The organism is Amycolatopsis marina, assembly GCF_900111885.1.
GTDB lineage: Bacteria > Actinomycetota > Actinomycetes > Mycobacteriales > Pseudonocardiaceae > Amycolatopsis > Amycolatopsis marina.
Genome location: NZ_FOKG01000001.1, coordinates 732,517 through 790,187 on the forward strand (window position 1 = coordinate 732,517; position 57,671 = coordinate 790,187).

The 57,671-nt window shown below is 66.7% G+C and carries 51 protein-coding genes and 1 pseudogene (2 of these 52 only partly in view); 27 read left to right on the top strand and 25 right to left on the bottom strand.

The features are described 5' to 3' along the window. Window positions 1-317 carry the 3' portion of a hypothetical protein gene (locus BM199_RS03645; protein WP_091669226.1) on the top strand. It extends 514 nt beyond the left edge of the window, so only the last 317 of its 831 coding nucleotides appear in the window; its start codon lies beyond the left edge, outside the window; the stop codon is at window positions 315-317. Between the two features lie 230 nt (window positions 318-547). On the opposite strand, the gene BM199_RS03650 is transcribed toward BM199_RS03645, so the two are convergent. Beyond that, complete coding sequence (locus BM199_RS03650) at window positions 548-1,099, bottom strand: ferritin (protein WP_177242447.1); 552 nt, start codon at window positions 1,097-1,099, stop codon at window positions 548-550. Between the two features lie 199 nt (window positions 1,100-1,298). Beyond that, a complete protein-coding gene (locus tag BM199_RS03655; RefSeq protein WP_245788145.1) occupies window positions 1,299-2,504 on the bottom strand; it encodes an arginine deiminase in 1,206 nt (401 codons plus the stop codon). A 156-nt stretch (window positions 2,505-2,660) separates the two neighbouring features. Between BM199_RS03655 and BM199_RS03660 the strand changes: the two genes are divergently transcribed. After that, window positions 2,661-3,158 carry a DM13 domain-containing protein gene (locus tag BM199_RS03660; RefSeq protein ID WP_091669233.1) on the top strand — a complete coding sequence of 166 codons (498 nt, stop codon included), beginning with the start codon at window positions 2,661-2,663 and terminating at the stop codon, window positions 3,156-3,158. A 13-nt stretch (window positions 3,159-3,171) separates the two neighbouring features. On the opposite strand, the gene BM199_RS03665 is transcribed toward BM199_RS03660, so the two are convergent. Beyond that, on the bottom strand, window positions 3,172-3,984 hold the full coding sequence (locus BM199_RS03665; RefSeq protein WP_245788146.1) for a CPBP family intramembrane glutamic endopeptidase: 813 nt from the start codon (window positions 3,982-3,984) through the stop codon (window positions 3,172-3,174). 186 nt (window positions 3,985-4,170) lie between these two features. Between BM199_RS03665 and BM199_RS03670 the strand changes: the two genes are divergently transcribed. Then, complete coding sequence (locus BM199_RS03670) at window positions 4,171-5,865, top strand: BCCT family transporter (protein ID WP_091669238.1); 1,695 nt, start codon at window positions 4,171-4,173, stop codon at window positions 5,863-5,865. A 106-nt stretch (window positions 5,866-5,971) separates the two neighbouring features. Further along, window positions 5,972-6,439, top strand: a complete 468-nt coding sequence (locus tag BM199_RS03675; protein WP_091669241.1) for a PPOX class F420-dependent oxidoreductase — start codon at window positions 5,972-5,974, stop codon at window positions 6,437-6,439. Between the two features lie 9 nt (window positions 6,440-6,448). On the opposite strand, the gene BM199_RS03680 is transcribed toward BM199_RS03675, so the two are convergent. From BM199_RS03680 to BM199_RS03690, 3 genes are all read right to left on the bottom strand, one after another. Beyond that, a complete protein-coding gene (locus tag BM199_RS03680; RefSeq protein ID WP_245788112.1) occupies window positions 6,449-7,234 on the bottom strand; it encodes a DUF2470 domain-containing protein in 786 nt (261 codons plus the stop codon). A 130-nt stretch (window positions 7,235-7,364) separates the two neighbouring features. After that, window positions 7,365-7,757, bottom strand: coding sequence for a hypothetical protein (locus BM199_RS03685; RefSeq protein WP_091669243.1), 393 nt, complete (start codon window positions 7,755-7,757; stop codon window positions 7,365-7,367). A gap of 53 nt (window positions 7,758-7,810) precedes the next feature. Further along, window positions 7,811-9,007 (bottom strand): homogentisate 1,2-dioxygenase, encoded by a 1,197-nt coding sequence (locus tag BM199_RS03690; RefSeq protein ID WP_091669246.1) that lies wholly within the window; start codon window positions 9,005-9,007, stop codon window positions 7,811-7,813. A 96-nt stretch (window positions 9,008-9,103) separates the two neighbouring features. Between BM199_RS03690 and BM199_RS03695 the strand changes: the two genes are divergently transcribed. Together BM199_RS03695 and BM199_RS03700 are read left to right on the top strand one after the other, a co-directional pair. Continuing rightward, window positions 9,104-9,958 (top strand): hypothetical protein, encoded by an 855-nt coding sequence (locus BM199_RS03695; protein ID WP_281245658.1) that lies wholly within the window; start codon window positions 9,104-9,106, stop codon window positions 9,956-9,958. Continuing rightward, window positions 9,955-10,602, top strand: coding sequence for an IclR family transcriptional regulator (locus tag BM199_RS03700; protein ID WP_091669251.1), 648 nt, complete (start codon window positions 9,955-9,957; stop codon window positions 10,600-10,602). Before BM199_RS03695 ends, BM199_RS03700 begins: the two co-directional genes overlap by 4 nt. 12 nt (window positions 10,603-10,614) lie before the next feature. Here BM199_RS03700 and BM199_RS03705 read toward each other — a convergent pair whose 3' ends face one another. Beyond that, window positions 10,615-11,214 carry a TMEM165/GDT1 family protein gene (locus BM199_RS03705; protein WP_091669254.1) on the bottom strand — a complete coding sequence of 200 codons (600 nt, stop codon included), beginning with the start codon at window positions 11,212-11,214 and terminating at the stop codon, window positions 10,615-10,617. A gap of 191 nt (window positions 11,215-11,405) precedes the next feature. Here BM199_RS03705 and BM199_RS03710 point away from each other — a divergent pair, with 191 nt between their 5' ends. From BM199_RS03710 to BM199_RS03735, 6 genes are all read left to right on the top strand, one after another. Further along, on the top strand, window positions 11,406-12,377 hold the full coding sequence (locus tag BM199_RS03710) for a S41 family peptidase (protein ID WP_281245656.1): 972 nt from the start codon (window positions 11,406-11,408) through the stop codon (window positions 12,375-12,377). Between the two features lie 160 nt (window positions 12,378-12,537). After that, window positions 12,538-14,241: a sugar ABC transporter substrate-binding protein gene (locus tag BM199_RS03715; RefSeq protein ID WP_177242448.1), complete on the top strand. Its 1,704-nt coding sequence runs from the start codon at window positions 12,538-12,540 to the stop codon at window positions 14,239-14,241. A 98-nt stretch (window positions 14,242-14,339) separates the two neighbouring features. Next, on the top strand, window positions 14,340-15,836 hold the full coding sequence (locus tag BM199_RS03720; RefSeq protein WP_091669259.1) for a cytochrome ubiquinol oxidase subunit I: 1,497 nt from the start codon (window positions 14,340-14,342) through the stop codon (window positions 15,834-15,836). A gap of 212 nt (window positions 15,837-16,048) precedes the next feature. Next, on the top strand, window positions 16,049-17,059 hold the full coding sequence (cydB, locus tag BM199_RS03725; RefSeq protein WP_091669262.1) for a cytochrome d ubiquinol oxidase subunit II: 1,011 nt from the start codon (window positions 16,049-16,051) through the stop codon (window positions 17,057-17,059). Further along, on the top strand, window positions 17,056-20,418 hold the full coding sequence (gene cydD, locus BM199_RS03730; protein WP_091669265.1) for a thiol reductant ABC exporter subunit CydD: 3,363 nt from the start codon (window positions 17,056-17,058) through the stop codon (window positions 20,416-20,418). The genes cydB and cydD overlap by 4 nt, the downstream gene beginning before the upstream one ends. A 59-nt stretch (window positions 20,419-20,477) precedes the next feature. Then, window positions 20,478-21,662: a GAF domain-containing sensor histidine kinase gene (locus BM199_RS03735; protein ID WP_091669268.1), complete on the top strand. Its 1,185-nt coding sequence runs from the start codon at window positions 20,478-20,480 to the stop codon at window positions 21,660-21,662. A gap of 32 nt (window positions 21,663-21,694) precedes the next feature. On the opposite strand, the gene BM199_RS03740 is transcribed toward BM199_RS03735, so the two are convergent. Further along, on the bottom strand, window positions 21,695-22,336 hold the full coding sequence (locus tag BM199_RS03740) for a hypothetical protein (RefSeq protein WP_091669270.1): 642 nt from the start codon (window positions 22,334-22,336) through the stop codon (window positions 21,695-21,697). 63 nt (window positions 22,337-22,399) lie between these two features. Then, on the bottom strand, window positions 22,400-23,041 hold the full coding sequence (locus BM199_RS03745) for a response regulator (RefSeq protein WP_091669273.1): 642 nt from the start codon (window positions 23,039-23,041) through the stop codon (window positions 22,400-22,402). 135 nt (window positions 23,042-23,176) lie between these two features. On the opposite strand from BM199_RS03745, the pseudogene BM199_RS34410 reads away from it, so the two are divergent. From BM199_RS34410 to BM199_RS03755, 3 genes and pseudogenes are all read left to right on the top strand, one after another. Continuing rightward, a pseudogene (locus BM199_RS34410) lies at window positions 23,177-23,401 on the top strand (hypothetical protein); the annotation flags it as partial. 108 nt (window positions 23,402-23,509) lie between these two features. Next, entirely contained in the window at window positions 23,510-23,740 is a 231-nt protein-coding gene (locus BM199_RS34415) for an excalibur calcium-binding domain-containing protein (RefSeq protein ID WP_245788147.1), read from the top strand. A gap of 3 nt (window positions 23,741-23,743) precedes the next feature. After that, complete coding sequence (locus tag BM199_RS03755) at window positions 23,744-24,415, top strand: class F sortase (protein WP_245788113.1); 672 nt, start codon at window positions 23,744-23,746, stop codon at window positions 24,413-24,415. A 54-nt stretch (window positions 24,416-24,469) separates the two neighbouring features. On the opposite strand, the gene BM199_RS03760 is transcribed toward BM199_RS03755, so the two are convergent. Beyond that, entirely contained in the window at window positions 24,470-25,351 is an 882-nt protein-coding gene (locus BM199_RS03760; protein WP_245788114.1) for an SGNH/GDSL hydrolase family protein, read from the bottom strand. A gap of 223 nt (window positions 25,352-25,574) precedes the next feature. On the opposite strand from BM199_RS03760, the gene BM199_RS03765 reads away from it, so the two are divergent. Next, window positions 25,575-26,825: a PucR family transcriptional regulator gene (locus BM199_RS03765; protein ID WP_177242449.1), complete on the top strand. Its 1,251-nt coding sequence runs from the start codon at window positions 25,575-25,577 to the stop codon at window positions 26,823-26,825. Between the two features lie 4 nt (window positions 26,826-26,829). Here BM199_RS03765 and BM199_RS03770 read toward each other — a convergent pair whose 3' ends face one another. The 3 genes from BM199_RS03770 to BM199_RS03780 are packed head-to-tail and all read right to left on the bottom strand — an operon-like array spanning window position 26,830 to window position 30,736. Beyond that, window positions 26,830-27,408: a GTP-binding protein gene (locus BM199_RS03770; protein WP_091669281.1), complete on the bottom strand. Its 579-nt coding sequence runs from the start codon at window positions 27,406-27,408 to the stop codon at window positions 26,830-26,832. Then, window positions 27,405-27,860, bottom strand: a complete 456-nt coding sequence (locus BM199_RS03775; protein WP_091669283.1) for a roadblock/LC7 domain-containing protein — start codon at window positions 27,858-27,860, stop codon at window positions 27,405-27,407. The genes BM199_RS03770 and BM199_RS03775 overlap by 4 nt, the downstream gene beginning before the upstream one ends. Continuing rightward, complete coding sequence (locus BM199_RS03780; protein ID WP_245788115.1) at window positions 27,857-30,736, bottom strand: sensor histidine kinase; 2,880 nt, start codon at window positions 30,734-30,736, stop codon at window positions 27,857-27,859. Before BM199_RS03780 ends, BM199_RS03775 begins: the two co-directional genes overlap by 4 nt. A 386-nt stretch (window positions 30,737-31,122) precedes the next feature. Between BM199_RS03780 and BM199_RS03785 the strand changes: the two genes are divergently transcribed. Genes BM199_RS03785 through BM199_RS03800 form a run of 4 tightly spaced genes read left to right on the top strand, consistent with a single transcriptional unit; the run spans window position 31,123 to window position 34,527 of the window. Then, a complete protein-coding gene (locus BM199_RS03785; protein WP_091669288.1) occupies window positions 31,123-32,133 on the top strand; it encodes an ABC transporter substrate-binding protein in 1,011 nt (336 codons plus the stop codon). A 3-nt stretch (window positions 32,134-32,136) separates the two neighbouring features. Further along, window positions 32,137-32,904: an ABC transporter permease gene (locus tag BM199_RS03790; RefSeq protein ID WP_091669291.1), complete on the top strand. Its 768-nt coding sequence runs from the start codon at window positions 32,137-32,139 to the stop codon at window positions 32,902-32,904. Then, a complete protein-coding gene (locus tag BM199_RS03795; protein WP_091669294.1) occupies window positions 32,901-33,737 on the top strand; it encodes an ABC transporter permease in 837 nt (278 codons plus the stop codon). The genes BM199_RS03790 and BM199_RS03795 overlap by 4 nt, the downstream gene beginning before the upstream one ends. Before the next feature lies 1 nt (window position 33,738). Beyond that, complete coding sequence (locus BM199_RS03800; RefSeq protein ID WP_091669297.1) at window positions 33,739-34,527, top strand: ABC transporter ATP-binding protein; 789 nt, start codon at window positions 33,739-33,741, stop codon at window positions 34,525-34,527. Between the two features lie 8 nt (window positions 34,528-34,535). Here BM199_RS03800 and BM199_RS03805 read toward each other — a convergent pair whose 3' ends face one another. The 10 genes from BM199_RS03805 to BM199_RS03845 form a co-directional block, all read right to left on the bottom strand. Further along, window positions 34,536-35,756, bottom strand: coding sequence for an acyl-CoA dehydrogenase family protein (locus BM199_RS03805; RefSeq protein WP_091669299.1), 1,221 nt, complete (start codon window positions 35,754-35,756; stop codon window positions 34,536-34,538). Between the two features lie 21 nt (window positions 35,757-35,777). Further along, the gene (mdlC, locus tag BM199_RS03810; protein ID WP_091669302.1) at window positions 35,778-37,358 is read right to left on the bottom strand and encodes a benzoylformate decarboxylase; all 1,581 of its coding nucleotides are present in this window, start codon (window positions 37,356-37,358) and stop codon (window positions 35,778-35,780) included. Window positions 37,359-37,487: 129 nt separating this feature from the next. After that, window positions 37,488-38,516, bottom strand: coding sequence for an alkaline phosphatase family protein (locus BM199_RS03815; RefSeq protein WP_245788116.1), 1,029 nt, complete (start codon window positions 38,514-38,516; stop codon window positions 37,488-37,490). Continuing rightward, complete coding sequence (locus tag BM199_RS34420; RefSeq protein ID WP_245788117.1) at window positions 38,489-38,749, bottom strand: hypothetical protein; 261 nt, start codon at window positions 38,747-38,749, stop codon at window positions 38,489-38,491. Before BM199_RS34420 ends, BM199_RS03815 begins: the two co-directional genes overlap by 28 nt. Then, complete coding sequence (locus BM199_RS03820; RefSeq protein ID WP_091669304.1) at window positions 38,746-40,392, bottom strand: alkaline phosphatase D family protein; 1,647 nt, start codon at window positions 40,390-40,392, stop codon at window positions 38,746-38,748. The genes BM199_RS34420 and BM199_RS03820 overlap by 4 nt, the downstream gene beginning before the upstream one ends. Window positions 40,393-40,471: 79 nt before the next feature. After that, on the bottom strand, window positions 40,472-40,915 hold the full coding sequence (locus tag BM199_RS03825; protein ID WP_143101752.1) for an Rv1352/Rv1906c domain-containing protein: 444 nt from the start codon (window positions 40,913-40,915) through the stop codon (window positions 40,472-40,474). Window positions 40,916-40,939: 24 nt separating this feature from the next. Continuing rightward, window positions 40,940-42,169, bottom strand: coding sequence for a DNA sulfur modification protein DndB (locus tag BM199_RS03830; protein WP_091669309.1), 1,230 nt, complete (start codon window positions 42,167-42,169; stop codon window positions 40,940-40,942). Window positions 42,170-42,177: 8 nt separating this feature from the next. Then, entirely contained in the window at window positions 42,178-42,774 is a 597-nt protein-coding gene (shbA, locus tag BM199_RS03835) for an RNA polymerase sigma factor ShbA (RefSeq protein WP_091669312.1), read from the bottom strand. Window positions 42,775-42,847: 73 nt separating this feature from the next. Next, entirely contained in the window at window positions 42,848-43,222 is a 375-nt protein-coding gene (locus tag BM199_RS03840) for a hypothetical protein (RefSeq protein WP_091669315.1), read from the bottom strand. After that, window positions 43,219-45,672: an AAA family ATPase gene (locus tag BM199_RS03845; RefSeq protein WP_177242450.1), complete on the bottom strand. Its 2,454-nt coding sequence runs from the start codon at window positions 45,670-45,672 to the stop codon at window positions 43,219-43,221. Before BM199_RS03845 ends, BM199_RS03840 begins: the two co-directional genes overlap by 4 nt. 162 nt (window positions 45,673-45,834) lie before the next feature. On the opposite strand from BM199_RS03845, the gene BM199_RS03850 reads away from it, so the two are divergent. The 4 genes from BM199_RS03850 to BM199_RS03865 are packed head-to-tail and all read left to right on the top strand — an operon-like array spanning window position 45,835 to window position 53,771. Then, window positions 45,835-47,895 (top strand): DNA methyltransferase family protein, encoded by a 2,061-nt coding sequence (locus tag BM199_RS03850; RefSeq protein ID WP_143101753.1) that lies wholly within the window; start codon window positions 45,835-45,837, stop codon window positions 47,893-47,895. An 11-nt stretch (window positions 47,896-47,906) separates the two neighbouring features. Continuing rightward, window positions 47,907-49,505 carry a class I SAM-dependent DNA methyltransferase gene (locus BM199_RS03855; RefSeq protein ID WP_091669323.1) on the top strand — a complete coding sequence of 533 codons (1,599 nt, stop codon included), beginning with the start codon at window positions 47,907-47,909 and terminating at the stop codon, window positions 49,503-49,505. Beyond that, window positions 49,498-50,592 (top strand): restriction endonuclease subunit S, encoded by a 1,095-nt coding sequence (locus tag BM199_RS03860; protein ID WP_091669326.1) that lies wholly within the window; start codon window positions 49,498-49,500, stop codon window positions 50,590-50,592. Before BM199_RS03855 ends, BM199_RS03860 begins: the two co-directional genes overlap by 8 nt. Next, on the top strand, window positions 50,589-53,771 hold the full coding sequence (locus BM199_RS03865) for a type I restriction endonuclease subunit R (protein ID WP_091669329.1): 3,183 nt from the start codon (window positions 50,589-50,591) through the stop codon (window positions 53,769-53,771). The genes BM199_RS03860 and BM199_RS03865 overlap by 4 nt, the downstream gene beginning before the upstream one ends. Here BM199_RS03865 and BM199_RS03870 read toward each other — a convergent pair. Together BM199_RS03870 and BM199_RS03875 are read right to left on the bottom strand one after the other, a co-directional pair. Beyond that, window positions 53,768-53,995, bottom strand: a complete 228-nt coding sequence (locus BM199_RS03870) for a DUF397 domain-containing protein (protein ID WP_091669332.1) — start codon at window positions 53,993-53,995, stop codon at window positions 53,768-53,770. The genes BM199_RS03865 and BM199_RS03870 overlap by 4 nt on opposite strands. Next, complete coding sequence (locus BM199_RS03875) at window positions 53,959-54,843, bottom strand: helix-turn-helix domain-containing protein (RefSeq protein WP_177242451.1); 885 nt, start codon at window positions 54,841-54,843, stop codon at window positions 53,959-53,961. The genes BM199_RS03870 and BM199_RS03875 overlap by 37 nt, the downstream gene beginning before the upstream one ends. A 388-nt stretch (window positions 54,844-55,231) precedes the next feature. On the opposite strand from BM199_RS03875, the gene BM199_RS03880 reads away from it, so the two are divergent. The 3 genes from BM199_RS03880 to BM199_RS03890 form a co-directional block, all read left to right on the top strand. Continuing rightward, complete coding sequence (locus BM199_RS03880) at window positions 55,232-55,555, top strand: hypothetical protein (RefSeq protein WP_091669337.1); 324 nt, start codon at window positions 55,232-55,234, stop codon at window positions 55,553-55,555. Window positions 55,556-55,651: 96 nt separating this feature from the next. Beyond that, window positions 55,652-56,035 carry a hypothetical protein gene (locus BM199_RS03885; protein WP_091669340.1) on the top strand — a complete coding sequence of 128 codons (384 nt, stop codon included), beginning with the start codon at window positions 55,652-55,654 and terminating at the stop codon, window positions 56,033-56,035. Window positions 56,036-56,272: 237 nt separating this feature from the next. Then, a protein-coding gene (locus tag BM199_RS03890; RefSeq protein WP_245788118.1) for a GmrSD restriction endonuclease domain-containing protein crosses the window boundary here: on the top strand, window positions 56,273-57,671 show its 5' portion. Its footprint extends 1,172 nt past the window's final position; the window shows 1,399 of its 2,571 coding nt (coding positions 1-1,399); its start codon is at window positions 56,273-56,275; the stop codon falls past the right edge of the window.

A 57,671-nucleotide genomic window follows, 5' to 3' on the forward strand; every position in this document is an offset into this window, starting at 1 on the left:
TGGCCGTCGACGCGAGCACTGCACCGCCAGCGGAGGGCTGCGGGAGCTACCAGCTGACCGAGGGGGACTCGGCAGTGCGGGAGGTCGTCGTCTCGGCGGAACAGGGAATCGTGACCTTCAGCGCCTCGGCCGCACAGACACCGGAGGGGATCGGCGCCGGTTCCCGCCTCGAGCAGCTGCGGCAGGCATACCCGAAGGCCGCCCGCGGCTCGGTCACCTACTCCGCGCCGACGGGCTCCGGGGGCAGTTACGTCTTCTATGTGGCCGGCGAGCAGGTCGACTCGATGCAGCTGATCGCCGAAGCCGTACCCTGCTGAACGGTTCACACAGGGAAGGCCACCTTGCGCGTGCACACAAGGTGGCCTTGACCTGGCAACGGGAGAGCGTCAGTGTCTGTTGGCAAACGCGCGTCAAGATGGACTCGGCGGGGCTCGGACTCAAGTACGGCGCTCACCACTACCGGTCAAACGCCCCGCCTCGTCACTCGTGGGCTTCGCCGCGCGCGTTCTCGGGGGTATCGCCACGAAACTCCGTTCACCGACGAGCGTCAGATGACGCCACCCGCGACCGGAGGCATCATGGCGTCTTCGCCGCCGTCGCCGACGGACTCGCGGTACAGGAAGGCCTCGACGTCGAACAGGTTGCCGTTCGAGCGGCGGACGATCTTCGCCAGCGTTTCCATCTGCGCGACTTCCTCGACCTGCTCCTTGAGGAACCACTGCATGAACTGCTCGCCCTGGTAATCGTCCTCGGAGCGGGCAGCCTTGGCGAGGGTTTTGATATCCGCCGCGACCTCCTTCTCCTGGTCGAGGGCGAGCTGAACGAGTTCGGCGACGTCGGAGAAGTCGTTGCGGACCTCTCCTGTGCCCGGGATCTCCACGTGGTGGTCGGTGTCCATCATGTACTGGACGATCGCCATCGCGTGGTTCCGCTCTTCTTTTGCCTGCTTGTAGAAGTGCTTCGCGAGCTGGGGGAGGTCCTCGTTGTCGAACCAGACCGCCAGTGCGATGTACTGCTGCGAGGCGTTGAACTCGTTGTGAACCTGCCCCTGCAGTAGCTCGTAGAACTTGGAACGCGGTTGCTTCTTCGTGAGGGCCATGCCTCGAATATAAGCGAATTAGCCGTTCGAATTCCAGTCGAATCTAGTGATGTGAGCCCTGTTAGTGTATCCTTTGTGAGCCAAGGTAAAACTAATTGTGTTTAGCCTACCCTAAGAGCTGAATCAATTTCTCCAACTCAATCGAGCGGTGAATTAGGCTAGGCTTTCTTCCGTTGGTCGCCCGTATTTTTCCGGAGAATCAGGACAGACCGGCCATCGAGTCGCGGGACACCGGACAGGACATGCAGCGCGGGCCGCCGCGCCCGGAGCCGAGCTCCGACCCCGCGATCGGCAGCACCTCTATCCCGGCGTCGATGAGCCGCGCGTTCGTCTCCACGTTGCGCTCGTACCCCACCACCACTCCGGGCGCCAGCGCGAGCGTGTTGTTGCCGTCGTCCCACTGCTCGCGTTCCGCGGTCACCGGGTCGAGACCGGTGTCGATGACCCGCAGGCGGTCGATGCCCATCGCCTCGGCCGCCGCGGTGAGAAACGGCGCGGGGCCGTCCACCCTGACCGACTCCTTGCCGATGTGCTCGTCGGGCCGCAGTGTGTAGGCCACCAGCGACTCGCGGGCCAGCGGGTACATCACCACCGCGTCCTTGTCGACCATCGTGCAGACGGTGTCCAGGTGCATGGTGGCCCTGCTCTGCGCGATCGGCACGACCAGCACGGTGTGCGCGATGTCGTCGGCGAACACCGAGCGGGCCAGCGACTCCGCGCCAGCCGCGCTCGTGCGCTCGCCTACGCCGACGGCGAGCACGCCGGGCGCCAGCAGCAGCACGTCGCCGCCCTCGATGGGGGCCGAGTGCGCGCCGTACGCGCGTCCGCTGCCCTGGAACCTCGGGTGATAGGCGTAGATGAGGTCCAGCAACGCCGTCTCCCGCTCCCGTGCGGGCATCGCCAGTGACGAGATCGCCACCCGGTCGCCGATCCAGACCGAGGAATCCCGGGTGAACAGCAGGTTCGGCAGCGGAGCCACCGCGAAGTCGTGCGGGTGGTGCATCTTGCGGACCAGCGATGGTGTTTCCGCAGCCGGGAGTTCCTCGAAGGTCGCTCCGGACATCAGCACCTCGGCCAGCGTCGTCGAATCCACCCCGGAGAGGTGGGAACGCAGCGAGTCGGCCAGGTCCGTGCCCAGCCGCTTGCTGTCCACAGCCGCGTGCACACCTGCCGCGTGTGCCCGCGGATCGTCGAGCGCGCCGCGCAGCACGTCGGACAGCAGCAGCACCTCGACCCCCCGGCTGCCGAGTACCTCGGCGAAGGCGTCGTGCTCCTCCTGCGCCCGGTCCACCCAGGGGATGGAGTCGAACAGCAGTTGGTCGTTGTTGCGCGGGGTAAGGCGCTTGAGCTCGTTGCCGGGACGGTGCAGCAGCACCGTGCGCAGCGGGCCGACCTCGGTGTCCACGCGGGGATTCGGTTCCTGGGAGCTGTAGGACGTCTTGGAAGTCACGGCGCCAGCGTAATGAGTCGGTAAGCCGGGCGCGGGTGACGAAACGAGACCGCGTGGCGTTGTATCGGTCGACAACATCGCAGCTCATCTGACGAAGGAATGGAACGTCTCATGCGTCATTTGTTGCGCCGGACGCCGGTGCGTGTCCTGCTGGCGACCTCCGTGCTGGCCGCCGTGGTCGCGCTGGCGGTTTTCGAGCCGTGGCGCGCGTTCACCCGCAGTACGGCCGACGAGCCCGTGCCCGTCGCCGCCGCTGCCCCGCAGCAGCCGCGTGAGCTGGCCGCCGGATCGTTCGTCAGTCAGGAGCACACGACCTCCGGCAAGGCCAGGGTGCTCGAACTCGCCGACGGTTCGCAGGTCCTGCGACTCGAGGGCTTCTCGACCTCCGACGGCCCGGATCTGCACGTGTGGCTGACCGATCGGCGCGCGGGTGCCGAGTGGGACTCCTACGACGACGGCAGGGCTGTCCGGCTCGGCGAGCTGACCGCGACAGATGGCAACCAGAACTACGTCATTCCTGGAGGCACCGGACTCGGCGGACTGCGCAGCGTGGTGATCTGGTGCGACCGGTTCAACGTGGCCTTCGGCTCGGCAGGACTGGAGCTGTGAGCCCCAGTTCGGGTCATGGCAGCCAGGACACCCGGCCGCGTAGCAGGGCGTAGCCGACGAACGCGAAGATGTCGAGCATTGTGTGTGCCACGACGAGTGGCCAGATCCGGTTGGTCCGCTGCCAGATCCGACCGAACACCAGACCCATCACCACGTTCCCGATGAATCCACCGAAGCCCTGGTACAGGTGATAGGAACCGCGGAGTACCGCGGAGAGCAGCAACGCGGAGTTCTCCCGCACGCCGAGCTGCCGGAGCCTGGTCAGCAGGTAGCCGACCACCAGCATCTCCTCGGCGAAGGAGTTGCCGAACGCTGCCATGGTTAGGGTCACCGGTCGCCACCAGGTCTCGTCTAGTGTGGACGGTTGTACGGCGAGGTTGAATCCCAGTTTCCAGCCGACAAAGTACAACGCGAGTCCAGGGAGTCCAATGAGGGCTGTCAGGCCGAGCCCCCACAGCAAGTCCCGGCGCGGGTGCCTGCGGTCGAGGCCGATCTCCGCGAGACGCATCCCGCCGCGCCACAACAGATAAACCCCGAGAGCGCCCCAGCCGACGAGCTGCGTGATGCTTAGAAGCTGCTTTAGCAGATCGATCAGGTCTGCGGTGGCCTGCGGCACATTGATGGCGACCCGCTGCTCGCTCAACGGCTCCGGACGTAACAGAGAGTCCACAAGGGAAAGCAGACTGCGCATGCCGGACAGTCCCAGAGTGACCGTGAAGACGAGGACGACCTCGATGAGCACGGCGCGACGCGCCGCCGGGTCGATCAGTGCGACCGGCTCGGCCGGACGCGGCGGGTTCAGCCAGCTTCGGGTTGCGTTGGACACCGTCGCACGGTATCCCAGCCCGTAGAACACCAGGTCAGCCGCGTATGACGAGCGATAGCCGTCGATTCGGATCATGATGGATGGTCAAATCGTTACGGCCAGGGTTTAGGGTGCCACGGCGAACACAAGAAGGTAGCCAGGTAGGTCCGTGGGGGTACGGACCGCAGTGATAGGGAGGACTTTCTCGTGGCGACAACGTCGGATCAAGGGGCCGTAGGAGCCCCTCCAGGTCCGAAGAAGAAATGGCATGAAACGGTCGCACCCAGGGTGTTCTGGCCCGCTGCGGCGATCATCGCGGCGTTCGTTCTGTTCACGGTGATCTTCCCGGACACCATGGGCGATGCGATCAGCGCCATTCAGGACACGATCATCGGCACGGTCGGCTGGTACTACACCCTGATCGTTTCCGGGTTCGTGATCTTCGCCCTCTGGGTCGGGCTGGGTCACTTCGGTGACATCAAGCTCGCGCCAAAGGACGAGGAGCCGGAATTCAAACTCGGCTCGTGGTTCGCGATGCTGTTCGCGGCCGGCATGGGTATCGGTCTCGTCTTCTACGGCGTTGCCGAGCCGCTGGGCCACTACGCCAGTCCGAAGCCGGGCGTGGAGGGCACCCAGACCGAACTCGCACAGCAGTCCATCGTGCAGACCTTCCTGCACTGGGGCCTGCATCCGTGGGCGATCTACGTCGTGGTCGGGCTCGCGGTCGCGTATGCGATCCACCGCAAGGGCAAGGGCGTGTCCATCCGATGGACCCTCGAGCCACTGCTGGGCAAGCGGACCAACGGCTGGATCGGGGATGTCATCGACATCGCCGCCATCGTCGGGACGCTGTTCGGTGTCGCGACCTCGCTCGGTCTCGGCGTCGTGCAGATCTCCGCAGGACTGGACTTCCTCGAGATCGTCAACAACCCGGGAACCTGGACACAGGTCATCCTGATCGGTGCCATCACGACGCTGGCGACCGTCTCGGTCGTCACCGGTGTGAAGCGGGGCATCAAGTGGCTGTCCAACTTCAACATCGGACTGGCCGCCGCACTGCTGCTGTTCGTGCTCATCGCGGGCCCGACGTTGTTCATCTTCCGCGAGGCCGTGCAGTCGATCGGGCTGTACTTCCAGAACCTGGTGCGGCTCAGCTTCGACACCACAGCCCTGCAGGGTCAGGACGGCGTGGACTGGCAGGGTAGCTGGGCCACGTACTACTGGGGCTGGTGGATTTCGTGGGCGCCCTTCGTCGGTGTCTTCATCGCGCGCATCTCGCGCGGCCGGACGGTGCGCGAGTTCGTCGCCGGCGTGCTCGCCGTTCCCACCCTCGTCACGTTCATCTGGTTCAGTGCCATGGGTGGCACCGCGCTCTACCGTGAGCTGTTCCAGGGCGGCGGCTTGGTCAGTGCGGATGGCACTGTGGACACCGAGGGTGCACTGTTCGGCCTGCTGGACAGCATGCCCGCGGGGACCCTGGTGGTCATCGGTGCGGTGATCCTGATCGCGACGTTCTTCATCACCTCGTCGGACTCCGGTTCGCTGGTGGTCGACATGCTCGCCTCCGGTGGCGATCCTGAGCCGCCGAAGTGGAGCCGGATCTTCTGGGCGGTGGCCGAGGGCGGTGTCGCCATCGCCCTGCTGCTGGCGGGCGGCCTCGGGGCGCTGCAAACGGCGGCGATCGTGATCGCGTTGCCGTTCAGCGTGGTGATGCTGTTCATGTGCGTGGCGTTGTGGAAGGACTTCAGCGCGGAACGCACGGCGATGCTCCGGATCCAGCGTCGGTTGCAGCGTGACGAGCTCACCGAGCACGTCTCGCAGAGCCTGATCGACGAGGGGCTGGTCGAACCCAACGGCGATTCCGGCGGCGATGACAAGGACAAGGTCAAGCCGAAGAGCTGACCTTCGGTTCCGGCCGGCAAGGCCCCGGGCGCGTCTCTCACCCCCAGAGCGTGCCCGGGGCCTTTCGCGTCACCACGGCAATTCGTCGACGAATTACGCTCGGGTCATGGCACAGACTCCGAACATCGCGACCACCGACCGGGTCGGTCGCGACGACCTGCTTGAGTTCCTGCGCGACCGGCACCGGTCGATCCTGGTCACCGGCCGCGCCGACGGCCGTCCCCAGCTGTCGCCGGTGACCAGTGGCGTCGACGAGGAGGGGCGCATCGTGATCGCGACCTACCCGATGCGGGCCAAGGTCCGCAACGTCCGCCGGGATCCGCGGGTGGCGCTCTGCGTGCTTTCCGACGAGTGGAACGGACCGTGGGTGCAGCTCCAAGGAATGGCGGAGGTATTGGATCTGCCGGAGGCCGTGGAGCCGCTGGTGGAGTACTTCCGCAGCATCTCCGGTGAGCACCCGGACTGGGACGAGTACCGCGAGGCGATGCGCAGACAGGGCAAGAGTCTGCTGCGGGTGTGGATCGAGAGCTGGGGCCCGATCGCCACCGGCGGCTTCCCGCCCGAGCTGGCCTGAATCGCCCCGTTATCCCGGCCGGCGCAGGAACGGGCAGCCGACGAGCCTGCGCAACTCCATCGCCAGTTCCGGCAGGCTGCTGACCGACCGGGAGAACGCGAGGCGGACATCGTGATCGCCTGCCTCCGCCTCGACCCGCAGGCGCAGCCCGAAACGGTCGACGCCGAGCGGGCGGATGCGCCCGCCCCGCAGTTCCTCCGGTAGGTGCCGGCTGAGCTGGTCGACCACGTCGGCATGCGAGGACTCGAGGTGCCGCAGCCATTCCGCTTCCTGCGTGGCGAACGGGTCTGGTGTCGCGGCGCCGAACATGTGCGGCCGCAGGGAGTGAGTGCCCTCGGCGTCCGCGAGTACCAGCGAGGCCGGGGTCAGCCGGAGCACGCTCAGGCCGTGGCCGACGTCGAGCAGCCGCGGATCAGGACGGTCCTCCACAATGGAAACAGCCCGCGCTCTGGCTGCCCGCTCGTCGAGTCTGCGCAGCCAGCCGGTGATCCAGAGCAGCCCGCGGATGGGTTCGCGCAGCTCGACCGGGGCCCGGTCGGTGAGTTCGAGCATCACGGCGACCTCGGCCCTGCCCGCGGCACCGGTGGCGCGCACGAGGTCGTGCTCGTCGGGCAGCAGCACGCTGACACTCCCGCTGGCATGCACGTGGTGCAGCACCGGCGAGATCCGCGCGTCCCCGCTGCTCGCGCTCTCCGTGGCGGGCATCAGTATCGCCGGTCCGCGGCGGCTGGCGATCGTCTTGGCGCGTTCGGCCGGATAGGGCGCTGGCGGGCGCCGGGTCTGTGTCTCGGTCACCGCTCACCTCCTGGTTAGGTGAGCCTAACCTAGGTGGAGGGTGAGCGGAAGAGGTCGGCCTCTGTGGTGAGAACCAGGGCCTGCCGCGTTCCAAGGATCACCATGACCGCGTGAGCCACAACTCTCAGTCTCAGCGGATGCTGCGCCGGTACCAGACCTGCCGTTCGCCATTGGGTAGTGCGATTCGGGAGATGAGCGTAGTCAGGACCGCGCCGATGGCCAGCCACAACAGCGCTGCGAGGCCCTCGTTCAGCAACACCTGCAGGTTCTCGTCGGCCGGGGTGAACAGGTTGTCCAGGCCGAGGGTGATCCCGCCTGCCCAACTGGTGATGAACTCGGCGAACGCGTTGTCCGGATTGGCGTCGCCGATCACGAGCAGGATGTGGATGGCCAGCACCGCCGCGAAAATGCCGCAGACGATGCTGATCAGCGTGTTGACAATGCGGACCGCGCGCAGCCGGCCGGTACCGCGCTCGACGTATTCGGCGCGTTCCTGGCCTTCGTAAGGTTCTGGATTCGCCATTCTTCGAGTGTCACACAGGGCGGGTCACCTCGCCGGGTTCGCGAAGCTCGCGCTCAGGCGGGACCCCGCCCGGACCAGGTCCAGGCGTAGCCGGGGTCCTCGGCGGCCTCGGCCGCCTCGCCGAGGTCCAGCGGGGCGAACGTGTCCACCATGACCGCGGTCTCGTCGAAGAACTCCGCTCCGATCGAGCCCTCCGCGGCGCCAGGCTGCGGTCCGTGGGTGAAACCGGAAGGGTGCAGCGACATCGACCCGATACCGATGCCCGAGCCCTTGCGGGCCTCGTAGTCGCCCCGCACATAGAACATCAGCTCGTCGGAGTCGACGTTGGCGTGGTTGTACGGCACCGGGATCGACTGCGGGTGGTAGTCCACCTTGCGCGGGCAGAACGAGCACACCACGAAGTTCGGGCCCTCGAAGGTCTGGTGCACCGGTGGTGGCTGGTGCACCCGACCGGTGATCGGCTCGAAGTCGTCGATGTTGAACACCCACGGGTAGAGGCAGCCGTCCCAGCCGACGACGTCGAACGGGTGATTGGCGTAGGTGTAGCGGGTGAGCCCGGCGCGGTGACGCACCAGCACGTCGACGTCCGTGCCCTCGGTGAGCATCGGCTCGGCGGGCCCGCGCAGGTCCCGTTCGCAGTACGGCGAGTGCTCGAGGAACTGGCCCTTCGCCGAGAGGTACCGCTTCGGTGGCCCGACATGCCCGCGCGCCTCGAGGATCAGCAGCCGGACCGTCCCGTCGGCGGAGCCGCCCCGACCAGCGCTGTGCGGCGCGATCCGATAGGTGCACGAGGTCGGGATGACGACGTAGTCCCCGTCGCCGACGTCCAGTGCGCCGTAGATCGTCTCCACGGTCGCGGAGCCGCCCTGCACGTAGATCAGCTCGTCGCCCATCGCGTTGCGGTAGAGCGGGCTTGGTTCGGCCGCGACGGCGAAGGCGATGGTGACGTCGGAGTTGGCGAACATCCGCCTGCGCCCGGTGACCGCGTCGGCGTCACCGGTGAACTTGAGGTCCTGCGTGCGGTAGCTGCGCGGCTTGAGCGGGTGGTTCGGCTGCAGCGGCCCCCGCTCGTCCGGCACCGCGACGGCGTTCACGATCGCCGTCGGCAGGTTGCGGTGGTACAGCAGCGCGGAGTCGGCGGAGAAGCCCTCGACCCCCATCAGCTCCTCCGCGTACAGGCTGCCCTGTGGCGAGCGGAACTGCGTGTGGCGCTTCGCCGGAATGTCGCCGACCTGTCGATAGAACGGCATCGGAGCCTCCTCCTGACCATGACCAGATGCGTTCGTTGGGCGGACACTGTTGTTCTCATGTCGTACGCTACTAGCGTGTCAGTCGTGTCAAGCGCTGTGGAACTCCCGCCACCCGGCCCCCGTGGAATCCCGCCCCTGCTCGCGCGCCTAGTCGACGACTCGGCGCTGTTCCCTCCAGGCAATGCATCCATGCCCGACGCACTCCGGGCGCACTTCGAGGCAAGAGGAGGTGAACACTCCGGCGTCCTCGGTGTGTTCCTCTGCCAGGCCTCGCGACTGCCGGAACTGATCACCGAGCTGATCAAGATCCGGCCGAAGAACCCGCTGCCGTTGTCGCTGATCATCGACACCGGCCTCGGCGGAGTGCCGAAGGCGATCTCGATCGTCGAGTCGCGCAGCGAACTGCTCGCGCTGCGCATGGTGGAGATGCCTGCCCCGTCCGACGTGGACGAGGTGTGGCTGGAGCGCGTCTCGGAGTTCGTGCCAGAGGACGTCGAGCGGGTGGTCGAGCCTCGCCGCGGCGTCGGCTGGCTCGACGGTGTGCGCAACGTGATCGAGCACGGCAGCTGGCCGAAGATCCGCTGCGGCGGCCTGTCCACCGAGAACTTCCCGAGCGTGGACGAGGTCGCGGACTTCCTCTCGGTGGTCAGCACGGCCTCCGGAGCGTCGTTCAAGGCGACGAACAGCCTGCACCGCGCCGTGCGGCACGCGGACCCCGACACCGGCTTCACCCACCACGGGTTCCTCAACCTGCTGGTGGCCTCCGCGCGATGCCTCTCCGGCGGCAACGTGCGCGAAGCACTGGAGGTCACCGACGGCGAGGCGCTCGCCGCGGAGGCCGCGGACCTGTCCGAGGACGCGGCCAAGGCCGTCAGGGCGTTGTTCGCCTCCTACGCCTCCGCGACGTTCGACGAGCCGATCGCCGATCTGAAGGGCCTCGGGCTGCTGTGAGCAGGGAGAGCTCGCTGACGCTGGATCGCGGGCTCGCCCTGCTCCAGGCCGTGGCCGACGCCGGTGGCGAGGCGGCCACGATCTCCGAGCTCGCGGTGACGATCGGCGCCAGCCGTGCTGCCGTCTACCGGCTGCTGGTGCCGCTGTCCGAGCGCGGGCTGGTGTGGCGCGACGGCAGCAAGGTACGGCTCGGCGTTGGCCTGCTCCGGCTCGCGGGCCAGGTGCTGCCGCAACTGCGTCAGGCGGCGCAGCCGGTACTGCGCGAGCTCGCCGAGGGGGTGGGCGCCACGGCGCACCTCTCGGTCGCCGAGGGGGACCAGGTGCAGGCGGTGGCCGTGGTCGAACCGACCTGGACGAGCTTCCACGTGGCGTACCGGGTGGGCAGCAGGCATCCGATCTCCCGAGGTGCCGCGGGCAAGGCCCTCACGCTGCGCCAGAGCGGGAAGCAGTGGGTGCGCACGAGCGGCGAACTGCAGGCCGGCGCGGTGGGTATCGCCGCACCCGTGCGTGGCGTGCCAGGCCTGCGCGCGAGCATCGGCGTGGTCTCACTCGACCCGCTGGACGCGGCTACGGTTGGCCCAAAGGTGGTAGCCGCCTCCGCCCACCTCGCGGAGATCCTCACCCCGGCCCCGGTCCGCCCCTGAGCGAGCCCGCGGTCAGGCCAGCGTCTGCCAGAGGGCGAACGCGGCGAATCCGGCGAAGGCGAACCCGGCCGCGCGTTGCAGCAGTTTCGGACGCAGCCTGCCGCGCAGCTTGTGGCCGATGACGACCGCCAGACCGGCGACGGTCGCCATCCCGAGGAAAGCGCCGATGCCGACCGGGATCGGCTGGGCGAAGCGTGCCGTCAGTCCTGCGGTGGCCAACTGGGAGGCATCGCCCCACTCCGCGGCGAAGAGCACGCCGAACGACGTCATCGACGAGCGCAGGAACGAAACCGGGTAGGGGCCGGTGCGGGAGGCGTCCACACCGCTGTCATCGGTCTCGGTGAAGCCTTCGCGGAGCAGCATGTACGCGCCGAGGCCGAACATCGCGGCCACCACCGCCGAGACCAGGCTCTCCGGTAACAATGTGAGCACACTGCCGAATGCGACTGCGATCACAGCTTGCAACGCAAAAGCGGAGAACACGCCGACGAGGACCGGCAAAGCGCGAAAACGGGTGGTCAGGACAAGGGTGGCAACCATCGTCTTGTCCGGCAGCTCTGCCACGAGAATCAGGGCAAAAGTGCTGATCAGAGCCAGCAGCGCGCTCGACATCGGGTGTGTTCCCCCTTTCACTTCCACGATAAAGGGAGAAACTGCAAATGGCTAGCGGATGGGAATTACGAATCGGCAGTTTCGGTGCCGCTGGAAAATCGCGGATGGGGCGTCTCATAATTAATTTAGGTGCGCCGAAATTAATTATTGGGCTATGCTCGTGGCATTCGCGCACCGAGGGGACGTGAGCTGTGCCAGAACGTGATGTGACGCCGGTGGTGACCGAGGTCTGCCGGCGGATGACCGCGCACTACGTGTTTCCCGACGTCGCGGAGGAGGTGGTGCGGGTGGTGCGGGGCAGGCTGGCCAACGGCGCGTACTCCGGACTGGACGACGCCGGGCTCGCCGACGCGGTCACCGCGGACCTGCAGTCGGTGAACGGGGACAAGCACCTTCGGCTGCGCCATCACGTCGAACCGATACGCGACCACGTCCAAGGGCCGGCGGAGTTCGCCGAGGATCAACGCATGGAAGCGGCACAAACCGGACACGGGATCGCCCGGCTCGAGCGGCTGGACGGCAACGTCGGCTACCTGGACATCCGGGAGCTCTTCGGACCGGAGGTCAGCGGCGAGGCGCAGTGTGCGGCGATGACGTTGCTCGCCTCCGCCGACGCGCTGCTGATCGATGTGCGGAGCAATCGCGGCGGCAGCCCGGCGGCAGTGGCCCTGATCTGCAGTTACCTCTTCGACGGTCCGACGCACCTCAACGACATCTACTTCCGTGAGGGCGACCGTACCGAGCAGGTGTGGACGCTGCCGTACGTGCCGGGCCCCGCCTTCGGCGAGCACAAGCCCGTGTACGTGCTGACCGGTCCGAACACGTTCTCCGCGGCCGAGGACCTCGCGTACACGCTGCAGCAACTGGGCAGAGCACAGACCGTGGGCGAGCCGACCCGGGGCGGGGCGCATCCCCGCGAGCAGTTCCGGGTCGACACCCACCTGGATGTCACGATCTCGTTCGCGCGCTCGATCAACCCGGTCTCCGGAACGAACTGGGAGGGCACCGGCGTCCGCCCGGACGTGCCCGCTCCCGCTGCCGACGCGTTCGACCGGGCCTACCGGCTGGCGCTGGACCACGTCCTGACGCTCGGTGAGACCGGTCGGCGCAGGGAGACCGCAGCAGCGGCCAAGGCGGTGCTCAGTGCTGGAGTTGACCGCTGAGCTGGTGGTGGACGGCGCCGGCGCGTCGAATCCGGCCTGGTGGCAGCGTCGGTAGCGCGAAGAGAGCGCCACTCGGCCAAATGGTCTAATGATTCGCTGATGAATTGGCTTCTGCGCGAATTGGACGATGGAAGTCTTGTGCAGTCGGTATGTTCTGCTGGTGCGTTCACTCGACTTTGCTGCCGGGTTGCCCTTCTTCAGTGACGTGAGCCTTGCCGCGTCGACAATCGTCGCCATCTGCGCCGCAATCACCGCTGTCACGGCGCTGATCGGCGCTGTCCGGTCGAACCGGCGGAAGGACCGCGCCCGGCGACTCAAGATCGGCTGGCAGGTCGGGTCGGAAGCAGAGCGCACGGGCGCCCTGATGTTCAACGAGTCAAAACTGGCCTTCGAAGAGGTCGTGCTGACCGTCACCTGCGGCCTGCACGGACGGGAAGCCCGGCAGGATGTCGGCGTTCTGCCGAGCGGGCAGGATTACCTGTGGGCGAGCGGATCGGTGCACGAGTCGATAAGCTCGCGGCCGGTAGGACGTCCGGTCGAACAAGCCGCTGGGACGTCACACGACAGCCGACCGCACGGTGTGCAGGTCACCTTCCGCAACGGCAGGGGTTTTTGGTTCCGCGATGAGGCGCAGGTGAAACGCGTGCGGTCCTTGGTGATCTGGGCGGAGAAGACCAGGGCGGTCACCCTCTCCCAGTACTTCGGTCGCCGCAGCTACTTCCGGCGGGCCTATCCGGTCTCCGTCAACGTACAGCCGTTCGAGCGAACCGAGGACTTGGAAGCCGCGTTCACGAAGCTGGCCGCGACCGGTGACGCGCCGCGCGGTCACGACATTCCGGACGTGGTGGTCGGGCCGCACGACTGGATCGGCCGCGTCGCGCTCGAGGAGTCGGTCGTCGAACCGCCGATCAGCGCCCAACGGCTGCGACAGATCTCGCCGGTGGCCCTGGATGCCCTGAGCAGGGACGGCAGGCTGTACGGGATTCCGTACGTGTTCGACACGGTGGCGATGATCAGGAACAACGCGCTGACCGGTCCGGGCCCGATGCCGGCAACCTTCGCCGGCGCTGTCGCGGCGGGACGTGACGCGCTCAGATCCAACGGAATCGAGGACGGCGTTGCGCTCGCACTCCAAGTGGGTGCACCCGACGCGAACGGGAACGCCGGTGACCCTTATCACCTGTGGCCGTTGTTCTCGAGTTTGGGCGGGTCGTTCTTCGGTTACCGGGAACCTGGCCACTACGGGGAGGACAAGTTCGACGACATCTCCTTGTGGCGGCCGAGTTTTGTGGACGCCTTCGTCCGGCTCGCCGAACTCGGCCGGGACGGCACGTTAAGTCCCAAGCTCGGCCGAGCCGAAGCGGTCAGTCTGTTCCTGGAGGGACGGGCGCCGTTCTTCGTCTGCTCGTCCAGGGCGCTCTCCGCGATCCGTGCCCGGAACCTGGACGTCACGGTCGGCCCGGTCCCCGCGGCGGGCGAGCTGCCAGCCCGTCCGCTGGTGTCGACCTACGGCTTTTTCATCTATCAGGGTGCGCAGAGCCTGCCTGCGGCGCGCGATCTCGTCAGCAGTTACCTGTCCCAGCCGCGCGCCGGTCTGGATCTGAACCGGATCCAGCCACTCGTGCCCGTGCAGGAAGAGGCCATGTCCACCATTGCCGAGCGGGACGCGGTCCTCAGTCCGTATGTGGACCAGTGCCGTGACGGCCTGATCATGCCGTCACGTCCGGAGATGCGCGAGGCATGGCAGCTTCTAGGGCGCACCGAGTACCAGGTGCTGGCGGGAGATGGTGATCCGCGTGCGCTGGCAGAGGCGGCCGCCACCGCCGGGTGGGAGCTGCTCGGCACCACACGCGGCGTCGGCTAGCTGTTGTGCCGGACACAGCCGTTTCGGGACCTTCGTCCCGGCAAGGTCAGGACCACGGGACCTGACCCTGTGACTCACCGCGGAGGATTGTTCGTGGTGTGGAGGTCCTCGAGTTAGCGCGCTGGCAGTTCGGCATCACGACCGTCTACCACTTCCTGATGGTGCCGCTGACCATTGGTCTTTCGATCCTGGTCGCGGGCATGCAGACGGCGTGGGTGCGCACCGGCAACGAGCGCTACCTCAAGATGACCAAGTTCTGGGGCAAGCTGCTGCTGGTCAACTTCGCGATGGGCGTGGTCACCGGGATCGTGCAGGAGTTCCAGTTCGGCATGAACTGGAGCGCCTACTCCCGGTTCGTCGGTGACGTGTTCGGGGCGCCACTGGCGATGGAGGGCCTGGTCGCGTTCTTCGTCGAGTCCACCTTCCTCGGATTGTGGATCTTCGGCTGGGACCGGTTGCCCAAGCGGGTCCACCTGGCCTGCGCCTGGGCGTTCTCGCTGGCCACGGTGGCCTCGGCGTACTTCATCCTGGCGGCCAACTCGTGGATGCAGCACCCCGTCGGCGTGGAGTTCGTCGACGGGCGGCCGACGATGAACTCCATCTGGGCCGTGCTGACGAACAACACCGCACTCGCTGCCATCCCCCACACGATCGCGGGCACGTTCTCGGTCGCGGCCGCCTTCCTCGTCGGCATCGCCGGTTGGCGACTGGCCCGTCGACGCGGCGAGGACGAGCACCGCGAGGTGTGGCGCTCCTCGCTGCGTCTCGGCGCCTGGGTCGGGGTCGTGGCGTTCGCCGGCCTGGTGATCAGTGGTGACGCGCAGGGCAAGCTGATGTTCGAGCAGCAACCGATGAAGATGGCCGCCGCTGAGGCGCTCTGTCACACCGAACAGCCCGCCAGCTTCTCGGTCCTCGCCGTCGGGGACGTCGCCGACGCCCAGTGCGAGGACGTCAAGACGTTCACCGTGCCCGCGCTGCTGTCCTTCCTCGCGCACAACGACTTCACCACTGAGGTGAAGGGGATCGAGGACCTGGTCGGCGAGTACCAGGCGGCGTACGGCACGAACTACCCCGACGACCCGGCGCTCGGTGAACTCGCCGGTCAGCCCATCGACTACGTGCCGAACCTGCCGGTGACCTACTGGGGATTCCGGATCATGATCGGCTTCGGCGCGCTGTCGGCGGGCATCGGTGTGCTGGCGCTGTGGCTGACCCGGCGCGGTCGCATCCCGGGGTCGAAGTGGTTCCCGCGCATGGTGCTGGGCGGAATCGCCACACCGTTCATCGCGAACAGCGCGGGCTGGATCTTCACCGAGATGGGCAGGCAGCCGTTCGTGGTGGTGCCCAACCCGACCGGTGTGGACGGGGTGTGGATGTTCACCGCACAGGCCGTGTCGAGGGTGTCGGCGGGTGAGGTGTGGACCTCGCTCATCGCGCTCACCACGATCTACGCCGCACTCGGCGTGGTGGAGGTGTTCCTGCTGCGCAAGTACGTCCGCGGCGGAATCGAGGGCGTGATGCCGCCGAAGAAACCCCAGGGGGATGACGATGCCGATCAGGGCTCGGGCGACGACGCGCTCGCGTTCGCGTACTAGAAGGGGCTGCGCGCGATGCTGACGAAACTCACGACAGCCACCTCAGCCCCCACCCTCTCCGGGGGGCGACCCCAGGTCCAGCCTATCCGGGTGTGGGTTATGCACCACCCCCTACCAGCGAGTTGTGGACAACTCGAGTGGTTGTGCACAGTCTGGGGACAACATTCTCGCCCCACTCGCAGTGGTGCTTTCACGCTTGAGGGGAGGGCGTGATGGACCTCCCCACCATCTGGTTCTGCGTCATCGCGGCGTTCTGGCTCGGCTACCTCTTCCTCGAAGGATTCGACTTCGGCGTCGGGATGCTGATGCCCGTGCTCGGCAGGGACAACACCGAGCGCAGGGTCATGATCAACACGATCGGGCCGGTCTGGGACGGCAACGAGGTCTGGCTGATCGTGGCCGCCGGTGCGACGTTCGCGGCGTTCCCCGCCTGGTACGCGTCCCTGTTCTCGGCCGCTTACCTGCCGTTGCTGCTCGTGCTGCTCGCCCTCATCGGCCGCGGGGTCGCGTTCGAGTACCGCGGCAAGGTCGACACGGACCACTGGCGCCGCACCTGGGACGTGGTGATCGTGCTCGGGTCCTGGATCCCGCCGCTCGGCGTCGGACTCCTGCTCGCCACCACCGTCCTCGGTCTGCCGCTCGACGTGGACGGCAACCGGGTCGGCTCCGCGTTCGAGGCCTTCCGCTGGGACACCCTGCTCGGCGCGGCCGCCGTGGTCGGGTTCTCCCTCGTGCACGGCGCGACGTTCCTCGCGCTGAAGACCTCGGGCGATCTGCGTGCGCGGGCGCGAACCCTCGCACTGCGACTGCTGCCGTTCGCGTTGCTGCCGCTGTTCGCCTTCGTGGCGCTGGTGCAGTGGCGGCACGGTTCGCTCTGGACGGCCGGGCTGGTGGCGGTGGCAATGTTGGCAGGTCCCGTGGCCTGGCTCCGGCTGCGGGCCGACCGGGACGGGCAGGCGTTCGCCGCGCTCGGTGTCGTGATCGCCGCCGCTGCCGTCGTGCTGTTCGGCGCGCTCTACCCGAACGTGCTGCCGTCCACCCTGGACGCGGCCAACTCACTGACCGTCGCCAACGCGTCTTCCAGCCCCTACACGCTCACCGTGATGACCTGGGTCGCCGCGTTCGGAGCACCGGCCGTGCTCATCTACCAGGGCTGGACCTACTGGGTGTTCCGCAAGCGCATCAGCACCCAGCACATTCCGAAGGTGCACGTGCCCCGATGAGACTTCCCGCCCGCGCGCCCCTTTCCGCCAGCGTGCCCAAATCGGGTGCGGTGTCCAAACTGGACACGGCGCGGAGCGGGAAGGGTCCGCTCGGCGCGCTGCCCGCCCTCTCGGCGGCGGCGCGCCGGGCGTTGGCCCTCGCTGCCGGACTGTCGCTACTCAACGCCGCCGCGCTGGTCGCGCAGGCGTTCCTGCTGGCCGCCGTACTCGCCGCGATCGTCGACGGCAGCGCCGGAACTGGTGACGAACTCCGCGGCAGGCTCGCCGCGCTGCTCGCGGTGGTCGTGGTCAGGTCACTGGTCAGCTGGGCGCTGCGGGTCGTGTCCGCCAGGGCGGCGGCGAGCGCCAAGGAAGAACTGCGGGCGCGCGCCGTCGACCAGGCGTTGCGCCTCGGACCGGAGTGGATCGCGTCGCGCGGTCCCGGTCAGCTCGCCACCCTCACCACCCGTGGGCTCGACGCGCTCGATGCCTACTTCACCGAATATCTGCCCGCGCTGGTCACCGCCGCCGTCGTCCCACTGGGTGCGGGCGCCGCGATCCTGCTCGCCGACTGGCCGTCCGCGGTCATCATCGCCGCCACTGTTCCGCTGCTGCCGATGTTCGCGATTCTCGTCGGCTCCTACACCGCCGACCGCGTGTCCGGGTCGACCGACGCCCTGCACCGGTTGTCCGGACATCTCCTCGAACTGATCCGCGCGCTGCCGGTGCTCACCGCCTTCCGCCGTGCGGAGGCGCAGGCGGAGGCCGTCCGCAGGGTGTCAGACCGGCATCGGGTGGCGACGGTGTCCAGCCTGCGTATCGCCTTCTCCTCGGCATTCGTGCTGGAACTGGCAGCCACCCTGTCGGTGGCGCTGGTGGCCGTGGTGATCGGGGTTCGGCTGGTCTCGGGCGATCTCAGCCTGGCCATCGGCCTCGGGGTGCTGATCCTCGCGCCCGAGTGCTACCAGCCGCTGCGCTCTGTGGGCACGGCATTCCACGCCGGCCAGGACGGGGCCGAAGCCGTGCGCAGGGTCGCCGACATCCTCGACGAACCGATGCCCAACGCCGGCACCAACACCCCGCGGCGCGGCGAGGTCCGGGTCGAAGGGTTGAGCGTGCGCCGTCGGGACCGGGTCGCACCCGACGGTGAATCCTTCGTGGCCGAACCCGGCCACACGGTGTGGTTGCGCTCGCGCAGCGGTGCGGGCAAGTCCACGACGTTCGCGGTGCTGCTCGGATTCGTCCGGCCCGACAGCGGCACGATCACGATCGGTGGTGTTCCGCTGAGCGAGGTCGACCTGACCGCCTGGCGCGAGATGGTCGCCTGGGTACCACAGTCGCCTGCGTTCGCGGGCGGAACCGTGCGGGCGGAACTGGAACTGGCCGTCACCGGAACCCTGCCCGCCGGCGCTGTCGAAACAGAACTGACCCGGCTCGGCATCGGCGGCTTGGTGGATGAGCCGGTCGACCACTTGTCCACCGGGCAACGCCAGCGGGTGGCCGTGGCCCGTGCTCTGTTGCGATTCCGCCACGGTGGCGCATGGCTGCTGTTGCTCGACGAGCCGGTCGCACATCTGGACACGGCGAGCGCGGACCTCGTCATGTCCGCGGTGCGCGCGGCCGAACACGATGGTGCCGCCGTCGTCATCGCCGCCCACGAACGCCCCACCGCCGACCTTGCCCTCACCCCCGACCGGAATTTGCCGACGAGTTCCCGCAGCTCTCCCGACGACGGGAACTCGTTGACGAATTCCCGCCCGGTGCCACTGCGAAAGCTGCTCGATCGGCGGTTGCTGGCCGGGGCCGTGCTGGGGGCCGCGGCACTGATCGCCGGTGTCGCGTTGACCGCCACCTCCGGCTGGCTGATCGCCAGGGCCTCCCAGCAGCCACCGATCCTCACACTGACGGTCGCCGTCGTCGGGGTCCGCACCTTCGGCCTTGCCCGCGCGGGCCTGCGATACGTCGAACGGATCATCACCCACGACGCCGCGTTCCGGGTGGCCGGCAGGCTTCGGGTGCGGCTTTGGCGGTCGCTGGTCCGGCTCGGACCCGCGCACACGACCGCACTACGGGCAGGCGAGGGACAGCGCACCCTCGTCGACGACGTCGACACGGTCCGGGACCTGCTCCCGAGGGCCGTGACCCCACCGCTGGTCGCGGCGGTCGTGCTGACCGCCGCGATCGGCGTGCAGACCGCGGTACTTCCCGAGGCCGGTCTTGCGCTCGCGGCGGCGGTGCTGCTGGGCGCCTTCCTCGGCCCGACACTCGCGTTGTGGGTCGAGCGGCGGGCCACGTCCGCGCTCGCCGGGGGCCGGCGGAGCGTCGCGGCCAGAGTCCTCGTCCTGTTCGACAGCGCCGCCGAGCTGATCGCGTTCGGCGCCGACCGCAGCCGCAGGGCAGGACTTGCGGCCGACGACTCCCGGCTCGCGGCGGTGGCCCGCAGGCAGGCACTCGGATCGGGCATCGCCGACGCGGTCATTGTCCTGGTGGCGGGTGCCGCGACGCTCGCGAGCACCGCGCTCGCCGCCTCCGCCGTCGCGGCAGGGCGACTCGATCCCGTACTCGCGCCGCTGCTCGCGCTGGTCCCGCTGGCGCTCGCCGAGGTACTGGCTCTCCTGCCGCCCGCCGCTCAGCACTGGAACACCCTGCGCACGGCCCGCACCCGTCTCGGCGCGGTCTCGGAAGTTCCCCAATGTGGCATTGGGGAACTTCAACGATCCCAGATGCCACGCAGCCACATTCGGGAACTTCCCGTCGCGCTCCGCGGCGTCGATCTCCGATGGCCGGGGGCGACCGAGCCGGTGTTGCGGGACGTCGATCTGGAGGTGCCTGCCGGCTCACATGTGGCGGTGGTGGGGCCATCGGGAGCGGGCAAGTCCACGCTGCTCGCGGCCCTGCTCGGGTTCCTCGACCCGGAACGCGGTGAGATCCGCAGGCCCCGCCGCGTCGCCTGGGCGCCGCAGGAACCCCAGCTCGTCTCCACCACGGTCGCCGAGAACCTCCGCCTCGCCGCACCCGAGGCCACCGACCAGGACCTCGCCGAGGCGCTGCGGACCGCCGTCGTCGCTGACCTCGATCCGGCCACCGTCCTGCACAGCGCCGGTGCGGGCCTCTCCGGCGGCCAGGCCCAGCGCGTCGCGCTCGCCAGGGCGCTGCTCGCCGCGCCCGAAGCCGACCTGGTGGTGCTCGACGAGCCAACCGCGCACCTGGACGAGCCAACCGCACGGCTGTTGCGGGCGAACCTGCGCGCCGCGCTGGCCGGCACGACCGTGGTTCAGGTGACACATCGGCCCGAGGAGGCCGACGACGCGGACATCGTCATCGAGGTGTCCGGCGGCAGGGTCCGCCAACTCACCGGGCACACCGCGAGCGCACGGTGACGGCATACGCGGTGGCCACCGCGCGCCGCCTGGGGCGCGGCCTAAACTGGACGGTGCCGATGGAACCGACCCTTGCCGCGCGGGCACTGTCCGCCGCCACCGACATCACCACAGCGGCGCTGTCCGGCGACGACCCCGGCGCGGTGCTGGGATCCGTCGTGCGCAGGGCCGCCGAACTCGCCGATGCCGACCTCGGGCTGGTGATGGTCCGCACCGACGACGGTCGAGTCGCGGTCGAGGCGGCACACCCGGACGTCGAAGGCCTGCTCGGGCTGGAACTTCCGGCGGACTCGGTGGCGGCCGAAGTCGCCCGGGGTGGCGAGCCGGTCGTCAGCGAGGACTTCACCACCGACCCGCGCACCGCCCCGTTCGTGCCCGCCGAGCTGCGGAGGTACGGGCCGTTCGCCGCCGCCCCCTTCGGCACCGGCGGCCGGGTTCTCGGTGCGCTCACCGTCTACCGGCCCCGCGGTGCGGCTCCCTTCGCGGAGGCCACGGTAGATCTGCTGGCGGCGTTCGCCGCGCAGGCCGGGGTGGTGCTCGCGCTCGCCGAGGGAGCCAACGCCCGGCAACGCGTGTCGCTGTACGAGGAGCGCGAACGCATCGCCCGCGAGTTGCACGACGTCATCGTGCAGCGGCTCTACGCGGCGGGAATGCAGCTGGACCGGGTACGCCGCAGGATGCGCAAACGGTTCGCCACGGCCGACGAAGCCCGGCTCGGCGAGGCCATCGATCAGCTCGACGAGACCATCGAGGAGATTCGCGGCACCGTGCGGGCACTACGTTCGCCGGAACCCGAGCAACAGCCACAGCCCGCCGCCGCGACCGACCTGGCCGAGTCCGCCCGAGGGGAGGTCCGCATCGCCGGTGAGTTGCTCGGCTTCCCGCCGACGCTGGAACTGTCCGGTGAACTCGCCGACATTCCCGCCGAACGAGCGGACCACATCAGGGCGGCGCTGCGCGAAGCACTGTCCAATGTGGTCAGACACTCCGGGGCGAGCGAGACACGCGTGACACTGCACCGTGACGCTCAAGAAGTCCGGTTGCGGGTACGGGACAACGGCTGCGGTGTGCCCCAGGACGTCGCCAAGCGCGGGTTGCAGCACCTCGCAGAGCGCGCGACGGGCGCAGGCGGAAAGTTCTTCGTCAACTCCTCACCTAGCCTCGGCACGCTGGTCGCGTTCGACGTCCCACTGGCCAAGCCGCGGCCTGCCGCCGCGGCAGGTTCCGGCTCGCCAGGGCAATAACGGGCGGCCTCGAGTTCGGGGAGGGTGACGGCTTAGGTTTCCGGCGGTGGCGTTGCCGCGGGCGCGGGGGACTGGGTGGTTCGGGAACGGAGCCAAAGCCGGTACCCGGTGAACAGCACCAGGCCCAGGTTCGCTGCCGCCGCTGTCCAACCGGGCATGCTTGCGGGCAGTGTGAGGGCGAACGGCTCGTTCGCGGCGATCGCGGTGACAGGTACACACAGGCCGACCAGGTAGCCGAAGATGAGAAAGGTCAGTCCCAGGAGTGGCTGCTTGCCCCGGTCCTCGACGCGGAACTGGGTGATCGACGCGACGATCACCGCGACCCACGCCAGGACTTGCCCGGCTACCAGCGATCCCATGGCGTAGGCGATCAGCCCGGCCGCGAACACCGCGAATGTGGCGAGCGAAACCGGGTCGGTGAAGGCAGCGCGGGCGAACCGAGTCGTCGCGGGCAGCAGGGCCAACGTGATGAGCAGCAGGCCGCTGAAAGTTGCCGGGTAGATCACGGTCGCGGCGACCAGCGTGGGCAGAAAGTCCTCGACGGGGCCGCTTGCCGCGAAACCGTACGCCTCCCACCAGTCCGTGGCCACGAAGAGGGCCTGCATCAGCAGGTTTGTGATAAACAGAATCAGGCCGATGGCGATCGAACCGAGGAACCGGCGCAGCGTAGACACAGTCGTCCGCCTTCCTTGTCACGATGCTGTTCCCTGCATCGCTGCTGCGCGGACGACAGTTACTTAACGGGACCCGCCGCCCCGGCGCGCCACCCAGGCGGCCGCCTGGGTACGGCGCTGCATGCCCAGTTTCGCGAGCACCGACGTCACGTGGTTCTTCACCGTCTTCTCGGCAAGAAACAGCCGTTCGGCGATCTCCCGGTTGGACAGCCCGTCCCCGATGAGCGCCAGCACCTCGCGTTCGCGATCGGTGAGCGCGGCGAGCTCGTCGGTGGGCGGGTGCCGGAAGGACTCCAGCACCCGTGCGGTGGTGACCGGGTCGAGCAGGGAGTGACCCGCCGCCACCTCGCGTACGGCGTTGACCACGTCCTGCCCCCGGACCTGCTTGAGCAGGTAGCCGGACGCGCCCGCCATGATCGCACCGACGACGGCCTCCTCGTCGTCGAACGCGGTCAGGACGAGGCACTGTGGAGCGTTGGGCCGCGACCGGAGTTCCCGGCACAGTTCGATGCCGTCCTGTTCGCCCTCACCGAGTCGTACGTCCACCACCGCGACGTCGGGTTCGACATGCAGAGCCACCGCGAGGGCCTCGTCCACACTGCCCGCCTCGGCGACGACCTCGATGTCGGGCTCGTCGCCGAGCAGATCTCGCAGCCCACGGCGAACGACCTCATGGTCGTCGACCAGCAGCACTTGAATCGCCATATGTCCAGGATACGGCGTTGCGGCCGAGGTGTGGGAACAGGACAACCATCACCCATCGCATGTCGTCGACAATTATCATCGCAGTTTCCACCATTTGCGAGTAACGGCAGCGGATGCGCGCCGATAAGAGCGAATATGCCGACGCGGAAATCGCGTCCGGCGCCCACTCTCCTGTCCTGCGAAGGGTTTCTCGTGTCTGTACTGCGTCGTACGCTCGTGACCGCATCCGCCATCATCATCGCTGGAATTACCTGCACGACAACGGGATATGCCGAAGGAGAGGTCCGCGCGGAAGCCGGGTTCAATTGCTCGGACTTCGCTACACAGGAGGAAGCGCAGGCAGTACTCGACGGCGACAGGTCTGATCCCCACGGCCTGGACCGGGATAAGGACGGAATCGCGTGCGAGTCGCTTCCGAGTGGCCCCAAGGACACCGTTCCCACAAAGACGGCCCCTCCCGCACCGCCCGTGACCAGTGACGCCCCGCCTGCCGAGCCTGTCTTCACCGACAAGAACTGTGCCGACTTCGCCACGAAGGAGGAAGCGCAGGCAGTGCTGGACGCCGACCGTTCCGACCCGCACCGCCTGGACGGCGACAGTGACGGACTGGCATGTGAGACCCGGTTCGGCGGCGGGCAGGCCGGTCAGCAGGTCCGAGTGCACCCGGTCGGCGGAGTGGCCACCGGCGGCGGGCTCTGACCGGTGACTGCTACATCTGTGCGGCGCCGGTGGCAGGCAGGCACTGCTACCGGCGCCGCCCTGGTGGTTCTCGTCGCGGTTCTGCTGATGGGGTTCCTCACCGGCTGTTCCGGCCCGGCCGCCGCGCCTGCGCCGACTTCGACCGCGCTCACCGATGCTTCGGTAGCCGCAGACGAAGGGACCGCAGAGACCACGACCGAAAGCGGTACGGAGGCACTACCGCGAGCTCGCCCGGCGACCATGGAGATTCCGGCCATCGGTGTGAGCACGGGAGAGATCATCGATCTCGGCCTGGAACCGGACGGTGCGCTGGAGGTTCCCGCGGACGCCGTGACCGCGGGTTGGTTCAGCAAAAGTCCGACGCCCGGCGAACTGGGTCCATCGGTGATCGCGGGTCACGTCGACTACCGGAAGGTGCCGGGCGTGTTTTTCCGGCTGCACGAACTGCCCGTCGGGGAGCAGGTCACGGTGCACAGGGAGGACGGGACCAGCGTGGAGTTCACTGTGGACCGGGTCGAGCGCTACCCGAAGGCGGAGTTCCCCACCGACGAGGTCTACGGCAACACCGAGGTGCCCGAGCTACGGCTGATCACCTGCGGCGGGGCGTTCGACTCCTCGTCAGGTGAATACGTCGACAACGTCGTCGCCTACGCCACGATGACGAGCGTGGCGTAGGCGCTAGGTGCGTCTGCAAGTACCACCAAGCAAGATCAAGACCGCCTCCAACCGCTACCAAGCGGTGGCGGGTTGGTGGTGGTTAGAGGTCGAGATGATCTTGCTTGGGCGTACTTGCAGACGCACCAACAGACGACGGGAGGGCGGGTCAGGGCCGGGCGCTCGCTGAGTCGACGGCGGCTGCACCTCCGCGCCGTACGCGGCCAACCCTTTGGCGTTGGGGTGCAGTGGCGCCGCCGGGGCTACGGGTACCAGGCCTTCCAGGTACCGATCCCGCGGAGCCGCGCAGACATCGTGGCCGACGGTGACCGGCGCCAGATCGACAAAGGTCGCTCCGTGGGCCACCGTCTGCTCGCGCATCGCCGAGCTGAGTTCGTCGATCTTGGCCTGCAGGTAGTTCGCGTCGCGGGCCCAGATCGGTTGCACGGGATGACAGCCGTCTTCGCGCAGGTAGGTGCCGTAGCCCGCCACCACGATCTCCGCGCCGGGCGACCTGCGGCGAACCTCCTCGACGGCGGCGCCGAGTTGGGGAGCCCACTGCGCAATGGCGTCCGAGATCGTGTCGACCGCGCCGGCGGTGTACCGCTCCTTGCACGAGAACCCGGCTGGCTCGGGCAACAGATTCAGGCAGCTCAACGCGGTCTGGACTAGCCCGATGTCGTTGCCGCCGATGGTGAGCGTGACCAGGTCGGTGTCCGGGGTGAGCGCGTCGTACTGCGGTGGAACAACGCCCCATTGCCGGGACGAGAAGTCCTTGACCTGTGCGCTGCCGCAACTGACGTCGGTCAGCTCCGCGCCGAGTTCCGCCGCGACGACCTTCGGCCAGGCCTTGGTCGACCGGGTACACAGCAGACTCTCCTGGATCGGCACCCCTGTGCCGGAGACCGACGAGTCCCCGAGCGCGACGTAGTCGAGAGGCTCCGCGGCCGCGGCCACCGGCCCAACCGGCCCGATTCCGATCAGGACGGCCGACAGAAAAGTGCGCCGCCGAGCACGCGGCCGCGGGATGTCCGCACCATGGATGAACTCCTCGCCTGAGTTGGTGTTCGCGCCGGATGTGCCGAGAAGTCCAAGTCTCGGGTTTGTGGAGCTGGATTTCACCTGGGAGTTCGGTCAGTATGTGATTCCTCAGTTTGTGACCTGTCACAGCAGCATGGCCGTGGAAACGAGGTACCCGATGGCCGCGGGACAGGAGTTGCGGATCAACGGCGCGCTGGTACATCGGCGCCTGCTGTCCCGGCTGCCCGAACTCACGTCGTCGGTGCTCGACTCGAGCCTGCGCGATGTGCCGTTCTACCGCGAACTGCCCGATGAGGAGGTCGCGGGCGACATCGCCAGAGTGGTCGAGGACAACCTCAGGCTGGTGGCCACACTCGTCCGCGACCGCCGGGTACCCGACGAAGCGGAACTGGCCGTCTTCGCCGAATCCGCGGCGCGCAGGGCCGAGGAGGGCGTCCCGCTCGAGATGGTGCTGCACGCCTACCACGTCGGCGCACACGAGGCGTGGCGAGTAATCACCCAGGACGCGCCTCCTGCCGACGTCGCGGACATGCGGGCCACGACCGACCTCGTGCTGTCGTACCTCCGCGCCGCGGTCGCGGCGGTGTCCGGGGCGTACACCGCCGAGTTGCGGGCGATGTACAGCCAACAACAGAGCGTCCGGCACACGTTGCTCTCCGCCCTGCTCGCGGGAGAACGCGCCGACGAGGCTGCCGAGCGGGCCGGAGTGCGGCTCCCGGCCTCGTACCTCGTTCTTGTGCTGCGGTTCGGCAAACACAAGGACGAGCAGGAGGACGGCGTCGGTGCCACCATCGCGGCCCGCCGCAAGTTACGTCGTGCGCAGGTCGAACTCGACCGGTTCACCGACGATTCGGTGTTGTCCCTGCTCGACCCGGAGTCGGGGACCGTGTTGCTTCCCGGAACGCGCGGGCTCGACGCGGCGTGGGATGACCTCGACCTGTTGGTGGAGCGAATGACCGAAGCGGCAGCCGTCGAGGTAACCGCGGCTGCGGCCCACGCCGCTCCCGACGACGTCGCCGCGGCCGTCATCCAGGGACGCGAAATACTCGACATCGTCCGGCATTCGCGCCGCCCCGCAGGGCTGTACCAGCTCGCCGACGTTCTGCTCGAATACCAGCTCAGCCGTCCCACACCGGCACGTCACGCACTTGGCGCGCTACTGGAGCCACTGGCCTGCAACGACGATCTGCTGACCACGCTCCGGGTGCATCTGACGAACGAACTGAATCGCAGGCGCACCGCACGCATGCTGCACATCCATCCGAACACTGTGGACTACCGGTTGCGCAGAATCGCCACACTGACGGGCTTGGACCCGGCACTTCCCTCGCACCTGCCGGTGCTGGTCGCCGCACTCGCGGCGCGGCGCTCCGCGGAAAGTCCCGCGTAGTGCCTCAGCTCGCCTGGGCGGACTGCTGGGCAATCGAGTGCTGCACCACCGAGATCAGGATGTCCTTGACCGAGTCACGGTCCCTGGCGTCACAGACCTTGATCGGCACGGAGGGGGAGATCGTCAGGGCGTGCCGGACGTCCTCGACCTGGTGGTGCAATGTCTGATCGAAACAATTGATGGCCACGACGTAGGGCAGCTTACGGTTCTCGAAGAAGTCGATCGACGCGAACGAATCGCCGAGCCTGCGCGTGTCCACCAGGATCACCGCTCCGATCGCACCGAGCGTGAGGTCGTCCCACATGAACCAGAAGCGGTGTTGTCCCGGGGTGCCGAAGACGTAGAGGATGAGGTCGGAGTCCAGGGTGATTCGCCCGAAGTCCATGGCCACCGTGGTGGTGATCTTGTTCGGCGTGGCAGTGGTGTCGTCCACGGACAGGCTGGCCGCGGTCATCGCCGCCTCGGTGGTCAGCGGTTCGATCTCGGAGACGGCGCCGACCATTGTGGTCTTACCGACGCCAAATCCGCCCGCGACCACGATCTTGGCCGACGACGTCGGCCCTCTCGGTACGGGGTGGTTCATCGCGCGGCGCCCGCCAACCGGTTACGCAGTTCCGGAGTCATCTGCCTGCTGAACTGGTCCACCAGCAGGGTCATCTCGTACACCACCAGTCCGATGTCGCTGTTCGGCGATCCGAGTACGGCAAGGCAGGAGCCGTCCGACACCGCCATGAGGAAGAGGAAGCCGTTGGCCATCTCCACGACGGTCTGTGCGACCTGACCGCCCTCGAACACCTGCGCCGCACCACGCGCGAGACTGGTGAGACCGGAGGCAACGGCTGCCAACTGGTCGGCACGGTCCGGCGGAAGGGCCTGCGACGCAGCGAGCACCAGGCCGTCGGCGGAGACCACGACGGCGTGTGCCGCCCCTGGCACCCGCGTCGTGAAGTCCGTGACAAGCCAGGCGAAATCGTTCTGCTGACCGGTTTGCTGTACCGGCTTTCCTTGTGGTTGCACTGAATTCGCCCCCGTCACTCGTGTTCCTTCGACCCGTTCTCGGTGGTTCGCCCGTTCGTGCCCGGCCCGGCGACGGCGTCGGACACCCTGGGCTTGCTCGGGTCCTCCTTCAACGCGTGCCTGCCGTTCTGGTATCCGCGCTGGAAGCTGACCATCCGGCGGCGGGCCGCGGCGGCGGAGGTCGCCGGGTCTCCTGCGTTCCCCGTTGTGGTGTCGGCAAACGCATTTATCTCGCTCGCGCCGACCGAACCAGGCACGAGATTCGCGTTCGGCACCCGCTTCGGCAGGCCAGCTGGGGTGGTCTCCGCGACTTTGGACTCCAGCAGTGCCTGTGCGGCCTGCCATCCGTTGTCGGCCCTGCTGGTCCAGCCTTCCTCCGATGTCGCGGGTCCCGGTTCGCGTGGTGCTTCCTCGCGCTTGTCGGGTTCGGCAACCGGTTCCTGCGGAGCAGCCGCTGCGGTCTCGGGTCCGTCGGGTTGCCCGTCCTCGTCGGTGAACCAACGGGACATCACCGACTGGTAGATCGGCAGCCGTTTCGTGGGCTGGTCCTCGTCGGTTGCCTCCGCCTGCTGTGTTCGTGGCGCGGTGGGCACGTGGCGCGGCATCGTCTGTGGCACCGAGAGCGGAGGCGCGGTATCGGTGGGCGAATCCGGACTGACGAACGGGCCTGCGGCGCGAGTGGTTCCGCCCACCATGTCGTCCAGTCGCATCGGTTTGCGCGGCGGTGGCAACGTTCCTGCCCCTGTGGCGCCGAGCAGGTGCTCGTCGGACGGCCACTCGACTGCCTCGGCACCGCTCGGCGCGCCGACGGGTGCGGGTGAATGCGCGCCCGCGTGGGCCATCGCGCCAACGGGTTGCCGCATGGGCTCCGTCAGCGGGAATCCGCCGAGCAACTCGGTCGGCACGACGATCCGGGCGATGACCCCGCCCTGCAGGTCGTCCTCGTTCTCCCGCAGCCGGACCTCGATGCCATGCCGCCGGGCAAGCCGTGCGACTACGTAGAGGCCCATCTGCCTGGTGACCGAGACATCGAGGTCGGGTGGATCAGCCAGCCGCTCGTTGGTCTCGGCGATCTGCTCCTCGCTCATCCCGACACCCCGGTCGGTGATCTGGATGGCCAGCGTGCGCCTCCTGGTGATGGCTGCGCGAAGGTCCACAGTGGTGTCCGGTGCGGAGAAGAAGGTCGCGTTGTCGAGAAGTTCGGCAAGCACGTGCACCAGGTCGCGCACCGCGAGACCCTGCACGGCGATGTCGGGAAGCGAACCGATCTCGACGCGGGCGTACTGCTCGATCTCCGACACCGCGGCGCCGATGACGTCGGCGGCGGGCACGGGTTTGAGCACCGACTTGCCGAGGCCCGCACCGGAGAGCACGAGCAGGCTTTCACCGTTGCGCCGTAGCCGGGTTGCCAAGTGGTCCAGTTCGAACAGGCTGGCCAACTGGTCCGGATCCTGTTCCTCGGCCTCCATCTGGTCGATCACGCCGAGTTGCCGTTCGACCAGTCGCTGGCTGCGCCGGGACAGGTTGACCAGGATGTTGTTGACGTTCTCCCGCAACAATGCCTGCTCGGCGGCCATTCTGAGGGCGCGCTCGTGCACCACGTCGAAGGAGCGAGCGACCTCACCGATCTCCTCGCGGGTGAGTACCGGCACGGGGGCGACGGCGTTCTTGGAAGCCTCCATCGGGTTCGGGTCCGCGAGAATCCGTCGCACGGTCTCCGGCAGCCGCACGTACGCCACCTCGAGGGCGTTGCTGCGCAGAATCCGCAGCGGGCGTAGCAGCGAGCGGGCGATCACCAGCATCAGTGCGAGCGCGGCGACGAGCGCCACCGCCACCATGATGCCGAACTGCCAAGCCGCCGAGATGGCCTCCTGGGTCAGCTGACTGGCTTGCGAGCGGAGGTCGGCGAGGAGGGTGGCCTCCACCTGTCGCTGTTTGTCGACGGTCGCGAGGCCGTTGGCGGTGAGGCCTGGGATTGGAATGTCGAGCGGCTGGCCCTCGTCGGCACGAGCGAAGGCGACGGTGCCGACCCGCTCAAGGTTGTCCACCTCGGGGCCGCTGACGGTGTCGGAGTACAGCCGCTGCTGCTCAGGGGTGGCACTGGCGGTGAAGCTGTTGATCGCCCCGCTCGACCCCGCTTCCGCCGCCCGCGCCTGGTACAGCAGGTCGGCGGGAAAGCCGTTTCGCCACGCCGCGATCTGCAATGCGGCGTTCTCGCGGGCGAGCAACTCCTTGCCTTCACTCAGCGACTGCGTGGTCGAGCCAAGTCGCAGCAGGCCGCGATCGGCGATGCCGGTGTTCACCTCGCGCCCGAGCTGAACGAGTGAGTCCAAAATGGACGTATAGCTGCCCAGGGTGGACAGGTCGGAAAAATTGGTCGAACTGGCGGCATTGCGCAGCGGTTCGAGGGCATCGAGGCGTTGCAAGCCGTTGAAATAGCGTTGCCGGAACGCCTGGTCACCCTCGGATAGGTGGTCGACGGCGACGCTGAGATCGGCCACGGCTCCGTCGACCTTGGCGATCTGCTCATCCAGGTCAGAAGAGTCCCTTCGGCCACCGCTCGCTATGGACGCGACCATTAGCGTGCGCTCGCCCTGTAGTTCGTGCACAGCGGTGGTCAGGCTGGCTACCAGATCAATTCGATCGACCGTCTGGTGTAATTCGTTAGCCCGATTGGTCTCGTCCAGTGCGCGCAGGCCGCCAAGAGCGAGCGCGGTCAGAGTCGGGATGATCAGTACTGCCGCGAGTTTCGAGCGGAGGCGCCAGTTGCGCAATCGCCAGCGCGAAGAATCGGCTGTTCCCGGAGCCTGTTCGGCGCTCTCGTTGTCCGCGACATGATCGGCGTCTTCCTGCGGCTCGTTCTCCTTGGTCCTGCCCCCCAGGTTCCCGGGCACTACCAGCACTCTCCCCGGCGTCCGGCCTGCGCTCTGCGTGCAGCCATCAGGCTCTTCTCCTCGCTTGGACACTCGTTAGCTCACGGCGGACGAAGGTAGCGAAGAACCGGGGTGGATGTAACCCTTCTAGAGAACGGTTCTGGGGGAGATGGCGTAGATGTATTAGCAATATGAGCTACAGCATCGGTAATTTTACCGACGCTGGCCGGGCTTGCTGAACTTTCAGCTACCTGTGGCGTTCCGGATTTCAGAAGATTGTTATCCCCGCCCGTTGTTACCGGGGGACGAGTGTCGTTACTGTGGCGCTCCGTTGCCTGGGGTGGCACTGCGACGCCGTACTCGGCCAGGTTCGAAACTTTCGCGAGGAGAAGGCTTTGTTGCGAGATATGATCAGTACTGTTCGAAACCCTCGACGGCGCGTCAGGGCGGGAGTCCTGGTCGCCGCACTCGGCCTGCTGGCCTCGACGAGCGGATGCGGGCTGCTCGGTTCCTCGGACGAGGCCGACGGGGGCGACGGCGAGCTGGAGAAGTCCACCATCACGGTCTCGATCATGCCGACGACAGACCTCGCGCCGTTCCACCTGGCGATGAAGAACGGGTACTTCACCGACGAAGGCCTCAACGTGGAGACGGTCAACGCGCCGAGCGGGCAGGCTTCGCTGTCCAAGTTGATCGGTGGGGAGGTGGACATCGCCTACAGCAGTTACACACCGTTCTTCGTGGCGCACGGCCAGAAGGCGGCTGACATCAAGTTCGTCGCCGATGCGTCCTCCGCCGGCCCGAGGACGGTCATGGTGGTCGCGATGCCGGACTCCAAGGTGAAGGGGGTGAAGGATCTCGCGGGTAAGAAGATCGCCGTCACCGCGACGAACACGATTTCGGATGTGCTCGTCAAGTCGACTATGCGGGCCAACGGCGTCGATTTCGCTGACGTCGACTGGGTCAGTGTCCCGTTCCCGGAGACGGCCGCCGCCCTGGAGCGGGGCGATGCCGACGCCGCGTTCCTGACCGAGCCGTTCATCACCCTGGCCGCCAAGAGCGTCGGTGCGGTCCCCGTGGTGGACACCGCGACCGGTCCGACCGAGGACCTGCCCACCGCGGGATACGGCTCGTTGGCGAAATTCGCCGATGGCAACCCGAAGACGGTGGCCGCGTTCCAGCGCGCGATGCAGAAGGCCACCGATGAGGCTGCGGCGGATCGAAGCAAGGTTGAGCCGTTACTCGTCGAGCACGGCAAGATCGACGAGGACACCGCTGCGCTGACGTCGCTGCTGACCTTTCAGTCGGCCCTGCATGCGCAGCGCCTGCAGCGGGTCCCGGACCTGCTGCTGGAGTTCGGTGTGATCGAAGAGCCGATGGACGCGGCGGCGATGATCGCGGATCCGTCCGCCGCCTGACGAGTGACGCGCATATTCAGGAACCTGACCGGCCTGGCGGCTTTCCTCGCCCTGTGGGAAGGAGCTGTCAGGTCGGGTCTCGTTCAGGAACGGTTTCTGCCACCGCCGAGTGTCGTGCTCGGTCAGGTCGTGGGCCTGCTCGGGGACGAGTCGTTCCTGCGTGATGTGGTCGCTTCGATACTCGCGTGGGCCATCGCGCTCGGTATCGCGGTCGCGATCGCCGTGCCGGTCGGGCTGGTTCTCGGCAGCGTCCCGCTGGTTCGGGTCGCGACGCGGGCGATCGTCGAATTTCTGCGCCCGATCCCGTCGGTTGCCTTGATTCCGCTGGTGATCCTGTTGGTGGGCGGCGGACCGGAGGCCAAGATCACGCTGGCGGTGTACGCCGCTGTCTGGCCCATTCTGTACAACACCATCTACGCACTGGACGAGATCGACCCGCTGCTGCTGGAAACCGCGCGCTCCTGCGGTACCAGCAGGGTGCGCACCCTGACCGATGTCGCACTACCCCACGCAGCCCCCTTCATCTTCACCGGGATCCGGCTTTCTGGTGCCATCGCGTTGATTCTGGTGGTCAGCACCGAGTTCCTGGCGGGTGCGAGCCGGGGGATCGGCAACTTCATTCTGGAGGCGAGCAGTGGTGCAGGCCGGATGGATCTCGTGCTGGCCGCGACGCTGATAGCCGGCCTGGTCGGGTTCCTGATCAACGACGGACTCGAACGGCTCGGTAAAAGGTTGTTCGGCTGGAGCACGATCACGGCGGATGCGACATGAGTGTGCGATCCCGAACGGTGCATCGCACCCTGCGACACCTGCTCCGTAACTGGGCGCTGTTCGTTGCGCTCGTGGTGCTGTGGGAACTCGTCACCCGAATCGCGGAGGACACGTTCTTCCCGCCGCCCACCGTCATACTCGGAACCGGGGCCAGGCTCTGGCTGAGCGGGCCCGCGGGGCAGTTGTTCCTGACCGACACGGTGTTCGAGGACATCGTGCCGAGCCTTGCACGGGTCCTAGGTGGTTGGCTGATCGCGGCGGTGATCGGGATTGGCGTAGGTGTCGCGCTCGGTCGCTCGCGTACCGGTATGGACTACGTGGGGCCGTTGTTCGCCTTCGCGAGGGCGATCCCACCGCCAACGCTGATCCCGGTGTTCTTGGTGCTGTTCGGGATCGGGACGAGCATGCAGCTGGCGACGATCGTGTTCGCGGCGGTGTGGCCGATCTTGCTCAACACGGTGGACGGCGTTCGCTCGATCGACCGGCTCCAGCACGAGACCGCGCGTTCGCTTCGGACGCCGCGGCACTACTGGATCGGGATGGTCGTGCTGCCTGCGGCGCTGCCGAAGATCTTTGCCGGACTGCGGCTGAGTTTGTCCATCGCGGTGATTCTGATGGTGGTGTCCGAACTCGTCGGTGCGGTGAACGGAATCGGCTACGAGTTGTTGTTCGCGCAGCGCCAGTTCGACTTCCCGGTGATGTGGGCGTGGATCGTGCTACTCGGCGCGCTCGGCTACGGACTCAACTCACTGCTGCTTGCGGTCGAGCGTCGCGCGTTGCGCTGGCAGCCGGCGCGTAACACCCAGCAGGCCCAACAATTGGAAGGCGCATGACATGCCGGCCATGCTTGAAGTGAACGGTCTCCACCACGTCTTCTCCACAGCGGACGCTGCGGGCATCGCGGTGCGCGACCTGTCGTTCACGGTGGAAACCGGGCAGCTTGCCTGCATCGTCGGTCCTTCGGGTTGCGGGAAGTCGACTCTACTGCGCTGTATCGCGGGCTTGATCGAGCCAAGCGGTGGCGAAGTACGCCTGCACGGTGATCCGGTTTCCGGAGTGCCCGACGATCTCGCGGTGGTCTTCCAGGACTACAGCCGATCGTTGTTCCCGTGGTTGTCGGTGCGGCAGAACGTCGAGTTCCCGTTGCGGTGGCGGGAGTTGAACCGCGCCGAGCGCAGGGAGCGCGCGCTGGAGGCGCTGGGCTGGGTAGGGCTGCCGGACGCGGGCACGAGGTATCCCTGGCAGCTCTCCGGAGGTATGCAGCAGCGGGTGTCGATCGCCAGGGCGTTGGCGAGCAGGCCTGCCCTGCTGCTGATGGACGAGCCGTTCGCGTCGGTGGACGCGCAGACCAGGTTCGAACTCGAGGACCTGTTGCGGCGGGTGCAACGGGAGCTGGGTAGCACTGTTTTGCTGGTCACCCACGACATCGACGAAAGCGTCTATCTCGGTGATCGGGTGTTGGTGCTGTCGCCCTCGCCGGCGTCCATTGTGGCCGACCTCCCGGTCGACCTGCCCGCGGAGCGGGATCAGATCGACACGCGGGAGTCGGCTGACTTCGTGGCGTTGCGGGGCGAGGTGGCCCGCCTGCTCCGGGGTGGTCCGCAGGCGGCCAAGGCGCACTGAGGCGCGAGTCAGAGCTCCTTCGGTCTGCTGTCGGGGCCGGTCTCGTCGTAACCGACAACGGGTGCGACCTGGAAGTCGAGGGCGCTGGCACCGATCAGCCTGCGGGCCGCGAGGTTGCCCATGGGCATGAAAGTACCGGCCTGCGCGTCTCGCCACATGCGCTCGAACGGCAGGGCCTTGCTGTAGGAGGCGCCGCCGACGACGTCGACCAGCCGTTGCAGTACGCGTACGGCGTTGTTGCTCGCCACGTACTTGACCAGCGCGCAGCGGGAGATGCCTTCCTGGACGCCGAGTTCGAACAGCCTGCGGCTGCTGACCTCGTCCGCGTGCCGGTAGATCAGCGCGCGCGAACTCTCGACGAGGATCTCGCATTCGCCGATGGCGTCCTGCAGAACAGGGTCACCGGTGCGGCCGCGGGCGGTGAGCTGACGGCAGGCCCAGTCCAGCGCCCCGGCCGCGATTCCGGTGTAGACGGCGGCGAAGGCGGGCATCGCCCACGCCCACACCGTTTCCAGCACCCTGGCGTCCAGATGTTTGACGGGCAGCGAGTGCACCACCGCGGAGTCGTCGACGAGTACGTCGGAGAGTTCGAGGTCGTTGCTCTGGGTGCCGCGCATGCCCATGGTGTTCCAGGTCTGGTGGATGCGGACGCCGGGCTGATCTAAAGCGATCTGACACAGCAACAGGCGGGGCCCGCCTTCGGCGTCCTCGTAGCGCGCGGTGGTGGAGCAGTGGGTCGCGACGGAGGTGTTGGTCGCGAAGCTTTTCCTGCCGGTTAGCCGAAAACCCTCCGGTACGCGAACCGCCTTGGTCCGAGCATCGGTCATGTCGTTGCTCAGGCCCATCTCGCTGGTGACCGAGGCCCAGACCAGGGTTCCTTCGGCAGCCTGGCGAAGCAGGCCTGCGAGGCGAGGGCTTCCGGTGCGACGCCAGACGCCTGCCCACTGACCGAGCGGGGAGATGTGCATGGTGACAGCGAGCGCGGTGGCGCCGTCGCCCATGGCGAGGCGTTCCAGCACAGGAAGGATCTCGGGCAGGCCGGCGCCGAGTCCACCGAGTTCGGTGGGAACGGTCAGCCGGAGGAAACCGGCGTCGCGCAGATCGTCGTAGTTCTGGAAGGGAAAGGTGTTCTTCTCATCGAACTCGGCCGCCCGCTCGGCGAAGGTGTCCGCGAGTGCGGCGGCCTTGTCGACAAGGTGACGTTGGTCGGTGGTGAGGCATGATTGCATGAAAATCCCCAGAGGTTCTCGTCAGTACAGGGTCTGTGGGTCGGGTTCGATGCGAACGTGGATGAGGTTGGGCCGGTCGTCGGCCAGCGCGGTGATCAGCGCGGTGGACAGTTCGCCGGGCTCGGTGACCTGATGGGTGCGGCAGCCGAGCCCGCCGGCGATGGCGACGAAGTCGATGCCGTGCAGGTCGACGCCGGGGAGCTCCTCGCCGCCGACCGCCTCGCCGAGGATGCGAACGGCGGCGTACTGCGAGTTGTCCATGATCACGAACGTGACCGGCGCGTGCTCGTGGGCGGCGGTCCAGAGTGCCTGGACGCTGTACATGGCTGAGCCGTCGCCGATGATCGCGACGACGCGTCGCTCGGGACGGGCGATCGCTGCGCCGACCGCAGCGGGTAATCCGTAGCCGAGGGTCCCGCTGGCGACGGTGAGAAAACCGGTGTCGCGCACGGTTATCGGCAGGTGCTCGTGCAGTGCGGTCCGGTGACTCGGCGTCTCCTCGACGACGATAGCGTTGTCGGGCAGTACCCGCGCCAGCACGGAGTACACAAAGGACGGTGATAAGGGTACGGCCGCCTCGGGTTGCGCGGGCCTGGCCATCGGGGCTGGTGGTGTGCGTCGACTCGGCGGGAGGCGGTCGCGGAGCTGACGGATGGCGAGCCGGGGCGTCGAGCGGATACCGACGCCCTCCGGAGCGCGCGCGAGTACCTGCTCGTCGTCGCTGATCAGGAACAGTGGTGGTAGCGGGAGATCCGGTTCGCCGCGGTACACGTGGTAGGTGAAGGCGGGCGCGCCGAGGACGACGACAAGGTCGTGGTCGGCGAGGGTGTGGGTCAGCGCGCGCCGGTCGGGGTGGAGGAACCCGAGGAACAGGGGATGGTCCTCGGGAAACGAGCAGCGCGAGGACATCGGGCTGGCCCAGACCCCGGCGTCGAGTTGCTCGGCAAGCCGGACCAGGTCGTCCACCGCAGCGTCGGCGTCGACGGCGGGCCCCGCGACGATGCCAGGCCGACGGCTGCTGTCGAGCGCGGTGGCGAGTTCCTGGATGGCGGCGGGGTCCGGACCGAATCCGGGAATCCGCGGCCGAGTGCTCACGGGCGTCGTTTCCGCGTCCCAGTCGTCGGCGGGCACGGAGACGAACGTCGGCCCCTGCGGATGCTGGGTGGATACGTGAAAAGCGTGCGCGATCGCGGCGGGCACATCCTGGGCGCGGGCGGGCTCGGAGGACCATTTGACGTAGGGCCGGGGAAATGTGGTCGCGTCGGTCGCGCCGAGAAACGGTTCGCCGGGCAGGAGTGAGCGCACCTGCTGACCGGCGAGCACGATCATCGGCGTGTGATTGCGGTACGCGGTGAAAACGTGCCCGAGCCCGTGTCCGACCCCGCCTGCGGAGTGCAGGTTGACCAGCACCGGCCGCCTGCCCGCCTGCGCGTACCCGTCCGCCATCGCCACGACCACGGACTCCTGCAACCCGAGCACATAACGGAAATCCCCTGGCCAGCCGGTCAGGAACGGAATCTCGGTGGTCCCGGGATTCCCGAACACGGTCGTCAGCCCCAGTTCGCGCAGCAGATCACGGGTGACGTCCCGTACCGTGCCCATGCCCGATCAGCCCCAGTCGTATGCGGAAAAGGTCTGGTCCACGACACTAACGGGTTAGGGCAGGTGTTGGTCAGGGGTTAGCGCAAAGATTCAGGAATACCCAAACCTTTGTGGACCCCCGTGGTCGAGTCAGCCCGTGGACACGAATGCGTCCATGCGTGGCGTCCCGTCGGAACCGCCCTCCGGTTCGCTCAAGCCGAAGAGCTTGCCCACAGTTGGTGCGACATCCACCGTCCGCGCCTGCGCCGAGGAGACCGCCCCGCGGCGGACCATGGGATGCCCGCCCGCGACGAAGAACGGGATCGGCTCGGTGACCGGATGACCATGGTTACCGGGAATCGGGTTTGACAGCACGACAGGCTCGGTGAACCGCCACCCCGCCCTGCAGTAGGCGACGAGGTCGCCCGCCTCGGGGCCAAGCCGCAGCTCGCCCGGCTCGTGCACGGACAGCACGCCGGGGGTGGCAGCGGCCAGCTCGCGCATCAGGGCGAGCGCGGCCTGGCGTCGCTCGGCCGGCCCGGTGTAGGCGAGCAGGTCGGCGCCACCGTTCTGGGCGACCACCACCGCGCCCGCCAGCAGCGGCTCGGCGTCCATTCGTGGCTGCAGCGAGACCACCCGGTGCGGTAGTGACCAGTCCATGGAGTGGTCGGCCAGTACGAGCAGCACGCTGGACGCCCAGCGTCCGGTGCCCTTCAGGTGGGCGACAAACCGGCCCACCTGCTGGTCGGTGGAGGCCAGCGCGGCCGTGCGAGCCGCCTGCAGCGTTGTGCCCGTGAGATCGCTGTGGCCGACCCGGTCCACGTCGCCGAGGTTGACGAACACGAGTTCGGGATCGGCGTGCTCGACCATGGAAATCAGCGCGTCGGTGCTGGCGAGGTCGGGCGCGTGCTCGCTGACCGGGACGATCGGGAAGGGTTCCCAGCGCACACTCGCGCGCTCACCGAAAATGCCGTACAGGTAGGTCTTGCTCAGTACGGTGCCAGTCACGTGGCCACTCTCGCGCAACCTGTCGAGGAGCGTGGGTGCGCGGAGGTCTGCGGGCCGGTCGAGGGTGCGAATTCTCGCCTCGGCCCGGTCGTACACCGAGTTCGCTGGCACGCCGGAGCGGTCGGGACGCAACCCGCTCATCATCATGGCGTGGTTGGGAATGGTCTCCATGACCGGAAGCGACCGGGCCGCGGGAAAGTGGGTGCCCCGTCGCGCAGCGCAAGCAGGTTCGGGGTGCGCAGCGGGCCGATCTCGTCGGGCCTGCAGCCGTCGACGACGAGCACGTACACGCGTAGGGATCCCGCACGCTGCTGGGCGAAGGCCGAGCGCGAGCTCGCGGAGAACACCAACCCGGCGCCGGTGCCGGTGGCGAGGCGGAGGAAGTGCCTGCGATCGACGGTCATCGCAGCGGTTCCTGCACTTGGTGGACCCGCTGGGTGCCCGCGGCAACGGCGAACGACACGGCGTGCCGGGCGCTGCTCTCGGGATCGGTGCGGTCGGCCAGTTCGAACCAGTCCATCTGCACTTGCCGCGGAGACACCTCGATCACGGAGTAACCGTGTGAGTCGAACTCGACGTGCTTGATGTGCGGGTTGTTGGCGCGAATAGCAGCCTCCACCGACAGCGATGCCGTCCGCGGCGGCACGCGGAGGATGTCGTCGAGGTTGTCGCTGGTGACCGAGGTGCAGACGAGTTCGGTACCGACGGAGTTGCGGTTGAACGGGTAGGTGAGTGGGTCCGCGGGTAGCTCGCAGGCCCAGGCCGAGTGAATGTCGCCGGTGAGGAACACGGTGTCCCGCACGCCGTGGTCGCGCAGAGTGTTGAAGAGTTCGGCGCGATCGGCGGTGTAGCCGTCCCACTGGTCGACGTTGTAGGGTGCGCCCTCGACCGGTGGCCCGGTGAGCTGGGAGAGCGCCTGCAGCTCTCTGGTCGACAGCGTCGACGGGAAGCGGACCGGGGCGATCATCACCGGGTTGCCGACGAGCTTCCACTGTGCGTCCGCGGCCACCAGGCCGGAGGTCAGCCAGCGCATCTGCTCGTCACCGGTGATGGTGCGATCGGGATCGTCCGCAGCCCGATCGAGCTGGTCGCCGACCTGTCTGCTGCGGTAGGTGCGTAGATCGAGCATCGAGAGTTCGGCCAGCGAGCCGAAAGCGAAGCGGCGGTAGAGCTGGCCGCCCGCCCCGTAGCGCACGGGCATCCACTCGGCGTAGGCCTGCTGCGCCGCCGCGCGCCGCTCAATCCAGCTGCCTTCGGCGGGCTCGGTGTGGTTTTCGGCGCCGCCGGACCAGGCGTCGTTGGCCGACTCGTGGTCGTCCCAGGTGACGACGAACGGCACATGCGCATGCAGTGCCCGCAGGTCCGGGTCGCTCTTGTACTGGGCGTGCCGCCGCCGGTAGTGCTCGAGCACGGTCATCTCGACCGGGGGGTCGTGCGGACGCACCACGGTGTCACGGGCCTGGTACTCGCCGGGTGCGTATTCGTAGAGGTAGTCGCCCAGATGCAGGACAAGGTCCAGGTCCTGCCGGTGCGCGAGGTGGCGGTAGGCGGCGAAGTGGCCTGCCTGCCAGTTCGCGCACGACACCACACCCATCCGCAGCCGCTCGACAGCCGCGCCTGCCGCCGGCGCGGTCCGGGTCCGCCCGGCCGGGGACAGCACCCCGCGAAGCCGAAAGCGGTACCAGTACCAGCTGTCCGGGTCGAGCCCGCGGACGTCGACCTTCACAGTGTGATCCCGGGCGGGACCGGTGGCGACGCTGCCCTGCGCCACCACGGTGCGGAAATCCTCGTCCAGCGCGACCTCCCACTGCACGGGCACGGTCGGGCCGGCACCGGAGCCGGGACGAGCCTTCTCGGTGGGAGTCACCCGCGTCCACAGCAGTACCCCGTCCGGCAGCGGATCGCCTGAGGCGACACCGTGAGCGAACGATGCGGGCACACCGCCGGAGGAAGCCGCGAAGGCGGCCCCGCCGATCAGTCCCGTTCCGGCCACCGCGGCCAGCGTCCCACCGGCTCGCAGTACGTCCCTCCGACTCAACGCGCTCACGCGCGCACACCTTTCACGATCGCCCGCCGGAAGTCACTATCGGTTGACACTCGTTCAGGAAGAGTTCAGTAGCGGGATGTCAGGAAGCCTGGATCCAGTCCTGGCATCCGCTGGTCTCGAACAACTCGCCCTTGTTGATCGTCACAGTGCCCGGGCCTTCCAGGATGCTGTTGTTGATGATCGAGCCGAGGTCTCCTGAGGTGTCGTTCAGCCGCGCCCAGTAACACGGCAAACCACCGTCGGGACCGCCCGTCTTGTACTTGCCTGGCTGGACGTCGACGCCGACCTCCCACGTTCCGGGCCCGAACTCCACCTTCGGGCCGGGCGGAGGTGGAGGTTCGGTGGTCACCGTTTCGGTGACGGTTTCCGTCACGGTCGCAGTGACGGTGGTCGTTTCGGTCGGCGCGGTGCTGACGGCGCCTGCCGCGACTGGTGAGCCAGGGGCGGAGGCACATCCGGTGAGCATTCCCGCGGCGAGGAGGGTGGTCAGCGGGCCGAGCATGGCAGTCGCTTTGCGGTTCATCGACATGGTTTCGCCTCTCATAATTCAGTTCTGCGGGGCGTTCGGGTACCAGGAGGTGACGGTGGAGACGAGGTGCAGCAGGTTCTGCGTGCGCATGATCGGCGCGGAGGCCTCCGGCTCGAAGTCCCGCCTTGCCTCGGTGCGGCGCCAGATCCCGGACTCCGAAACCGGTGCGCTCATGTGCGGGGCCAGCGTGGCGAAGTAGGCGGTGATGTCGTCCTCGTCGATCTCCTTCTCGCGCAGCGCGTGGAAGCTGCCCGCGAGCACGCGGAGCATGCCGACCGAGCCCAGCAGGGAGCGGCTCCGCAGGTCGGAAGGGCTGAGGGTGCCCTCGGCGACGTCTGCGAGTTCGGTGAACGCACCGGTGATGCTGTCCAGGAAGCTGTGCACGCCCTCGACCACGGCTTCGTCGGAGAGTTCGGCCTCCCTGCGCTTGCTGATCCGGCCACCGACGCCGACCGCGACCGCCTTCGTCAGGTCCGCGACGTGTTTGGCGCCGATCAGGTTGACGTTGTTGCGGGTCATCCGGTCCTGTTCGAGGTCGACCCGGCCCTTGAACAGTGCGTGGTCGAGGACCCGGTCCAGCGTCCGGTTGGCAATCTTGGAGCCGTCGAAGCGGGCACGGAGCGCGGTGGAGATGCCTTTGGCGTTGTCGGCGACGTCGACGAACATCTGCCGGGCGAGCACCGAGTTGGGTTCGACGTAGATGTCCAGGCCGATGGACTCCTGCTCCAGTCGCGTCAACGCCGCACGGAGTTCGGCGAGCTTGGCCTCGATCTTGATGGAACGATCGGCAGAGCGTGCTCGGGTGAGGTCGCGTTCGGCCTTGGCGACCTCCTCGGAGAGCCTGCGCATCTCCAGCCGCGTCCCGAGAATTCGGTGCTGGCCGTCGATGGTGCTCAGTGCGCCGAGGGCGCCGGTGGACCACGGAATGTCGAGGTAGCCGACCTTGTCGTCGCTGTTGTCCAGCGGTTGGAAGACGCAGCCGCCGTTGTCCCTGGCCAGCAGGGCGGGAGCGACCCAGTTGTCGTGCTTGGTGACGTACTCGCCGAACGCCTTGGCATGGCGGGTGTCGACCTTGCGATTGTCCGGGTCAGGCTGGGCCGGGTCCGGCACCGGCAGGATCTTGTCCAGGTCGAGCAGCGGGACTCGGGTGCTGTAGACGGTGCGGCCGCCCTGCACGCTGCGCATCGCGAGGTAGGTGTCGTAGCGCCTGCCTGCGGTGATCCGGGTGGTGTCGACGGTGAGTGACATGGCGTTCCTCATCTCTTGGGGTGGTTGGGCAGTTCGCCGTCGGCGTTGAGCAGGCGACGAAGTTTGGTGAGCGCGCGGTGCTGGGTGACCCGGACCGCGCCGGAGGTGGAGGCCACGGCGTCGGCGGTCTCCGTGCTGGTCAGTCCCACGGCGAGCCGGAGGACGACGATGTCGCGGTGCTCGCGGGGAAGGGTGTCGAGTAGAGTGCCGAGCCGTTTGCCGAGTTCGTCGCGTAGGGCGGTCTGCTCGGGGCCGGGGCTGTGGTCGGGCACGTCGGGCGCGTCGGCGATCAGGGTCGTCCGCTCCCGCATGTTCCTGCGGTGGAAGTCGGCGACCTTGTGTGCGGCGATGCCGAAGACGAAGGACGTGAACCCGGCGCCGGTCGCCCGGTATCCGGGTAGCGCCTTCAACACGGCGATGAGCACGTCCTGTGCGATGTCGTCCGCCGAGGCGTAGGTGCTCTGTGCCCGCCCGGTGTGCGCACGGCAGTACCGGATGATCTTCGGCCGTAGCTCGGCCAGCAACTCGTTGAGCGCTGCCCGATCGCCGGCCACTGCGGCCGCGACCAGCGCCTCGTCCGGGGCATCGGTGCTACGCGAAGTCATGAGCACACCTTCAGGTGGAGAGAAACAATCCGTACTTCAGCGGATTGTCGGCAGTTAGTGAATTCAGTGAAAACTAGTTTGGTCGAGTCTTGCTGGCGGTATTTAGTTCGACCACCAAGTTGATCAGGTGAAGAACTTCCCCGACTGTCGGAGTGAGTTGAAATGCGTGGTGGTGGCACGCGTTACTGAGGCCGTTCCACGCGACGCAGGCGGTGCTGGCGGTCCAGCCGTCATAGAAGGTCGACAACACGATGAGCCGGGATTTCATTTTCACCGGGTGTTCGAGCCGGTTCCCCCTCGCGCCACACAGGTCGCGCACGATGTCCTCGAGTGCCTGTCGAGCGAGGACCGCGGCCAACCTTGCGGAATGCCCGCCCGGCACAGGGATGCTTCCATTGAGCACGTCTTTGGCATGGTCAAGCAGGCCGTCGCTCGGTGGCAGGTTCATCGGCTGCCTCCCAGGATGTCCTCCACGGTTTCCGCAAGGTCTTCCGTGACGAGCCTCGGGTCGGACGAGATGCCGATGTGTACCCCACCGCCACACGTACTCAGAGTCCGTCGGCGTGCTGGTTTCGCATCGCGCCACGAATCGACCTTTGCCGTACAGTCGTCGCGGAAGGCGAGCGCGAGTTTCTGTAGAGCCCCCTTGGCTTCGACCCAGTTGGCCTCGGTGGTGTTGCGGTCCGCGCCGTCGCTGTAACGCTTGTTGTAGTAGACATCGCGTGCTGCTGCTTCCACAGCCAGTCGGCACAGTCCGGGCAGCACCTTTGCCGTGACATCAAGGGGAACATTCGTGTCGCGGGCCAGAGCGAGGGCGTCATCGACATACCGCCGCGCCGGGGATGATGACTCCATGACTTTGACGACCGAGCCGGCCTCCCTGGTTACTTCGATAACGCGGGCGGATCCGCCGATCTGACGCACGGCATCAGCCAGCCGGTCATCGTGTGAGAAAACCACCACCTGCCGATCTCGTGCGATCTCGTTCAGAACGCGGACGAACCCGTCGACCTTCGCCGGGTCCATGGCCTGAATGGGATCGTCCAGCACTACGAATCTCAGCGGGCTGGCAGGCCGGGTCGCCCTGGGGAGAAAGAGCGCAAGCGCGAGAGCGTGCAACTCACCCTGGCTCATCACGGTCAGTGCCTGCGCGGGTTCGTCGTCCACGGTGGCGTTCAACTCGACTCGTCGACGAGTGCGCTGTCCAGTCAGCGAGATAGTTCCCAGATCGACGTTGCTTTCCTGGCGCAGCGCCGCCCAGATCGCCCGCGCTTCGTCAGCGAGCGGCTCGAGTCGCTGATTTCGCAGGACAACGTTGTTGGCCCTGACCCATCTCACGGCCTCCTGAACTTTGCGCCCGACCTCCTCGTTGGCCAGCGCACGCCGCTTGAGGCGCACCCATTCCGCCAACTGCTGGGCCACCGGCGCCCACTTGTCCTCTCGCTGGGTAAGCGAGGCGCTCGCTTCGGCACTCAGAGCCGACACCGCCTCTGCAAGCTCGGGGTAGACGTTCAGCAGGTGCTCCGCCAGGCCCAGGTCATCCTGCGGTGCTTCTACCCACCTCCGCTGGACCGCGGTGACCCGGCCAAGTGAGGTGAGCTCGACCTCTCGGTGTGTGTTTTCCAGCAACACAGGCTTTGTGAGTTCGCGAGCGGACTGCCGACACTGGGTGAGGTTCCGCTGGGCATCCCGGACCGCGATCAGCGCTTCGCTTTCCTGGGTCTGCTCAGTAACGACCCGCTGGCGCCACTCGTCATCGAGAGCGCCCTCTCCGCAGACAAGGCACGGCATATCCCCATGCGTAGCGTGCAGTTTCAGCACGTGATCGAGTAGCGCCGCCCGCTGCTCGGCGAACTCGAGGGAACGGGTGCTGTGCGCCGCCATGTCCGCGACCGCGGCCCGCAGGTCATGAGCGGCGCGCTCGACCGCCACTTCGCCCGGGGTGGTGACGTGCACCAGCGCCCGCAGGGCCACCAGCAGATCGTCCTGTTGTGGGGCAGTGCCGGTCGCGAGTCGGAGCATCTCGTCGAGATCCGGCTTGGTCTTGCGCAGCTGAAGCAGGGCCGCCTTCGCCCGTTCGTCGTCAAGCCCTTCGAGCGCCGGTTTGAGCGCGGCCTTTGCCGTCTTGCACTCGACATCCGGCTGCTGGAGCCGCTTCTGGGTGGCGGTAAGCCGCTTCTCGGCCTCGTTGAGCTGCTCAAGTCCGAGAATCCCTTCCAGCGCGTCGTGGAGCCGGCTCGGTTCAGCCGTCAGCAGTCCCCCCAGCTCGTCATAGGAGAGGATTGGCCGGTAGAGCTCGATAGCTGATCCCCAGCCAAGGGCGGCCAACGAAGGTTCCCGCTTCTGCCCCGCACGCTGCACCCACGACTTCCGGTCACCGAGTTCCGCGTCTCGGTCCCAGTCCAGACCCACCACGGTCTCGCCGCTGGCTTCCTCGGCCAGGCGGATGCGGATGTGGCACGGACTGTCGTAGTGCATGTTGCGCCATGACCCGGACCAGATCGCTCCCTTCTTCTCCGCCCAGCGGTAGCTGTCCCCGGTCAGGGCGATTTCGAGTGCCTCCGCGAAGCTCGACTTGCCTGACCCGTTGCGGCCCGCGACCACGGTGAGCCCAGGTCCGGGCGCCAGCGGGAGTGTGACGGCGGGTCCGATTCCCCGGAATCCGGCCACCTCGATCCCAACCAAGTAAGCCCCGATAGGTTCGGGCTCTTCGGCTTCCGTCTGCCTGTCGTCACGTTCGATCGGCGGCGAAGCGGGCGGCGACTCGCCGCCTACGGCACCAGCCAACGCCGCATCACCATCCAACGCTGCGAGAACCAGCAGTTTCGCGTCCTCGGAGAGGGATGCGTCGTTCTCGGCGACATCAAGCACGGTGTCGGTAAGTCGAGGTTCGGCCATGGTGGTCCGCCTTTCGGTCGAGGGCCTTGACCGTAGAACCATGGCTGCTGGTCAGATCTAGAGTGCACTGATAACCGGGGTTATCAAGACACTAAGGCAGTTTCACTCAAGTTTGCGATAGGTTGTGCAGAGCAACGATCACGACGACCTGAGGGGGTGCCCGTGTCCGACCAGACACCTGTCATCCCGGACACCGACACGTTCCTCATGTCGCTTCCCGAGGTCGCCGAGTTAGCCCAAGTGCGCCGCCCGGTGGTTACGAACTGGCGACGACGCCACCCCGACTTCCCGAAGCCGGTAGTTGTTCGCCAGGGCCGGCCGATGTTCGACGGTCAGTCGATCTGTGCGTGGCTGGTGGAGACGGGCCGCGCACGTCGTGACGACATTTATGCCGACCTCCGGCTGTACACGCTGTCCGCGACTGCTGACGAGGGCGACCCGAAAGCACTGTTCGGTGTCCTGACCTCGCTGATCTGTCTGCAGCATTGCGACGGCGAACCTCTCACCGATGCCACTGCCACGGAACTCGCGCAGCGGGCTGACCAGGTGGACCCCGGGGACGAGATGGTCCGGTCGGAGCTCGCGGAGCACCCGGAGCTGCTTCCTCGACTGGCGGGCTTCGCGGACGAGTTGATCGAGGCGGCGTGGGGAGCGAAGGGCGCTCTTGACCGCGTCGTCCGTCTGTACGAACGGCGCGGTGGCGTTATCGAACTCCGCGATCGTGCTGTGCACCCACAGTTGGCCAGCCTGATGGCGGAGTTGTCCGGGGCGGCCCGGCACGCGGAACGACTGGGCACGGTCAGGATCGCCGACGCTGCGGCAGGTACCGGAGACCTGCTGCTCGCGGCGGCCGGTTCGATCGGAGAGGCATTTGCCCCGGTCTTCACAGCGGCGGAGCCCGACCCGTTCCTCGGCAGACTCCTCATGCGCCGGTTCCTCGTGCAGGGAGTGCCGAGGGAGGACGTCACGGTCGCGCACACTCTGGCGGCGGCGGAGACTCCCGACGTCATCGTGACCGCGCTGCCGGTTCAACCGGGGGAGTCTCGCTCAACGCTCGACGTGCTGCACGCTCTCGACGACCTCGCCGTCCGGCTGCGCCCAGGATGCACGGCCGTTGTGCTGGGACCTGCGGAGGCACTCGCGTCCGCCTTGCGCTCGTACTCGCCAGAGGAACGGCTCCGGGCAAAGTTGTTGGCCACTGGGATGGTGGAAGCGGTCATTCGGCTCCCTGGCGGAATGGTGCCAGCGCGGCCGGGCTACGAGTCGGCGCTGTGGGTGCTCACCGCGACCAAGGACGAGCGATCGAGAGGGTGGCTGCTGCTCGGCGACATCGCCGATCGCGAGTTGACCCCCGAGGTGGTGGACGCGTGCGTCACGGATGTCGTCACCTGGCGCCGAGACGGCTACCGGCCGATAGCGCACACCCGTACCTACTGTGTGCAGGCGCAGGTCAGTGAGCTGGTGGAACGTCCTCGCGCGCTCACGCCGCGGATGTTGCCGACGGTGCGTGAATACAACAGTGTCATCCCGGGGACGGTCGCCCGCATCAATGAACTGGAGGTCATCCTCGCCGAGTTCGCCGACTCGGCTGATCGTCCGACCGAGGTGACCAGCGGGATTGGCGTGTCTGATGCTGGCGCCGGGGCGCGCGACACGATCGCCGGTTTGGTCAAGCGCGGATGGTTGCGGGTCATCAAGGGCAGCCGCATCGCGGACGGTGATGCCACAAGCCAAGGGCACCACCGGGTACTCGGTAGGGCGAATGTGTGCGGCGACGGTTTCTTCGGCGAACGTCGGATCGACCGCGCCGTGCTGGCCAGCTACCCGCGAACCCGGCTCACCGAGCCGGGCGATGTGCTGGTCACTCTCGTTCCGAGACCAGCTGTCTACCTCGACGAGCGAGGGTTCTCCGTCGCGGAGTTCCCTGTCCGGATCCTGCGGGTCACTGATGACGGGGACGAGTACTTCACCCCGCGCGTGCTGACGGCGCTGCTGCAGTCGACGGCGCGCGCTCGTAGTCCGGGAGCGGTACGGCCTCCCCGAAAGCTCACCGAATGGGAGCTACCCATCCTCGAACCGCAGACAGTGTGGCGGTTGGATCGGTTGCTGGATTCGTTGGACCAGCGCCAAAAGCGTGCAGAGGCCGAACTGGACGCCATCACGGAGTTGCGGCGGCTCGCCAGTGCTGGCGTCGCGAACGCTACGTTGACCTTCCCTCACTGAACAGGAGCGCAATGCCACCCCGAAAGAAAAAGGAACAGGCCCCGCAGACGATGCGGGAGTTGCACGACATCCTGTGGAAGTCGGCAGACAAGCTGCGCGGCTCGATGGACGCTTCGCAGTACAAGGACTTCGTCCTGGGGCTGGTGTTCCTCAAGTACGTGTCCGACGCTTTCACTGAGCGCCGTGAGCAGATCCGCGCCGAGCTGGTCGAGCAGGGGGTGCCGGAGGACCGGATCGAGGACTTCCTCGACGACCAGGACGAGTACACCGGCCACGGGGTGTTCTGGGTGCCGGAGGGCGCCCGCTGGGGGCAACTGGTCCGGGAGGCCGCAGGCGGGGAACCGGGCGAGCTGATCGACGCGGCGATGGACGACATCATGGCGTCCAACAAGTCGCTCACCGGTGTGCTGCCGAAGATCTTCAACCGAGACAACGTCGACCAGACGCGGCTCGGTGAACTGCTGGCGTTGATCAGTGATGCCCGCTTCACCGGTCATGGCGAGAAGTCGGCGCGGGACGTGCTCGGTGAGGTGTACGAGTACTTCCTGGACAAGTTCGCCAAGGCCGAGGGCAAGCGCGGCGGGGAGTTCTACACGCCGAGGCCGGTAGTGCAGCTGTTGGTCGAGGTGCTGGAGCCCTATTCGGGACGGGTGTACGACCCGTGCTGCGGGTCGGGCGGCATGTTCGTGCAGGCCGAGAAGTTCGTACTCGCGCACCGCGGCCGGATCGACGACCTCGCCGTGTACGGGCAGGAGGCCAACGAGCGCACCTGGCGGCTGGCGAAAATGAACCTCGCCATCCACGGTGTCGGCGGCAACCTCGGCCCGCGCTGGGCCGACACGTTCCGCGAGGACAAGCACCCCGACATCAAGGCCGACTACATCCTCGCCAATCCACCATTCAACATGTCGGACTGGGCGCGCCGCGAGGACGACGACCGCTGGCGCTATGGCACACCGCCGGCCGGGAACGCGAACTTCGCCTGGCTGCAGCACATCGTGTCCAAGCTGCGAGAGAACGGCACAGCCGGAGTGGTGCTGGCGAACGGCTCGATGTCGTCCAAGCAGTCCGGTGAGGGCGACATCCGGGCGGCCATGGTCGAGGCCGACCTGGTGGCGTGCATGATCGCGTTGCCGCCGCAGATGTTCCGCACGACCCAGATCCCGGCCTGCCTGTGGTTCTTCGCGAACAACAAGAGCCCGCAGGGCGGAAAGCGGTTGAAGGAGCGGCGCGGGGAAACGTTGTTCATCGACGCCCGCAACATGGGCACGATGATCAGCCGCACCGAGCGAATCCTGACCGGCGACGAGATCGCCAAGATCGCCGGGACCTACCACGCCTGGCGCGGCACCGAGTCCGCCCGCAACGCCGGCGTGACATACGCCGACGAAGCAGGGTTCTGCTACTCGGCGACGATCGAGGAGATTCGGGAGCACGACCACGTGCTCACCCCCGGAAGGTACGTCGGATCGGCAGCAGTGGACGACGCCGACGACGAGCCGATCGCCGCCAAGATCGAGCGGCTGACCAAGGAACTCTACGCACACTTCGACGAATCGGCACGCCTGGAAAAGGTCGTCCGCAAGCAACTGGAGCGCCTCGATGGATGAGTGGGCGAAGCTAGGAAATATTGCGCATTTCTCTAATGGAAAATCCGCATCTACTACAACTCGCAGTGGATCGTACCCGGTTTACGGTGCTAATGGAATTATCCGCACCGGCGGGGCCATCAATGCTTGCGCAGGAGTTTCCATTGTTGGTCGCGTAGGTTCATACTGTGGTGTAGTTCACTACAGTCCGCAGGACTGTTGGGTTACAGATAACGCCATAATTGTAACCGCGAAGGACGGTGTGGATAAGCGCTATTTGTACTACGCGCTCAGTTCGAACGATTTGCATTCGCATCGGATAGGTTCTGGGCAGCCACTTCTTACCCAGTCTATTCTTCAAGGTATTGGGACCGTATGGCGCCCTTTGTGTGAGCAGCGGGCGATTGCGGGGGTGTTGGGGGCGCTCGACGACAAGATCGCCGTCAACGAGCGCGTCTCAGTCACTTGTGACGAGCTTCGGCGCATTAAATTCGCCAGTTGCCTAGGTGGCTCCAGTGCTCTACCTCAGTCCAATCCGCTTTCCTCTGTGGCCGAATTCGTCAATGGGCGTGCCTTTACCAAGAATGCGACTGGAACGGGTCGTATGGTAGTTCGTATCGCGGAGGTAAACTCGGGTCCTGGGTCTTCCACGGTATACAACGATATAGATGTTCCTGAAAATCATTTGGCTCGTGCTGGCGACATACTTTTCGCTTGGTCTGGATCTTTGACAGTCGCGCGCTGGTTCCGTTCAGAAGCGATCGTGAACCAGCACATATTCAAGGTTATCCCTAAGGCGGGCTACCCGGCATGGTTGGTGTTTGAGCTTGTGAGGTCGAAGCTCGGCGAGTTCAAGCGTATTGCCGCCGACAAGGCCACAACAATGGGACACATACAAAGGCGTCATCTGGACGAGGCTGTGCCGATGCCTGACCCCACTGACATTGAGGGGTTGGATCGGGAACTCGGGCCTTTGTGGGACCGCGCGCTACTCGCGGAGACTGAGAACCTGGTTCTCGCCCAAATCCGCGACACCTTGCTTCCCCAACTCATGTCCGGGGCGATTCGCGTGAAGGACGCCGAACGACTTGTGGAGGAGGCGACATGAGCGGGGGCTTCTCCGAGGCCGCGTTGGAGGAGCATGCCCTCGAATCGTTGGGTGAACTCGCCTGGTACGTCGCCGAGGGCAAGAAGATCGCGCCCGGCTCTGGGGAGCGGGATTCCTGGGACGACCTCGTGCTCTACGGCCGACTGCGGGAGGCCGTGGCACGACTCAACCCTCTCCTCCCTGATTCAGCCGTCGACGAGGCCGTAAGCATCGTGACCACTCCGACTTCCCGGGACGCGAAGGCGGAGAACCGGCAGGTGCATGAGTACCTGACCAAGGGCATCCGCAAGGTCGTCTACACCGATGCCTTCGGTGTCGAGCAGAACCCGACGATCCGCCTGCTCGGCCGGGACCCCGCCGACAACGACTGGCTCGCGGTCAACCAGGTCACCGCGACCGACGGCGAGCACAAGCGGCGCTTCGATCTTGTGTTGTACGTCAATGGAATGCCGCTGGCGATGTTCGAGTTGAAGAACGCCAGCAACCCCTATACCGACCTTGCCGGTGCGCACGCACAGATCATGACCTACGTCGAGGAACTGCCGATGGCGTTCCGGTACAACATGGCCTGCGTGGTGTCCGACGGCATCACCGCCCGCTACGGCACGGCGTTCAGCCCGTTCGAGCAGTACCTGCCGTGGAACGTTGATGACGAGGGAAAGCCGGTCAAGCAACCCGGCCAGGACTACACCGAGCTGCCGCTGAACCTCGTCACCTACGGGCTGTTCAACCAGCAGCGCATGCTCGATTTGCTCGTCGGTTACGTGGCCTTCGCCGACGACGAAAACGGAGTCGTCAAGCGCATCGCTCGCCCGCACCAGTACTTCGCCGTCACGAAGGCTGTGGGCAAGACAGTGGAGGCCGTGCGCGGGCACGGCCTGGCCGGCGTTGTCTGGCATACCCAAGGCTCCGGCAAGTCCATCGAGATGGAGCTCTACACCAACCAGGTGCTCAAGCATCCCGCGCTGGGCAACCCGACAATCGTGGTGATCACCGACCGCGCCGACCTCGACGACCAGCTCTACTCCACGTTCGCCACCAGCGGCCTCTTGACCGCCGAGCCGGTGCAGATGTACTCACGGGAGCAGCTTCGCACCGAACTGAGCAACCGCACCATCGGCGGCATCTACTTCACGACCTTGCAGAAGTTCGGCCGCAGCAAGCAGGAACGCGAAGCCGGGCGCGACCACCCGCTGCTGTCGGAGCGGCACAACATCATCGTGATCGTCGATGAAGCCCACCGCAGCCACTACGACGATCTTGACGGCTATGCCCGGCATCTGCGTGATGCCTTGCCCAACGCCACCATGATCGCGTTCACCGGCACACCGATCTCCGGAGTGAAGGACACCCGCAAGGTCTTTGGCGACTACATCGACATCTACGACCTGTCTCGTGCCGTCGACGACGGTGCCACCGTGCCGGTGTACTACCAGAGCCGGTTGATCCAGGTGAACCTGCCGGACGACCTCGACCCGGAGATCATCGACGAGCGGGCGGATCAAGCCACCGCTGGACTCGATGACGCCGAGCGCGAACGCATCCAGCAGACGGTCGCCGCGATGAACGCCCTCTACGGAGCGCCGGACCGCTTGGAGAAACTCGCCCGGGACCTGGTGGAGCACTGGGAGGAACGCTCCCAGCAAATGCGCAAGTTCATCGGCGGCCCCGGCAAGGGCATGATCGTCGGAGCGACCAGGGAGATCTGCGCCAACCTCTACGCGCAGATCAAAGAGCTGCGGCCGGAGTGGCATCACGACGACCTGGACAAGGGCAAGATCAAGGTCGTCTACACCGGGGACGCCAGCGAGAAGAACGCGGTCATCAAGACCCACATCCGGCGGCCATCGGCGAACAAGGCAATCCAGCAGCGAATGCGGGACGCCGATGATGATCTCGAGCTGGTGATCGTGCAGTCGATGTGGCTGACGGGCTTTGATGCGCCACCCCTGCACACCATGTATCTGGACAAGCCCATGCGGGGCGCTGCTTTGATGCAAGCCCTCGCCAGGGTCAACCGGACGTTTCACAGCAAGGATGCGGGTCTGCTCGTCGGCTACGCGCCGCTGACCGAGAACCTGTACGCCGCGCTCGCCGAGTACACCGCAACCGACCAGGAGACCAAGCCGCTCGGTCGCGAGCTCGACGAGGCCATCGCTCAGGCCCGGGAGCTGTACGAAACGATCGACAAGACCATCCTCGCTCGATACGACTGGAAGGCCGAGCTGGCGTCTGGACATCCCAAGGCGTTCATCAACGCCGTGTCCGGTGCGGTCAATTACCTCCGCGATCCGGAGAACCCCGACAACCAGGTCGGGCCGGAGGAGCTTTCCGCGGGGGAGCGTTTCCGCCAGGCGTCGGCCAAACTGTCCCGGTTCTATGCACTGTGCTCTTCGAGCGGTGAGATGAACGACTACCGGGACGGCATCGCCTTCTTCGAGGCAGTCCGGGTGTGGATGGCCAAGTGGGACGCCGAAGAGCGTGCCGCGAGCGGACAGCCGATCCCGGCAGATGTCGCGCTCTACCTGCGCCAGCTCACCGCTGGTGCCATCGAGGCGGGCGGCGTCACCGACCTGTATGAGGCCGCCGGTATTCCCCGCCCGAACCTCGCGCACCTGGACGAGGCGTTCATCGAGCGGATGCAGCAGTCCCGCAATCCACACCTGGCGATCGAAGCGCTGCGGCAGCTCATCGAGCAGGAGATGCGCAAAGTCACCAAGCACAACGTCGTCCGTCAGCAGAGCTTTACCGACCGGCTCATCGAACTGATGCGCAAGTACACCAACCAGAACCTGACCGCCGCCGAGGTCATCGCCGAGATGGTGGCCATGGCGCGTGAGGTGTCCGCCGACAGCCGACGCGGAGAGCAGTTCACTCCGACGCTGAGCCCAAACGAACTGGCCTTTTATGACGCGGTGGCGCAGGACGAGACCGCAGTCAACGTGATGGGTACCGGCAAGCTCGCCGACATCGCCCGGGACCTCGTGAAGTCGCTACAACGGAACGTGACGACCGACTGGGTGTCACGGGACGACGTGCGGGCCAAGCTGCGCAGCACCATCAAGCGGCTGCTTGCGATTCACGGCTACCCGCCGGACGCAGAGCCGGAGGCGACGCAGCTGGTTCTCAACCAGATGGAAACCTTCGCCGAGGAGTGGTCTCCTGCTAAGGGTCATTAGTGACAGCGCGTCAGCGTGTGCTGTAGGGCGTGCCACTCGACGGGCGAGAGGACCAAGGCGGCACCGGAGGCGGGGGACGGGTGCTTGCTGTCGTCCAGGAGAACGTAGGCGTCGTGACGGGCAACGCGAACGCAGGCTCCCTGATTGTCGCTGGCTGGGGCCTTCCGCCAGACCGAGGCGGCGAGGTCTACGTCTTGGATCGACGGCTTTCGCCCGGTGACCACAGCTCCTCCGCGATGTTCTCGATCAACGCCACCGAGCGCTTCGGGCTCAGTGCCTTACCGCGGAGATGCTCCCACAGGCGGGCTGCGCGTTCGATCTCGGACATGTTGGAGGTCGCCATGCCGCCGGAGAACGTGTCGACATAGAGGACCGGCTTGTCATCCGGGCCGTCGAAGGCGAGTAGATGAAAGTTGTGCCCGGGTGCTCCGTGTGGCTTGTCGACCGGGATTACCTGCACCACGATGCTTGGCAGTTTCGCACTCTTGACCAGGGACAGGAGTTGCTCGTACATCACCGCTGGCCCGCCCACCTCGCGCCGCAGAGCGATCTCGTCGATCACTGCCCAGAGTTGGAGCGGCTCGGGCTCGACCAACCGGCGTTGTCGGCCCAGCCGGACTTCCGTGCGGTGTTCGACTTCGAGCGGGGTGATGTCGATGGCGGTTTCGAAAACCTCGCGCGCGTATGCCTCTGTCTGCAGCAGCCCCGGAACCATGTACGACTCGAAGTTCTTGATCTCGGTGGCTTCGGCTTCGTAACCCACGTAAGGCCGGAAGCGGTCCGGGAGTGACTGGGCAGCCGAGTGCCACCAGCCGGTGGACTTCGACTCGCGGGCCAGCTCCTTGAGTCCCTCCACGGTCTCGGCGTCCGCGCCGTACAACTCGGCGAGTGCCTGGACGTCGCGCACCTTCGGCTTGGCCACGCCACGTTCAAGGCGGCTGACCTTGCTCTGTGAGAAGTCCTCGGCGGCTTCGGCCGCGGTCGTGGTGGTGTAACCGGCACGTTCGCGGAGCTTGCGCAGCTCCGTGCCCAGGCGTCGTCGGCGCGGGTTCGAGTCGTTGCGTTCGGCCACGTCCCCACCTTGACGCAGGTGAAGACCTGTTGGTGGGAATCCGGCAAGCCTTCACCCGATCTGACGACTATTCGCTGTAGCTAGTATCGCTTAGATTGAAATGACTAGCTACAAAGGCTAGTCGAAGCGGTGACTCTGTCATGATCCCCGACTTGGCAGGGTCACCGCCGTCCACTTCAGGGGGGACCGTGCGCCGTCGTATCCGATACCGAACCCCAACCGGTCAGCGACGCAGCCTCGCGGTCCATGCTCGCCGCGGGCGGGTTTGCCTGGTTTTCGAGGACGGGTCGTGGTGCGAACTACACGGCCTGGACGTCGGCCGAGTGCGAGCGGCATTGAAGGAGAAAGCGATCCTGTCGGCCAACGAGCCGCAGCTGGACGAGTTGGCGTGAACGAAGAATTCGCGCCGCATCTCGCCGCGCTCCGGCGCTGCGTCGATGCGGGTTTCCAGTTCCAGCAGTTGCCAGAGGGTCTGTCCGGTACACGTACCCGGCTGGCCACCATCGAGGTGCTGCTCGTGCGGGATACGCACGATTGCGTCGCCGCCCGCTACCGGCTGGATGACTTGGAACGGCCACGGCCACACGCGCTCTGGTCTGCGATGGGCACCGTGGCTGAGGTTGTCAACGGCTTGCTCAGCCTTCCGCCGCACGGAGAACCCGGCGCCCCCAGACTGGCGCTGGAGTGTCCCGACGTGCCCAGGCAACTGTAGGAGCCGGGCGGTCTGGCCCCTGAGAATGCCGGAGCAGGTAATAGAGTCGAGACCATCGTTCGCGACACATCAATTGAATGTACTGGTGAACTGGCCGTGACTGAATACACCGCAGTCAGTTCGCTGACTGGGCTCTATCTCGAAGACAGTTTCGTCCTGCAGCTTCTCGAAGAGCCGAACACTGTCAAGTTCAGGTTGGAGGCAGTGCTGACCGCAGCCCACCCGCTGTACCGGGATCCTAAACCGGGTGAGCGGTACTGCTACGCCGAAGGATGGTTGGTATTCGCAGGTGCATCACGCATCGAGTGGGTACGCCGGTCTGAACAGCAATATATCGATGCGAGTGGTGATGGGGACTTGGGAAACATTGATTACCTCAAGCAAGAGAACGACCACTGGCTGGTAGGAGGCGACTGGGGCGAAATGCGGATATTTAGCCAAGTAGTGCCTGAGCTATTTCTTGAACAGGGCGGAATCTAGCTAATCGAGTTCGCCACCAGGTCGCCGGTAACTGGGGAGCCACTGATCACCGGCGTGGAGCTTGAAGTGGGCCACCGAGCAAGTGCGGACCGTTTCCTGGTGCGTGGGTTTATCGGAAGGCGCAGCACGGGAAAGAGCGCTTGAAGCTGAAGTGTTAACCGGAATCGAATGAGAAATCGATTCGACTGTTCGGGGGTCGACGGGTGCGTGGTGATCACTCGGACTGGTATAGCTACTGTGGTCAATGTCAGCCAGGAGGGGGTACTCGTGGTCGCCGCGCGGGAAACGACGCTGCAGGAGCTCTTGGAGGGGTCAAAGCAGTACAAGGTGCCGCTCTATCAGCGCACGTACTCATGGACGCATGCTCACCTGGAGCGGCTGTGGGACGACATCATCCAGCTGGCGGAGGACCGGGCGGCCGATCCCGCGGTGACTCACTTCATTGGTTCGCTGGTTCTGGCGCCGAGCCCGACGAACGGGCCAGCCGGAGTGCAAGAATTTCTGGTGATCGACGGTCAGCAACGACTGACAACCCTGTCGATCCTGCTGTGCGCCTTGCGGGACTACCGTGCTGAGCGCGAGACTGCGGAGCATCGTGAGCGGATTGATCAGCAGTACCTGATCAACAAGTGGAAGCCTGAGGAACACCAGCTCAAGCTCGTCCCGACGCAGGCGGATCGGCCGGCATATCTGGCCTGCCTCTACGCAACACCGCAAGCAGGGGGATCCGACCGGGTCGGCGGTGCATACCGGTTCTTCAAGGCCCAGCTTACCAGCGCTGACGACCCCGACGATCTGACTGATATCCAGCGGGTTGAGGACACCGTGATTTCCGGTCTGTCGCTGGTCTCGGTGACAGCTCAGGCCGGGGACAACGCCCACCGAATTTTCGAGTCGCTGAACAACACCGGTTTGCGATTGACCCAGGGTGACCTACTGCGCAACTACCTCTTCATGCGACTGCCCACCCGAAGTGAGGCCGTATACGACTCGCTGTGGCTGCCCTTGCAGAAGAGCCTCAGCAGCAGCGAGCTCGAGCTGCTGTTCTGGCTCGACCTGGTCCAAAGTGACCCACGGATCAAGCAGGCCGACACCTATGCGGGACAGCAACGACGCCTCGATCGGATGCGTACCGAACAGGAGATCGAGCAAGAGGTGGCGAGGTTCGCCCGCCTTGGCGCACTTCTGCGCACGATCCTCGACCCCGCACACGAGGCCGACCCACCCGTGCGGCATCGGCTACAGCGTCTCGGCGCTTGGGGCACCACTACCGTCTATCCCCTGCTGCTACACCTCCTCGACCGGCGGCAGAGCGGTACAGCCGACTCGGCACAGATCGCTTCCGCGATGCTCTATGTGGAGAGCTACTTCGTGCGGCGACTGCTGATCGGTCGTGCGACGGCCAGCATCAACCGCGTCCTGTTGTCCGTCGTCACCGAGATGGACACGGCACTCCCCGTTGACGAGGCTGTTCGCCAGTATCTGTCGGCCGGCCGGAAGTACTACGCCAGTGATGCCGACGTGCGGGCCGCGGTGCGCACGATCCCCTACTACCTCAATGGGCGACCGCACCAGCGTGCTTTGGTCCTCCGGTGGCTGGAGGAGTCCTACGGCAGCAAGGAGCCGGTCGATCTGA

Excerpts from the sequence above, each read along its gene's own strand:
- BM199_RS03650 (WP_177242447.1), bottom strand. The coding sequence starts at position 1,099 with ATGGCCCTCACGAAGAAGCAACCGCGTTCCAAGTTCTACGAGCTACTG.
- BM199_RS03660 (WP_091669233.1), top strand. The coding sequence starts at position 2,661 with ATGCGTCATTTGTTGCGCCGGACGCCGGTGCGTGTCCTGCTGGCGACC.
- BM199_RS03675 (WP_091669241.1), top strand. The coding sequence starts at position 5,972 with ATGGCACAGACTCCGAACATCGCGACCACCGACCGGGTCGGTCGCGAC.
- BM199_RS03685 (WP_091669243.1), bottom strand. The coding sequence starts at position 7,757 with ATGGCGAATCCAGAACCTTACGAAGGCCAGGAACGCGCCGAATACGTC.
- BM199_RS03690 (WP_091669246.1), bottom strand. The coding sequence starts at position 9,007 with ATGCCGTTCTATCGACAGGTCGGCGACATTCCGGCGAAGCGCCACACG.
- BM199_RS03705 (WP_091669254.1), bottom strand. The coding sequence starts at position 11,214 with ATGTCGAGCGCGCTGCTGGCTCTGATCAGCACTTTTGCCCTGATTCTC.
- cydB (WP_091669262.1), top strand. The coding sequence starts at position 16,049 with ATGGACCTCCCCACCATCTGGTTCTGCGTCATCGCGGCGTTCTGGCTC.
- cydD (WP_091669265.1), top strand. The coding sequence starts at position 17,056 with ATGAGACTTCCCGCCCGCGCGCCCCTTTCCGCCAGCGTGCCCAAATCG.
- BM199_RS03735 (WP_091669268.1), top strand. The coding sequence starts at position 20,478 with ATGGAACCGACCCTTGCCGCGCGGGCACTGTCCGCCGCCACCGACATC.
- BM199_RS03745 (WP_091669273.1), bottom strand. The coding sequence starts at position 23,041 with ATGGCGATTCAAGTGCTGCTGGTCGACGACCATGAGGTCGTTCGCCGT.
- BM199_RS03770 (WP_091669281.1), bottom strand. The coding sequence starts at position 27,408 with ATGAACCACCCCGTACCGAGAGGGCCGACGTCGTCGGCCAAGATCGTG.
- BM199_RS03785 (WP_091669288.1), top strand. The coding sequence starts at position 31,123 with ATGATCAGTACTGTTCGAAACCCTCGACGGCGCGTCAGGGCGGGAGTC.
- BM199_RS03795 (WP_091669294.1), top strand. The coding sequence starts at position 32,901 with ATGAGTGTGCGATCCCGAACGGTGCATCGCACCCTGCGACACCTGCTC.
- BM199_RS03800 (WP_091669297.1), top strand. The coding sequence starts at position 33,739 with ATGCCGGCCATGCTTGAAGTGAACGGTCTCCACCACGTCTTCTCCACA.
- BM199_RS03805 (WP_091669299.1), bottom strand. The coding sequence starts at position 35,756 with ATGCAATCATGCCTCACCACCGACCAACGTCACCTTGTCGACAAGGCC.
- mdlC (WP_091669302.1), bottom strand. The coding sequence starts at position 37,358 with ATGGGCACGGTACGGGACGTCACCCGTGATCTGCTGCGCGAACTGGGG.
- BM199_RS03815 (WP_245788116.1), bottom strand. The coding sequence starts at position 38,516 with ATGGAGACCATTCCCAACCACGCCATGATGATGAGCGGGTTGCGTCCC.
- BM199_RS34420 (WP_245788117.1), bottom strand. The coding sequence starts at position 38,749 with ATGACCGTCGATCGCAGGCACTTCCTCCGCCTCGCCACCGGCACCGGC.
- BM199_RS03825 (WP_143101752.1), bottom strand. The coding sequence starts at position 40,915 with ATGAACCGCAAAGCGACTGCCATGCTCGGCCCGCTGACCACCCTCCTC.
- BM199_RS03830 (WP_091669309.1), bottom strand. The coding sequence starts at position 42,169 with ATGTCACTCACCGTCGACACCACCCGGATCACCGCAGGCAGGCGCTAC.
- shbA (WP_091669312.1), bottom strand. The coding sequence starts at position 42,774 with ATGACTTCGCGTAGCACCGATGCCCCGGACGAGGCGCTGGTCGCGGCC.
- BM199_RS03840 (WP_091669315.1), bottom strand. The coding sequence starts at position 43,222 with ATGAACCTGCCACCGAGCGACGGCCTGCTTGACCATGCCAAAGACGTG.
- BM199_RS03845 (WP_177242450.1), bottom strand. The coding sequence starts at position 45,672 with ATGGCCGAACCTCGACTTACCGACACCGTGCTTGATGTCGCCGAGAAC.
- BM199_RS03855 (WP_091669323.1), top strand. The coding sequence starts at position 47,907 with ATGCCACCCCGAAAGAAAAAGGAACAGGCCCCGCAGACGATGCGGGAG.
- BM199_RS03860 (WP_091669326.1), top strand. The coding sequence starts at position 49,498 with ATGGATGAGTGGGCGAAGCTAGGAAATATTGCGCATTTCTCTAATGGA.
- BM199_RS03865 (WP_091669329.1), top strand. The coding sequence starts at position 50,589 with ATGAGCGGGGGCTTCTCCGAGGCCGCGTTGGAGGAGCATGCCCTCGAA.